This window comes from Marinomonas vaga (genome assembly GCF_055388305.1).
Genome location: NZ_AP043903.1, coordinates 2,190,172 through 2,247,842, shown reverse-complemented (window position 1 = coordinate 2,247,842; position 57,671 = coordinate 2,190,172). Strand labels below are relative to the sequence as shown.

General features: G+C 47.1%; 52 protein-coding genes and 1 tRNA gene (1 of these 53 running past the window's edge). 25 read left to right on the top strand and 28 right to left on the bottom strand.

Annotated features, from left to right (window positions below):
• Positions 1-81, top strand: the end of a protein-coding gene (gene aat / locus ACZ5DR_RS10550; RefSeq protein ID WP_377369113.1) for a leucyl/phenylalanyl-tRNA--protein transferase. The gene continues 666 nt to the left of window position 1, outside the view; the window shows 81 of its 747 coding nt (coding positions 667-747); its start codon lies beyond the left edge, outside the window; the stop codon is at positions 79-81.
• Between the two features lie 123 nt (positions 82-204).
• On the top strand, positions 205-423 hold the full coding sequence (gene infA / locus ACZ5DR_RS10545) for a translation initiation factor IF-1 (protein WP_055461515.1): 219 nt from the start codon (positions 205-207) through the stop codon (positions 421-423).
• An 81-nt stretch (positions 424-504) separates the two neighbouring features.
• Here the strand turns inward: infA and clpA are convergent, their stop codons facing one another.
• Complete coding sequence (gene clpA, locus ACZ5DR_RS10540) at positions 505-2,769, bottom strand: ATP-dependent Clp protease ATP-binding subunit ClpA (protein WP_377369110.1); 2,265 nt, start codon at positions 2,767-2,769, stop codon at positions 505-507.
• A gap of 20 nt (positions 2,770-2,789) precedes the next feature.
• On the bottom strand, positions 2,790-3,137 hold the full coding sequence (gene clpS, locus ACZ5DR_RS10535) for an ATP-dependent Clp protease adapter ClpS (protein ID WP_377369108.1): 348 nt from the start codon (positions 3,135-3,137) through the stop codon (positions 2,790-2,792).
• Between the two features lie 277 nt (positions 3,138-3,414).
• Between clpS and ACZ5DR_RS10530 the strand changes: the two genes are divergently transcribed.
• From ACZ5DR_RS10530 to ACZ5DR_RS10505, 6 genes are all read left to right on the top strand, one after another.
• Positions 3,415-3,657: a cold shock domain-containing protein gene (locus ACZ5DR_RS10530; RefSeq protein WP_377369106.1), complete on the top strand. Its 243-nt coding sequence runs from the start codon at positions 3,415-3,417 to the stop codon at positions 3,655-3,657.
• 95 nt (positions 3,658-3,752) lie between these two features.
• Entirely contained in the window at positions 3,753-4,457 is a 705-nt protein-coding gene (locus tag ACZ5DR_RS10525) for a pseudouridine synthase (RefSeq protein WP_464543517.1), read from the top strand.
• Entirely contained in the window at positions 4,390-4,770 is a 381-nt protein-coding gene (locus tag ACZ5DR_RS10520; protein ID WP_377369104.1) for an NUDIX domain-containing protein, read from the top strand. The genes ACZ5DR_RS10525 and ACZ5DR_RS10520 overlap by 68 nt, the downstream gene beginning before the upstream one ends.
• Positions 4,771-4,864: 94 nt before the next feature.
• Complete coding sequence (gene mnmA, locus ACZ5DR_RS10515) at positions 4,865-5,974, top strand: tRNA 2-thiouridine(34) synthase MnmA (protein ID WP_377369102.1); 1,110 nt, start codon at positions 4,865-4,867, stop codon at positions 5,972-5,974.
• Between the two features lie 14 nt (positions 5,975-5,988).
• Positions 5,989-6,618, top strand: coding sequence for a high frequency lysogenization protein HflD (gene hflD, locus ACZ5DR_RS10510; RefSeq protein WP_377369100.1), 630 nt, complete (start codon positions 5,989-5,991; stop codon positions 6,616-6,618).
• A 282-nt stretch (positions 6,619-6,900) separates the two neighbouring features.
• Positions 6,901-9,120 carry an NADP-dependent isocitrate dehydrogenase gene (locus ACZ5DR_RS10505; RefSeq protein WP_377369098.1) on the top strand — a complete coding sequence of 740 codons (2,220 nt, stop codon included), beginning with the start codon at positions 6,901-6,903 and terminating at the stop codon, positions 9,118-9,120.
• Between the two features lie 120 nt (positions 9,121-9,240).
• On the opposite strand, the gene gbdR is transcribed toward ACZ5DR_RS10505, so the two are convergent.
• From gbdR to ACZ5DR_RS10485, 4 genes are all read right to left on the bottom strand, one after another.
• Positions 9,241-10,344, bottom strand: coding sequence for a choline metabolism transcriptional regulator GbdR (gene gbdR / locus ACZ5DR_RS10500; protein WP_377369096.1), 1,104 nt, complete (start codon positions 10,342-10,344; stop codon positions 9,241-9,243).
• A 377-nt stretch (positions 10,345-10,721) separates the two neighbouring features.
• A complete protein-coding gene (locus ACZ5DR_RS10495; protein WP_377369094.1) occupies positions 10,722-11,432 on the bottom strand; it encodes a 3'-5' exonuclease in 711 nt (236 codons plus the stop codon).
• Between the two features lie 3 nt (positions 11,433-11,435).
• A complete protein-coding gene (locus ACZ5DR_RS10490) occupies positions 11,436-13,325 on the bottom strand; it encodes a DUF294 nucleotidyltransferase-like domain-containing protein (protein ID WP_377369092.1) in 1,890 nt (629 codons plus the stop codon).
• A 27-nt stretch (positions 13,326-13,352) separates the two neighbouring features.
• The gene (locus ACZ5DR_RS10485; protein ID WP_377369090.1) at positions 13,353-14,480 is read right to left on the bottom strand and encodes an FAD-binding oxidoreductase; all 1,128 of its coding nucleotides are present in this window, start codon (positions 14,478-14,480) and stop codon (positions 13,353-13,355) included.
• A 314-nt stretch (positions 14,481-14,794) separates the two neighbouring features.
• Here ACZ5DR_RS10485 and ACZ5DR_RS10480 point away from each other — a divergent pair, with 314 nt between their 5' ends.
• Positions 14,795-16,066: an aromatic ring-hydroxylating oxygenase subunit alpha gene (locus ACZ5DR_RS10480; RefSeq protein WP_377369087.1), complete on the top strand. Its 1,272-nt coding sequence runs from the start codon at positions 14,795-14,797 to the stop codon at positions 16,064-16,066.
• Between the two features lie 74 nt (positions 16,067-16,140).
• Here ACZ5DR_RS10480 and ACZ5DR_RS10475 read toward each other — a convergent pair whose 3' ends face one another.
• The 11 genes from ACZ5DR_RS10475 to ACZ5DR_RS10425 form a co-directional block, all read right to left on the bottom strand.
• Entirely contained in the window at positions 16,141-18,000 is a 1,860-nt protein-coding gene (locus ACZ5DR_RS10475) for an Lnb N-terminal periplasmic domain-containing protein (RefSeq protein WP_377369085.1), read from the bottom strand.
• Between the two features lie 62 nt (positions 18,001-18,062).
• Complete coding sequence (locus ACZ5DR_RS10470; protein ID WP_377369083.1) at positions 18,063-18,542, bottom strand: DUF3015 domain-containing protein; 480 nt, start codon at positions 18,540-18,542, stop codon at positions 18,063-18,065.
• A 249-nt stretch (positions 18,543-18,791) separates the two neighbouring features.
• On the bottom strand, positions 18,792-20,369 hold the full coding sequence (locus tag ACZ5DR_RS10465; RefSeq protein WP_377369081.1) for a BCCT family transporter: 1,578 nt from the start codon (positions 20,367-20,369) through the stop codon (positions 18,792-18,794).
• Positions 20,370-20,764: 395 nt separating this feature from the next.
• Complete coding sequence (locus ACZ5DR_RS10460; RefSeq protein WP_377369079.1) at positions 20,765-21,001, bottom strand: hypothetical protein; 237 nt, start codon at positions 20,999-21,001, stop codon at positions 20,765-20,767.
• Between the two features lie 14 nt (positions 21,002-21,015).
• Positions 21,016-21,786: an electron transfer flavoprotein subunit beta gene (gene etfB / locus ACZ5DR_RS10455; RefSeq protein ID WP_377369077.1), complete on the bottom strand. Its 771-nt coding sequence runs from the start codon at positions 21,784-21,786 to the stop codon at positions 21,016-21,018.
• Positions 21,776-23,035 carry an electron transfer flavoprotein subunit alpha gene (gene etfA / locus ACZ5DR_RS10450; protein WP_377369075.1) on the bottom strand — a complete coding sequence of 420 codons (1,260 nt, stop codon included), beginning with the start codon at positions 23,033-23,035 and terminating at the stop codon, positions 21,776-21,778. The genes etfB and etfA overlap by 11 nt, the downstream gene beginning before the upstream one ends.
• On the bottom strand, positions 23,035-24,948 hold the full coding sequence (locus ACZ5DR_RS10445; protein ID WP_377369073.1) for a (Fe-S)-binding protein: 1,914 nt from the start codon (positions 24,946-24,948) through the stop codon (positions 23,035-23,037). The genes etfA and ACZ5DR_RS10445 overlap by 1 nt, the downstream gene beginning before the upstream one ends.
• An 86-nt stretch (positions 24,949-25,034) precedes the next feature.
• Positions 25,035-27,098, bottom strand: coding sequence for a dimethylglycine demethylation protein DgcA (gene dgcA / locus ACZ5DR_RS10440; protein WP_377369071.1), 2,064 nt, complete (start codon positions 27,096-27,098; stop codon positions 25,035-25,037).
• A 49-nt stretch (positions 27,099-27,147) separates the two neighbouring features.
• Positions 27,148-27,693 (bottom strand): DUF5943 domain-containing protein, encoded by a 546-nt coding sequence (locus tag ACZ5DR_RS10435; RefSeq protein WP_377369069.1) that lies wholly within the window; start codon positions 27,691-27,693, stop codon positions 27,148-27,150.
• A 98-nt stretch (positions 27,694-27,791) separates the two neighbouring features.
• Positions 27,792-28,769, bottom strand: coding sequence for a dipeptidase (locus ACZ5DR_RS10430; RefSeq protein WP_377369146.1), 978 nt, complete (start codon positions 28,767-28,769; stop codon positions 27,792-27,794).
• 233 nt (positions 28,770-29,002) lie between these two features.
• Positions 29,003-30,604: a methyl-accepting chemotaxis protein gene (locus ACZ5DR_RS10425; RefSeq protein ID WP_377369067.1), complete on the bottom strand. Its 1,602-nt coding sequence runs from the start codon at positions 30,602-30,604 to the stop codon at positions 29,003-29,005.
• A 205-nt stretch (positions 30,605-30,809) separates the two neighbouring features.
• On the opposite strand from ACZ5DR_RS10425, the gene purB reads away from it, so the two are divergent.
• The 3 genes from purB to ACZ5DR_RS10410 all read left to right on the top strand — a co-directional run bounded on the left by purB (position 30,810) and on the right by ACZ5DR_RS10410 (position 33,872).
• Positions 30,810-32,183, top strand: a complete 1,374-nt coding sequence (purB, locus tag ACZ5DR_RS10420; RefSeq protein ID WP_377369065.1) for an adenylosuccinate lyase — start codon at positions 30,810-30,812, stop codon at positions 32,181-32,183.
• Between the two features lie 71 nt (positions 32,184-32,254).
• Complete coding sequence (locus tag ACZ5DR_RS10415) at positions 32,255-33,448, top strand: JmjC domain-containing protein (RefSeq protein WP_377369063.1); 1,194 nt, start codon at positions 32,255-32,257, stop codon at positions 33,446-33,448.
• Between the two features lie 4 nt (positions 33,449-33,452).
• Positions 33,453-33,872, top strand: a complete 420-nt coding sequence (locus ACZ5DR_RS10410) for a GNAT family N-acetyltransferase (protein ID WP_377369061.1) — start codon at positions 33,453-33,455, stop codon at positions 33,870-33,872.
• Positions 33,873-33,946: 74 nt separating this feature from the next.
• On the opposite strand, the gene ACZ5DR_RS10405 is transcribed toward ACZ5DR_RS10410, so the two are convergent.
• Entirely contained in the window at positions 33,947-34,567 is a 621-nt protein-coding gene (locus ACZ5DR_RS10405) for an FKBP-type peptidyl-prolyl cis-trans isomerase (protein WP_377369059.1), read from the bottom strand.
• A 149-nt stretch (positions 34,568-34,716) separates the two neighbouring features.
• Between ACZ5DR_RS10405 and ACZ5DR_RS10400 the strand changes: the two genes are divergently transcribed.
• The 3 genes from ACZ5DR_RS10400 (at position 34,717) to ACZ5DR_RS10390 (ending at position 37,535) form a co-directional block, all read left to right on the top strand.
• Positions 34,717-34,878, top strand: coding sequence for a hypothetical protein (locus ACZ5DR_RS10400; RefSeq protein WP_377369057.1), 162 nt, complete (start codon positions 34,717-34,719; stop codon positions 34,876-34,878).
• Positions 34,879-34,953: 75 nt separating this feature from the next.
• Positions 34,954-35,439, top strand: a complete 486-nt coding sequence (locus ACZ5DR_RS10395) for a universal stress protein (protein ID WP_377369055.1) — start codon at positions 34,954-34,956, stop codon at positions 35,437-35,439.
• Between the two features lie 158 nt (positions 35,440-35,597).
• On the top strand, positions 35,598-37,535 hold the full coding sequence (locus ACZ5DR_RS10390) for a DNA topoisomerase III (RefSeq protein ID WP_377369053.1): 1,938 nt from the start codon (positions 35,598-35,600) through the stop codon (positions 37,533-37,535).
• Between the two features lie 20 nt (positions 37,536-37,555).
• On the opposite strand, the gene ACZ5DR_RS10385 is transcribed toward ACZ5DR_RS10390, so the two are convergent.
• The 4 genes from ACZ5DR_RS10385 to ACZ5DR_RS10370 form a co-directional block, all read right to left on the bottom strand.
• Complete coding sequence (locus ACZ5DR_RS10385) at positions 37,556-38,173, bottom strand: LysE family translocator (protein WP_377369051.1); 618 nt, start codon at positions 38,171-38,173, stop codon at positions 37,556-37,558.
• Between the two features lie 99 nt (positions 38,174-38,272).
• Positions 38,273-39,061, bottom strand: a complete 789-nt coding sequence (locus ACZ5DR_RS10380; protein ID WP_377369049.1) for a hypothetical protein — start codon at positions 39,059-39,061, stop codon at positions 38,273-38,275.
• A 70-nt stretch (positions 39,062-39,131) separates the two neighbouring features.
• Entirely contained in the window at positions 39,132-39,812 is a 681-nt protein-coding gene (locus tag ACZ5DR_RS10375; protein WP_464543508.1) for a hypothetical protein, read from the bottom strand.
• A gap of 121 nt (positions 39,813-39,933) precedes the next feature.
• On the bottom strand, positions 39,934-41,502 hold the full coding sequence (locus ACZ5DR_RS10370) for an inorganic phosphate transporter (protein WP_377369045.1): 1,569 nt from the start codon (positions 41,500-41,502) through the stop codon (positions 39,934-39,936).
• Positions 41,503-42,063: 561 nt separating this feature from the next.
• Here ACZ5DR_RS10370 and ACZ5DR_RS10365 point away from each other — a divergent pair.
• Genes ACZ5DR_RS10365 through ACZ5DR_RS10340 form a run of 6 tightly spaced genes read left to right on the top strand, consistent with a single transcriptional unit; the run spans position 42,064 to position 48,009 of the window.
• Entirely contained in the window at positions 42,064-43,704 is a 1,641-nt protein-coding gene (locus ACZ5DR_RS10365) for a phosphotransferase (protein ID WP_377369043.1), read from the top strand.
• A complete protein-coding gene (locus tag ACZ5DR_RS10360) occupies positions 43,697-44,596 on the top strand; it encodes a GAK system ATP-grasp enzyme (RefSeq protein ID WP_377369041.1) in 900 nt (299 codons plus the stop codon). The genes ACZ5DR_RS10365 and ACZ5DR_RS10360 overlap by 8 nt, the downstream gene beginning before the upstream one ends.
• Before the next feature lie 25 nt (positions 44,597-44,621).
• Positions 44,622-45,695 carry an HprK-related kinase B gene (locus ACZ5DR_RS10355; protein WP_377369040.1) on the top strand — a complete coding sequence of 358 codons (1,074 nt, stop codon included), beginning with the start codon at positions 44,622-44,624 and terminating at the stop codon, positions 45,693-45,695.
• The gene (locus ACZ5DR_RS10350) at positions 45,692-46,390 is read left to right on the top strand and encodes a histidine phosphatase family protein (protein WP_377369038.1); all 699 of its coding nucleotides are present in this window, start codon (positions 45,692-45,694) and stop codon (positions 46,388-46,390) included. The genes ACZ5DR_RS10355 and ACZ5DR_RS10350 overlap by 4 nt, the downstream gene beginning before the upstream one ends.
• Before the next feature lie 27 nt (positions 46,391-46,417).
• Entirely contained in the window at positions 46,418-47,743 is a 1,326-nt protein-coding gene (locus tag ACZ5DR_RS10345) for a metallophosphoesterase (RefSeq protein WP_377369036.1), read from the top strand.
• Positions 47,743-48,009, top strand: a complete 267-nt coding sequence (locus tag ACZ5DR_RS10340) for an amphi-Trp domain-containing protein (RefSeq protein WP_377369034.1) — start codon at positions 47,743-47,745, stop codon at positions 48,007-48,009. The genes ACZ5DR_RS10345 and ACZ5DR_RS10340 overlap by 1 nt, the downstream gene beginning before the upstream one ends.
• Positions 48,010-48,087: 78 nt before the next feature.
• Here ACZ5DR_RS10340 and exaC read toward each other — a convergent pair whose 3' ends face one another.
• A complete protein-coding gene (gene exaC, locus ACZ5DR_RS10335) occupies positions 48,088-49,605 on the bottom strand; it encodes an acetaldehyde dehydrogenase ExaC (protein WP_377369032.1) in 1,518 nt (505 codons plus the stop codon).
• A 202-nt stretch (positions 49,606-49,807) separates the two neighbouring features.
• On the opposite strand from exaC, the gene ACZ5DR_RS10330 reads away from it, so the two are divergent.
• Together ACZ5DR_RS10330 and ACZ5DR_RS10325 are read left to right on the top strand one after the other, a co-directional pair.
• Complete coding sequence (locus tag ACZ5DR_RS10330; RefSeq protein ID WP_377369030.1) at positions 49,808-50,716, top strand: AraC family transcriptional regulator; 909 nt, start codon at positions 49,808-49,810, stop codon at positions 50,714-50,716.
• Positions 50,717-50,843: 127 nt separating this feature from the next.
• Entirely contained in the window at positions 50,844-52,076 is a 1,233-nt protein-coding gene (locus ACZ5DR_RS10325) for an MFS transporter (protein ID WP_377369028.1), read from the top strand.
• A 123-nt stretch (positions 52,077-52,199) separates the two neighbouring features.
• Here the strand turns inward: ACZ5DR_RS10325 and ACZ5DR_RS10320 are convergent.
• Positions 52,200-52,284: transfer RNA gene (locus ACZ5DR_RS10320), tRNA-Leu, on the bottom strand.
• Between the two features lie 194 nt (positions 52,285-52,478).
• Between ACZ5DR_RS10320 and ACZ5DR_RS10315 the strand changes: the two genes are divergently transcribed.
• A complete protein-coding gene (locus tag ACZ5DR_RS10315) occupies positions 52,479-53,348 on the top strand; it encodes a carboxylate/amino acid/amine transporter (RefSeq protein WP_377369025.1) in 870 nt (289 codons plus the stop codon).
• Between the two features lie 68 nt (positions 53,349-53,416).
• Here ACZ5DR_RS10315 and folE read toward each other — a convergent pair whose 3' ends face one another.
• Both folE and folM read right to left on the bottom strand, forming a co-directional pair.
• Entirely contained in the window at positions 53,417-54,100 is a 684-nt protein-coding gene (gene folE / locus ACZ5DR_RS10310; RefSeq protein WP_377369023.1) for a GTP cyclohydrolase I FolE, read from the bottom strand.
• Between the two features lie 53 nt (positions 54,101-54,153).
• On the bottom strand, positions 54,154-54,927 hold the full coding sequence (folM, locus tag ACZ5DR_RS10305) for a dihydromonapterin reductase (RefSeq protein ID WP_377369021.1): 774 nt from the start codon (positions 54,925-54,927) through the stop codon (positions 54,154-54,156).
• Between the two features lie 126 nt (positions 54,928-55,053).
• Between folM and ACZ5DR_RS10300 the strand changes: the two genes are divergently transcribed.
• Positions 55,054-55,953: a dienelactone hydrolase family protein gene (locus ACZ5DR_RS10300; RefSeq protein WP_377369019.1), complete on the top strand. Its 900-nt coding sequence runs from the start codon at positions 55,054-55,056 to the stop codon at positions 55,951-55,953.
• 71 nt (positions 55,954-56,024) lie between these two features.
• Here the strand turns inward: ACZ5DR_RS10300 and ACZ5DR_RS10295 are convergent, their stop codons facing one another.
• Together ACZ5DR_RS10295 and ACZ5DR_RS10290 are read right to left on the bottom strand one after the other, a co-directional pair.
• Complete coding sequence (locus ACZ5DR_RS10295) at positions 56,025-57,101, bottom strand: MJ1255/VC2487 family glycosyltransferase (RefSeq protein WP_377369017.1); 1,077 nt, start codon at positions 57,099-57,101, stop codon at positions 56,025-56,027.
• Positions 57,098-57,613: a phosphatase PAP2 family protein gene (locus tag ACZ5DR_RS10290; RefSeq protein ID WP_377369015.1), complete on the bottom strand. Its 516-nt coding sequence runs from the start codon at positions 57,611-57,613 to the stop codon at positions 57,098-57,100. The genes ACZ5DR_RS10295 and ACZ5DR_RS10290 overlap by 4 nt, the downstream gene beginning before the upstream one ends.
• Between the last annotated feature and the right edge of the window lie 58 nt (positions 57,614-57,671).

Sequence of the window (57,671 nt, the reverse complement as noted above, 5' to 3'; positions counted from 1 at the left end):
CAGCTCATTCCAGAGCCCACTAAAAACCAGAAATTAATTGCTTTAGCACAACATGAAGCACCAATTAAAATCGTGATTTAGCGTGCATTATTTGCTTTTTAAGCACTATTTGGGCAGAATACGGCCGAAATTTTAGCAATCTCGCCAACTACAATCCCAGACAGCGAGAAAATGCTTCACCTTAATTAAGACAGGACACTGATTGTGGCAAAAGAAGATAGCATTGAAATGGAAGGTACGATCGTTGATACGTTACCTAACACTATGTTCCGTGTAGAACTAGAGAACGGTCACGTTGTGACAGCACACATCTCTGGTAAAATGCGCAAAAATTACATTCGAATTCTAACCGGTGACAAAGTAAAAGTAGAGCTAACGCCTTACGATTTGTCTAAAGGTCGCATTGTGTATCGTTCACGCTAATTCAGCCAGTACGCAAGCACAAAAAAGCCGCATCAGCATTGCTGACGCGGCTTTTGCGTTTATGGGGCGTAAGCCATTAACTTAGCAATTAATAGCTTCTTTCTTCACAGAAAAGGCCAACTCGTCTTTGTTTTCATCCAACGAGACATTCACCACACCGCCTTCTACCAGGTCTCCAAATAGAATCATGTTCGCCAATGGCTTCTTCAGATGCTCCTGAATCACACGAGCCATTGGACGTGCGCCCATTTGGCGGTCATAGCCTTTGTTAGCCAACCAGCCTCTCGCAGTATCAGACACTTCAATCATGACACCTTTGGCGTCAAGCTGAGCCTGCAGCTCCACTAGGAACTTATCGACAACATTGAAGATCACCTGCTCATCCAATTGTTTGAATTGGATCACAGCATCTAAGCGATTTCGGAACTCTGGTGTAAAGGTCTTGTTAATAACCTCCATACCGTCTGTAGAATGATCCTGCATAGAGAAACCAATAGAGCGCTTCGCTAACACCTCTGCCCCTGCATTAGATGTCATAACCAAGATAACGTTACGGAAGTCCGCTTTTCGGCCGTTGTTGTCTGTCAAGGTACCGTGGTCCATCACTTGCAGCAGCAAGTTGAAGACTTCTGGATGAGCTTTTTCGATTTCATCCAGTAAGACAACACTGTGAGGATTCTTGGTCACAGCTTCTGTTAACAAGCCCCCTTGGTCAAAGCCCACGTATCCTGGTGGCGCACCGATTAAACGAGACACCGCATGGCGCTCCATGTACTCAGACATATCGAAGCGAATCAATTCTAAGCCAAGGATCTTGGCCAGCTGACGAGTTACCTCTGTTTTACCTACACCGGTAGGGCCAGCCATTAAGAAAGAGCCTATGGGCTTCTGATCGGCTTTTAGACCGGCCCTAGAGAGCTTAATGGCATCGGATAAAGATTCAATCGCTTGATCTTGACCAAATACCACCATTTTCAAGTTGCGCTCGAGGTTGGCTAACACTTGTTTATCATCCGTACTTGCCGATTTAACAGGTACTCGAGCGATCTTAGAGACAATCTCTTCGATATCCTCAACCGTAATCACTTCCTTACGGGACTCTTCTGGCTGAAGACGCTGATAAGCCCCCGCCTCATCTACCACATCTATCGCTTTATCAGGCATATGGCGATCCGGCACATAACGCTGGGCCAGCTCTGAAGCAGCTTTTAAAGCGGCATCGTCATACTTGATCTTGTGATGCTCTTCAAAAGAGCCAATGATGCCTTTAAGAATTTCATAGGTATCATCAACACTGGGCTCATTAACATCGATCTTTTGAAAACGACGAGCTAATGCATGGTCTTTTTCAAACACCCCACGGAATTCTTGGAAGGTGGTTGAACCAATACAACGCAACTGACCTGAACTCAACGCTGGCTTCAGCAGATTAGAAGCATCCATCACACCGCCAGAGGCAGCGCCGGCACCAATAATGGTGTGAATTTCATCAATAAATAAGATCGCGTTTGGTTGTTTTTTTAATTCACCTAACAAATGTTTCAAGCGTTTCTCGAAATCACCACGGTACTTGGTTCCCGCTAGCAATGCGCCAAGATCGAGGGAGTACACCACACCATCAGCGATAACATCTGGCACTTCACCGTCCACAATTCGGCGGGCTAAGCCTTCCGCTATGGCAGTTTTACCAACACCAGATTCACCCACTAAAAGCGGATTATTTTTACGGCGACGAGACAGGGTCTGAACCACACGCTCCACTTCATATTGACGACCGATCAAGCGATCAATACGCCCCTCTCTCGCCTCTTCATTCAAGTTAGTGGCGTATTTCTGCAATGGTGCTTTCGCTGTATCTTCACCATCTTCGTCTTCTTGCTCGATGGAGTCCTCTTGAGAAGAAGCATCACCCAATTTGGAAATACCGTGGGCAACAAAATTCACCACATCAATTCGGGCCACATTATGACGACGAAGCAAATACACCGCTTGGCTTTCCTGCTCACTAAAAATAGCCACGAGTACATTGGCACCAGTGACTTCGCGCTTGCCAGATGATTGGACATGGAACACAGCACGCTGAAGCACGCGCTGAAAGCCTAACGTCGGCTGAACTTCACGCTCTTCATCATCTTGGGGAATAAGGGGTGTAGTACTGTTTACGAACTCTTCCAGCTCTTTACTAAGAACGTCTAAGGTGACGCCACACGCTTCAAGTACTTTCGCGGCAGCAACGTTATCAATTAAAGCCAACAGTAGATGCTCAACCGTCATAAACTCATGACGCTTGTCGCGGGCGGCTTTAAAAGCGCTGTTTAAGGTTTGCTCTAGTTCTTTATCTAGCATCGCTTATCCCTCTCAAAAAATCAGTCGACTTGTTGCAAGTCGCACATTAGGGGGTGCTCGTTTTGCTCACAAAACTGCTGCACCATAGCTACTTTGGTTTCGGCAATACCGTAAGGATAAATGCCACAGACACCTTTTCCTTTGGTATGCACTTCCATCATTACATGCTGGGCCTTCTCTGCGTCCATGTTGAAAAAGCGTTGAAGAACAAACACGACAAAATCCATTGGCGTGTAATCGTCATTAAAAAGAACCACCTGGTACATGGAGGGTGGTTTCAACTCCGTATCCTCAGGCGCAATGGCAACAGAGGAATGACCTTGATCGTCGTCTTCTAAATTTAGACTAATTTGCTTGGATGCAAACATCTCGACCTCTAAGAACTACAAATATTCACGTTAAAGACTGCTTTCACAATCGGTTTTCACACCAAAAAGACGAAAACAATAAGAATTTTACAAATCACCAATAGAGTTCTACTCTCAACTGTATGGTCAAAAGTTGCACATTTAAACCCTAAGTCGTCATTGCAGACACAATGGGAATATTACCACGACTTTGGCTAGGTATATTGAACCGATTTTTCCGTAGCACTTAATTTGCGGTTCGACTCATCGAGCCCAGAGAGTATAGAAGGAGTGACTCATGCATCGTGGATCCGTTAAGTGGTTTAATAACGCAAAGGGATACGGCTTTATAGTGTCAGACAGTTTTGATGAAGATTTGTTCATCCACTACTCTGCCATCAATGTGGAAGGATACAAAACCCTTAAAGCAGGACAAACGGTGACATTTGACGTAACGCCCGGCAAACGTGGTTTGCATGCAACGGACATTACGCCTGTGTCAGAGACAGTTGCAGAAGAACGCATTACTCAAACAGCGTAACGATCTCTGCTCTGCCGCTCAACTCCCACCTTTGATACACTCAGGTATCAAAGGTGCTTTGTTGTGCCTACCCTTTCACCTAATTGATCCTGTATATGCTGCTGTTACTCAACAAACCTTTTCAAGTGTTAAGCCAATTTACCACCGACGACGACAAAGACACCCTCTCGAACTATATCTCCCAACCGGGCGTTTATGCGGCTGGCCGTCTTGATTATGACTCTGAAGGCCTATTGCTGTTAACGGATAACGGCGCTTTACAGCACTTGATTGCCTCCCCCGCCTTTAAGATGCCGAAAACCTACTGGGCACAAGTGGAAGGCGCGATCACACAGGAAGCCATTGATGCTCTATGCCGTGGCGTTGAATTAAAAGATGGCATTACCAAACCGGCCCAATGCCAAGCCATTGACGCCCCCGATATCTGGCCACGCACTCCCCCCATACGAGAACGGGCAAATATCCCCACTAGCTGGATCCAATTACAGATTACCGAAGGCAAGAATCGCCAAGTCAGACGTATGACAGCGAAAGTTGGCTTCCCAACACTACGCTTGATCCGGGCTGCCATCGGCCCTTATTCAATTGAAGGCCTTGCACCCGGAGAAACACAGGAAAGCCAGATTACCGATTCACTTTTACAGCAGGTACAAGATTTTGAACGAAAAAAAGCGCGAAAAACTGCCTCACCTAACCGTCGCAGCACTCATCGAGGACCAAGGAAAGTACCTCATGATCAAAGAGTACCAGGACGGAAAAATCGTGCTGAATCAACCAGCCGGCCACGTGGAAAACGGTGAAACTCTGCAGCAGGCGGTGATCCGTGAGGCCCTAGAAGAATCTGGATGGCAAGTGTTACCAAAAGCCATCTTAGGTCTCTATGCCTTTACCCCCTTTGACGGAGCAGACACCTATCATCGAGTGTGTTTTATATGTGACCCAGTCGAGCAAAAGAGCCTAGCTCTGGATCCAGATATCATAGAATCACTGTGGCTCACTAAAGATGAGATTAGCGCACTTCCCCAGCGTAGCCCGTTAATTTTGCAATGCATCCAAGACTTCGAGAAAGGCCAATACGCCCCTCTTGAATTGATAGAAAATACGCACATATAAGGTTACTTGCAGACCTGATTGAACAGTTCCGATACAATACCACCCACCTTCTAATGACGGGCCTTTACCCCGTTCCAACTATTAGAGAATTTAAATGAGTAAAGATAACCAAAACGCATCTATTAAAGTGATCGTCGGCATGTCCGGCGGCGTCGACTCCTCTGTATCCGCCCTATTGTTACAGCAACAAGGCTACCAAGTGGAAGGCCTGTTCATGAAGAACTGGGACGAAGACGACGGCACCGAATACTGCACCGCAAAAGAAGACTTGGCCGACGCCCAAGCCGTATGTGAAAAGCTCGGCATCCATCTTCATACCGCCAACTTTGCAGCAGAATACTGGGACAACGTATTTGAGCATTTTCTAGCGGAATACAAAGCTGGTCGAACGCCAAATCCTGACATCCTTTGCAACAAAGAAATTAAGTTTAAAGCCTTTTTGGAATATGCATTAGAGCTGGGTGCCGACTACATTGCCACAGGCCACTATGTTCGTCGTGGTGAACAGGACGGCGAACCTGTATTGCTTAAAGGCCTAGATAACAACAAAGACCAAAGCTATTTCTTGTATGCCGTGGGCAAACATGAAATTGGGCGCACCTTCTTCCCAGTAGGAGAACTAGAAAAGCCTGAAGTACGACGTCTTGCCGAAGAGCATGACCTTGTCACCCACAACAAAAAAGACAGCACGGGTATTTGTTTTATCGGCGAACGCCGTTTTAAAGATTTCTTAGAGCAGTACCTACCCGCACAGCCAGGCAACATCGAGACGCTGGAAGGGGACATTATTGGTAAACACCACGGCTTGATGTATCACACCATAGGACAACGCCAAGGCCTTGGCATTGGCGGTTTATCTAATTACCCAGATGAACCTTGGTACGTGGTTGAAAAAGACCTACAACGCAATGTGTTAGTGGTCACACAAGGTGGGCAACACGAGTCCCTATACAAAACCCACTTGATAGCAGACAACTTTGATTGGGTGGCTAGAGAAAAGCCAAGCATGCCACTCACCTGCATGGCTAAGTGCCGCTACCGCCAACCAGACCAAGAATGTACCATCAGTGAGCTTGCAGACGGTCGGGTAGAGGTAAGCTTTAAAGAGCCACAACGTGCCATTACACCTGGACAATCTGTCGTCTTCTATGTGGATGAACTATGTCTTGGTGGCGGCATCATAAACGTTGCCTTTAACAAATAAGCCTTGGAGACCCCATGCAACACGATGAAAGAGAACAGGCCATTGCGCTTGCGGCGATTTTCCAAGCAGCTGAGTTAGTAGGACAACTAGCACGCAAAGGCGAGCTGGACAAAGATTATGCAGAGCCATTGCTAAAAAGCATATTGATGGTCAACGCCCCCACCACCGAAGACGTGTATGGCGGAAAGTTTGATTGTCAGAGCAATCTGGCAATGGGTCGTCGTATCGCCAAGCAAGTCATGGGCAAAGACCGTAACGCGGTGAACCCAGATACCATTCGCTATGCATTGAGTTTGATTCACCTCGAATCCAAACTGCAAAAAGACGATGCCATGTTGAGCGCCATAGGCCAACATCTAGGCCAAGTGGAGCGCCAACTAGAGCACTATGACTCAGTGATGCATGAAAATCTCATTGCAGGTATCTCAGGTATGTACCAAGAGACCTTAAGTAAGATGTCATTTCGCATCCAAGTGCATGGGGACAGCCGCTTCTTACAACAGCCTCAGACAGCCAACCAAGTCCGAGCGCTACTGATGGCAGGCGTTCGCGCAGCCATGCTTTGGCGTCAACTGGGTGGCCGTCGCTGGCACCTGATCTTCAAACGTAAAGCTTTGATGAAACAGTTAGAAGCACGCTTCTAATGAAAACTAGGTTCTGATGACTGACAAAGCCGAGCACACTGCTCGGCTTTTCTTTGCCTGATTCCCCCCAGATGCTTGCCGTTTGAACAGATTCTTTCTACTTTTTTGTAGACAATCATTCATATCAATCTTGAGTATATTTACGGTCGATGTATCTAAGCAGCTGATTTAGAGTACTATATTGGCCAAAATTCCGATCAAATGATTTGATTACATTAAGAATGGCGGCCAAAAGTCACCTTCTACCAAAAGGCTATCTAGCCAGAACGTTAGGGGAATTACATGTCAAAACAAACGATTTACTACACGTTGACAGATGAAGCACCCGCTTTAGCAACTGCTTCACTACTGCCAATTTTCAGCTCTTTTGCCAAAGAAGCCGACATTGAACTTAAACTGACCGACATTTCGTTAGCAGGTCGTATTCTTGCTGCGTTCTCTGATCGTCTTCCTGAAGATCAGCGCGTTGAAGACGGTTTAGCGTTCCTAGGTGAATTGACAGCTGAACCAACAGCAAACTTCATCAAGCTGCCAAACATTTCTGCTTCTATTCCGCAGTTAAATGCAGCAATCAAAGAGCTACAAGGACAAGGCTACGACATCCCTAGCTACCCTGAAGCACCAAAATCCGACGAAGAAAAAGAAGTACAAGCACGCTACGCTAAATTACTAGGCAGTGCGGTTAACCCTGTTCTTCGTCAAGGTAACTCTGACCGCCGCGCGCCTGCAGCAGTTAAAGCTTTCGCTCGCAAGCACCCACATTCTATGGGCGAGTGGAAAAAGACTTCTCAAACTCACGCAGACTACATGCGCGATGGGGACTTCTTCTCTTCTGAGCAGTCTGTAACCATGGACAAGGCACAAGACGTTCGCATTGAATTCGTTGACCAAGCTGGCAACGTAGAAGTGAAGAAAACTCTACCTTTGCTAGAAGGCGAAGTGCTAGACAGCATGAACATGAGTGCTAGCAAACTGCGTGCATTCTTTGAAGCATCTCTTCAAGAAGCCAAAGACGCTGGCATCATGTGGTCTCTTCACGTTAAAGCGACCATGATGAAAGTCTCTCACCCAATCGTATTCGGCCACGCTGTGACCGTTTTCTACAAAGAAGTGTGGGACAAATTCGGTGACCTATTCAAAGAGATCGGTGTTAACCCTAACAACGGTCTAGGCAGTGTTTACGACAAGATCAAGACACTTCCACAATCTCAGCAAGACGAAATTCTACAAGCAATCCACGATTGCTACGAGCACCGTCCTGAAATCGCCATGGTTGATTCTGTACGTGGTATCACTAACCTACACGTGCCATCTGACGTAATCGTTGACGCTTCTATGCCTGCAATGATCCGTAACTCTGGCAAAATGTGGGGACGTGACGGCAAGACTAAAGACACAAAAGCTGTCATGCCTGAATCTACTTACGCACGTATTTACCAAGAAGTGATCAACTTCTGTAAAACAAACGGCGCGTTCGACCCAACCACAATGGGTACGGTTCCAAACGTTGGTTTGATGGCTCAGAAAGCCGAAGAATACGGCTCCCATGACAAGACTTTTGAAGCGGCAGCAAACGGCGTAATGCGTGTAGTTGACGCTGCAGGCAACGTCTTGATGCAACACGACGTTGAAAAAGGCGATATTTGGCGTGCGTGTCAAACCAAAGACGCAGCAATCAAAGATTGGGTAAAACTGGGTGTGACTCGTGCACGCAACTCTGACACGCCAGCCGTATTCTGGTTAGACGAAGAACGTGCCCACGATAATGAGCTACGTAAGAAAGTAGAACTTTACCTAAAAGATCACGATCTTGAAGGCCTAGATATCCGCCTAATGTCTTACAACGAAGCGATCCGTTTCTCAATGGAACGTATCATCCGTGGCGAAGACACCATCTCTGTTACAGGTAACGTGCTACGTGACTACCTAACAGACTTGTTCCCAATCATGGAACTAGGCACATCTGCGAAAATGCTATCTATCGTGCCAATGTTGAACGGTGGCGGCATGTACGAAACAGGTGCAGGTGGTTCTGCGCCTAAGCACGTCCAGCAGCTACAAGAAGAAAACTACCTACGTTGGGATTCCCTAGGCGAATTCCTAGCGACGGCAGTCTCTTTCGAAGAGCTTGGCATTAAACAAGGCAATGCAAAAGCAAAAGTCCTAGCACAAGCACTGGACAAAGCGACTGGCAAATTGCTTGAAAACAACAAGTCTCCTTCTCGTAAAATCGGTGACATCGATAACCGTGGCAGCCACTTCTACCTAGCAATGTACTGGGCACAAGAATTGGCAGCACAGTCTGACGATGCAGCGTTGGCAGCGAAATTCGCGCCATTAGCGAAAACACTGACAGACAACGAAGCTAAGATTGTTGAAGAGCTTGCAGCAGTTCAGGGCAAACCTGCTGAACTGAAAGGCTACTACCACATGGATCTTGAAGAAGTATTCAAAGTGATGCGCCCAAGTGCAACACTGAATGCAGCACTAGAATCCCTGTAAGCAACGAGACAGCCGATGATACGTCATCGGCTAACTCTTCAAGCTAGAAAATTAAGCATAAAAAAGGAGCTCAATGAGCTCCTTTTTATTTGCTTGCAAAATAGAATGTTTGGTTAAATCCTAAGACGCCACAATAGACCCATAACTTGGCTCTGAGCAAGCATTATTCAAAGCTCGGGCAGAATGCGGCATATACATAACACTGCTCGTTCCATCCTCAATAGGCGTGAGATTACCCATCCAAGCCACTTTACGCTCATCCCTAGGAGACACGCCTAAATGCTTACGATAACAACGACTAAAGTGAGGCGTTGAGATAAAGCCACACGCGGCAGAGATCTCTACAATCGACATACTCGACTGCTTCAACAACTGACGTGCTCGGTCAAGACGCAATCTCAGATAGTAGCGTGATGGGGAGCAATCCAAATATTTATGGAACATGCGCTCTAATTGACGTCGAGAAACATCCACAAAGATTGCTAGCTCATCCAAATCAATGGGCTCTTCAAGATTGTTTTCCATAAGTTCGATCACATCCACCAGTTTAGGCTTACAACCGCCTTTGTTTAACTGGCGCAATGGCACTCGCTGCTGGTCTGACTCACTGCGAATACGATCACAAATAAACATATCTGATACAGCACTGGACAATTTCGCCCCATGGTCGCGAGCGATAATAGTCAGGAACATATCTAAGGGAGCGCTACCGCCCGTAGCAGTAAATCGCCCTTCATCCATAGAGAACAAACGGTTGTTACATCGTACTTTCGGGTAGCTTTCTTGTAACGCAGTCATACATTCCCAGTGAACACTGCAGTTATAACCGTCTAACAGCCCAGCATGAGCTAAAACGAATGCTCCCGTACAAATGCCGCCTAATACATTACCCTTGCGAGCACGCTGTTGTAGCCAGCTCATCTGCTTGTTGGTGTACGCACGGGTTATATCTAAACCACCCGCAACAATCACCATATCCAAATCGGGGCAATCGCTCATGGAGCAATCCGCCGCAATGCTTAGTCCATCACTGGCAACGGCCGCCTCACCGGTCTCAGTGATCATATGCCAAGTATACAGCTCTTCTGCATAGAGCTGGTTTGCCATACGCAAGGGCTCGAGGGCTGATGCCAAGGCAATCATGGTAAAATTATCTAAAAGTAAGAAGCCCACGCGGGTGGTCTTTTTACCGCTGGGAGTCATGGCAGGGGATGTGGAAACCATGTGAAAACCCTCTCATTTGTGATACTTACGCTGAGGCAATTTCTAGGCCAAAAGCGTATTACCCACACTTTTTATTATAGTTAACCAACGCTGATTCATTCAGACACTGGCCTTGTAATGGGAACCACTCAAACCGAAGATCATTTGTTCGAAAAGAGACCTGTATGATAGTTTACGTGCAGAGCAAAAACATCCCATTAGCGACTCAAAATAAACAAAAAACAGCCAAAAACGACAAAGAGTATTTTGCCAACTTACACCCTAGTCTGTATAAAAAACACTCAAAAATACCACCAAACACAGATAAACAGGCGAATTTGTTCTAATTTTCTCGAAAAATGCACCAAAAACAACCACAAACGCCCCAAAAATACTCACTACAACCAGAGCGCAGAGACTCGAGTATCACCATGATAAAGATGTCGGATTTGAGCCTGAAACAATTCAGCGGTCGCAATGGCATCCGTCACTGCACTGTGCAAATGATAACGGGGCAAACCATAGCGCAGACGGCTATCAGCTAGCCGAATAGAAGGCTGAGGTTGTCCTAGCACACGCTTGGCAAAAGAACGCCAACCACTTCGATGTCGTATGGCTTCAATGGCCATGGTGTCGATGACAGGAAACAATAACTCTGTATTGAGTCGAGACTGGATAGATTCGTAAAGAAACTCCCGCTCAATATATCGAAAATGCACCACCACTATTTTCCCCTCTAAATGAGTCAACACCTCATCTATGACATCTAAAAAATCTGGGGCATTTGATACTTCTGAGTGGGTGATACCATGAATCACTACGGACTCATCATTAAGGGACTGATTAGGCCGGATTAACCAGTGGCCAGCTTGGGCCACTTTTATCCGATTCATGGTGAATGGCACCAGTCCAATACTGATAATTTCATCCTCCTTTGCATTCAGTCCTGTTGTTTCGAAATCAAGGGCGACAAAATCCGCTTGATCGACGACTAAATCAGGAGGGAATTGTTGTGAGTGATAGAAGCTTTCGAGGCTTGGACGGTTATGATCCTGAGCTCTCCTTGCCATGTAAGCATGCCAGTCGAAATCCTCTTTCTTTGCCCCCATCACTCAAGATACCTTACCAAATGGGTAGCGATATTTAAGAAAGCGCTGACTATTGCTTAACACATTAAAGGCTTCTTTGAGATTACGACGTTCATGATCAGTGAGGGTGTCCGGCTCAATATTGTTGTCCGGTGCCTGGCCCTCCTCAATGTCTTCAACCTGATGTTGAATACGCACCATAGCAAGGTATTCCAAGGCATACTTAAGCTCGATACCGCGCTTATCAGGCAAGATATTGGCTTCAATAATGTCATCTAATCGTTCAAAGGAGTTACGTGCGGTGGAGCCCACCGCCAACGCGTGTACGCGAATCAAGTCAGCTAACGGTGCCGTGCCTCGACGCTTGAGATTGATTGTTCGCCGGTGCTCACCGTCTTGCTCCATTACAAACTCTTTGAAAAATCCCAGGGGCGGAGTTCTAAGTAAGGCATTACGAGCCAAGCTAGCGAGAAACTTAGAGCTGCTCTTCGCGCGCTGGACCACGAATTCATTCAGCTCATCCGCCCACTCTGTTCGTCCCCAGACGCCTTCCAAATCGAAGAAAATCGAGCTGTTTAATAATGCATCTGGATTTGGCACATCAATCCAGTCTGCAAAACAATCACGCCATTCAGAAAGGGTTTTACGCCAGCGAGGATTGGTCGCCATGATGCGCCCTGTACAGTAGGGATATCCGCATTGGTCTAACCCATCACTTACAAAAGCCGCCAAGGCTTCGAAATAAGCGCTATGCTGATGCGAAATGAATTCATCTGACAAGATCAAAGCATTATCTTGATCCGTGATCAGCAGTTGTTCATCCCTAGCCATAGACCCTAACGCTAGGAAGCAATACGGTACTGGCGGCGGCCCTAACGCCTCCTCCGCCAACTCTAGCAAGCGCTGTTTGAAGCTACGCCCAATCACTGACATCGCACTGCCAATCATATGAGCACTGGACTCTTGGCGTACCATACGGACAAAGCAGTCCGGCACATCTTTCGCCACTTGCGCCAGCTCAGCCTGATTTTGCTGGCGGTGGATTAAACTGACGATGTATAAGCTGTTTTTCGACTCGTAGCGAACGATATCGGAGATCGCGATCACCCCTTTCGGCTCGCCATGGTCCATCACTGGCAGATGGTGCAAATTACAACGCAACATCAACAACATAGCTTCGAAAATAAAGGTGTCTTTATCAATAGTCTTAGGGGACTTAGTCATTACTTCAGTCACAGGAAGATTTAAATCTATCCCTTCAGACACAACCCGAGTTCGCAGATCTCGATCCGTTAAAATCCCCACCAGTTTCAATCTGGTTTGACCTTCATCTTCTATGGGCGCTTCTTCGTCTACAATCAACAAAGAAGAAACGCCCTCCTCTGTCATATGCATGGCCGCATGCCGAATGGTGGCATCGGTAGAAATTGTCACCAGCGGACGAGCAATAAGAGAAGACACTTTTTCACTGGAAAGCATATCGCTTCCCCGATGCTCATCAACCACCTTATTGAGTTTACGATGGTCGTCTACCTCCACATAGTAAGCAAATTCCTCGTACTCCTCACACAGCTCTGTGAATACATCTTCTGGTACAAAATATATTAAGGAGTCTTCCATTGCTCGTGCTGGCAAACGTACACGATTAGACATGAGCAAGCCTAACTGCCCAAACACATCCCCTTCACTTAGGCGATTGTATAAATTGCCATTACGTCGATAGATTTCCACCGCGCCACTGCGTACTACGCATAAGTCATGGATTTCATCACCAAATTGAAAGATGTCACTGTTTTCTCGAAAATAGGCTATTTCGATTGCGCAAGCGACTTTTTGGCAGGTCTTCTCAGATAAAAAAGAGAAAGGAGGAAAGCGCCCAAGAAACTCAGCAATTTCTAGTTGTTCAGCTTCCATCTGGGCGCCCCTTAGTGAGGATAATAATTAGTATTCGATAACCACATCAGAATTTGCAACGGTACAACAAGACAAAACGTAACCCGCTTCTACATCTTCCTCAGTAATACCACCGTTATGCTCCATAGTGGTTTCGCCTTCTTTAACAAGCACCTTACAAGTACCACAAATCCCCATACCACAAGCTTTCGGAATATGCAGGTCAAGTTTAGCGGCGGCATTATGAAGGGTCTCCCCTGGAGCCACTTGGATACTACGACCATAGTTGGCAAATTCGACGCGCATCAGGTCTTCAGTGCTAATCGCTTCCGCTTCTGCTTGAGCAACTTCTGCCATTTCCAACGCATCTTCTACGACAGCATCTGGCGTCGCACCGAAGGATTCTTCATGGTAGCGACTCATATCAAAGCCTCTAGCTTTCAGAAGCGCCTTGACGGCCTTCATATATGGAGCAGGCCCACAACAGAAGATCTCACGCTCCATAAAGTCTGGCGCCATCATCATCAGCTTGGCTTCATCAAGAAAGCCTCGGTAACCATGCCACGCTAGACCGTTGTGCATGTGCTCAACGATAGTATGAATACTTAGGTTATTAACCCGTGACGCCATATGGTCCAGTTCACGAGGGTAAATCAAATCACGGGGAGAACGAGCACTGTGAACAAAAGCAATGTCCACATCCGCACTGGTGTCAAACCACCAACGTGTCATAGACATCAAAGGTGTAATCCCAACACCGCCAGAAAGTAACAAGACCTTGTCAGCAGGGTAATCAATACAGTTGAAATTACCTACGGGGCCGTGCACCGCCAACTCCACGCCTACGTCCATGTTGTCATGCAACCAATTGGACACCAAACCACCTGGAACACGTTTCACAGTGATAGAAAAACTGTACGGCACAGAAGGAGAACTCGAGATGGTGTAAGAACGCATCACCTGCTGACCATTAATTTCAAGCTCTAGGGTCACAAACTGACCGGGCTTGAAGAAGAACATCACCGGTTGCTGCGCCATAAAGCAGAACGTATTAACGTCCCAAGACTCTTGGATAACTCGTACACAGCGAACATTGTGACGACCGTTTACCCATGTTTGGGTGTTGACCGGAGCGAAGTAATCAGCCGTGGTGTTGGCTGGAGTAGGGTTAGTCATATTCGTTCTCTCTTTATGGCGTTGACGTTTCACCTTTCGAGCCATTGTCGTTCTAGTTTTGAGTTTTCAGTTAACCGTTTACGACATTTAGTTGCTCATGGCGACCATCCCTATCCCTGTACAGCCCTTAGGCAGAGCAACTAGTCGATTTATGACTTGATGATGTCGTGTTTAGTCATTCCACCAAGAGCAACTTGGGAGAGCATAGCGTCATTACTATAACGAATCTTGATGTGGGTAAATCCCATCAAACGCTGTTTGCTCCGACGAGAGAAGCAACATCAACTCGGCCTTTGTTACGTAAGGATCACCAAATGAACCAAAATGATCTGCTAAATATGCGCTATGCGACCATCACAGAAGCTCGCACAGACATGTATAAAATGCTTGAAGCACGCCCTGCTAACTACTCGTTGGACGCGCCGCTTTATAACGACCCACACATGTTCCGCGTAGACATGGAAGAAATCTTCCAGAAAGAATGGCTGTTCGTCGGCATGACCAGTGAAATCCCGAAACGCGGTGATTACATCACGGTTGAAATCGGCCAAAACCCTGTTTTGATCATTCGTGATGCAGACGGTTCTGTGAACGCGTTCCATAATACTTGCCGTCACCGTGGCTCACGCATCTGTACTGAGCATCGTGGCAAGGTTGCTAACCTGGTGTGTCCTTACCACCAGTGGACATACGACCTAAAAGGCAACTTGCTGTTTGCTGGCACCGAGATGGGTGACTCGTTTGAGAAGCAAAAACATGGTTTGAAGAAAGCTCATTGTAAAAATGCTGGGGGCTTTATTTTTGTCTCCCTTGCAGAAGAAGCACCACAGGGTGACTTTGATGAGTTCCTAGCAACTCTTGATGAATACATGGCACCTTACGACGTTGAAAACACTAAGCTGGCTGCTGAATCCAATATGTACGAGCGTGCTAACTGGAAGCTAGTACTGGAAAACAACCGTGAGTGTTACCACTGTGCGGGCAGCCACCCTGAGCTGCTTAACACCCTGTTAGAATGGGACGACACTAACGACCCACGGGCACCACAAGACTTCCTAGACCACTACGCCGCTCAAGCTGCAAAGTGGGATGCGGAAGGCATCCCTCACGAGCACAAAAGCTACGGTCCAGGCCGTCGCAACCGTATCGTACGTATGCCATTGAAAAAAGGCGTCAAGGTAATGACCATTGATGGTGGTGAAGGTTGTAAAAAGCTAATGGGGAACATCCAAAACCCTGAGCTTGGCTCCATGCGTATTTTGCACCTACCTAACTCTTGGAACCATATGCAGTCTGACCACTTCATTGTGTTCCGCGTACTACCGATTTCCGCACAAGAATCCATGGTCACAACAAAATGGTTCGTCCATAAAGATGCAGTAGAAGGGGTTGATTACGATCCTGAGCGCCTGCGCCAAGTATGGGACGCCACTAACGACCAAGACCGTATTTTGGGCGAACAAAACCAATTAGGGATCAATTCTATCGGTTATCAGCCGGGTCCATACTCTGAAACCTATGAGTTCGGCGTTATGAATTTCCTTGAGTGGTACTCTGAAACCATCAAGAAAAACCTAAGCAAGTAGTCTTGCTCCCCTATGAAAGCCAAAAGCCAGCACCTTGTGCTGGCTTTTTTTTACCCGAAGACATCTTGTAAGAACTAGAAAAAGTGTAATAGCGACACCTTCCCAAGCTCCCAATCATCCTCTTCAGTACGGACATGACCGACACTCAAACGCCACTGCCAATCACGGGCAAACTCATTCGCCACGGCTAACTCAGCTTCTTGTTGGGTGCTATTGTGCTGATCCACATCCCACCAGTACTGATACCGCGCCATGAAATTAGTCTTTTCGCCAGTCCATAGCCATTTAACCCCAGGCCCTGTCTCAAATTGATACCCCTTGTCATACACATCATCCACTGACGCACTACCGTTCCAAAAGGCACCCAGCAAGGATTGTCCCATTGGCCAAGTAACACCAGCGCCCCCTTGAAGGCGGAACACCAACTCATCCCCCATGGTAATGTCTCGCAAAAAGCTTGCATTCACATGCCAGGATTTAGGTGTCATAAGAGCATTCGTTGGTGCCATAGAATGAATATTAACCAGGTTGAAGTAATCCACTTCCACCTCTCTCTCTTGGCTCCAACGCAAAGCACCACTAAACATAGAGAGCTCAGCACCTCTTAAATAGCCCCCTTGAGGATCCAGCACATCGTGATAGGACGGACGATACTCCAATACCCCATAATTCGTTCCATCTCGATGATCCAAACCGACACTCAGGCGGGCTGTAGCATGCCCTTGATCGTCCCGTACAGCTGGCGCAACAACAGGTTCAAAAACAGGCTGACTGGGCAGCTTACTTCTCATAGACAACAACTGAATAGAACGTCGTCCTAAATGGGCTAATGAAGACTTCTTTCGAGCAGACAAATAGCGACTGTACTCATAGGCCACATCAAGAATCTGTAACTGCTCTTTTTCACTGAACCCTACCAATAAACTAGGGTCAAGGGTCACGTCTTCCACCAGTCTCTTCGACACCTCAATCTGCTCCTCGGAGACCTGATCAAGCATGTTTTCAATTTTATTCAAAGTGGAAGGACGGTAAGTGGCTTCTTCTATCAAACCTTGGCGCTTGATCTCACGTACCGTATCTGCAGGGATAGCCCATATTGAAAATTGTTCCGCCAGTTGCAAGCGAGGACTGGCGGCATCCAGCATGGTTAACAATTGATACGAGCAATTTTGTGAGAAGAAATAATATGGCATGGACGTGCCCTTCATTTCCCACACATGACGCACAAACATGTCCACCTCTGCAGGGGGTAACGACAACTCATATTCCCAGATATCGCGGTTCTCAAGGAAATTATACTCCTTGACCTTCTCGTAAAATGGCATCACAGACACCACCCCAGGGTAACCACCAGTAAGCCCTTTATAGCTGAACACCAACTGATTATCAGTAGGGTCCGTATTGGCCGCATAATTCACCGCGTAGTCCAATAAAGGGGTGTCATTACCGGCTTTTTTTATTCGAAACAGGGTATGCCCATACATAGAAGATGGGCTATTTAAATAGGCAGCTGGAAACACCAATACGACCTTTTCAGCATCAAGTTGGCCTCGCCACTCATCAAAGTCAGGACAGACCACCTCAGGTAGAGCCAATTCAGGTAAAGCATGTTCAATAAAGGACTGCCGAGCTGGAAAACGACATTGGGCATGCTGATTGGGATCTAAGACAGTGGAAACTGGTTCCGACAGAGCCTCTAAGGTTGCATTTAACTCCGCTTCGGCTGAGGTTTGCCCCATTGGCGACAAGAAAAAACTAGGGTCTTCAATCTGGCTACCGTCCTGCTTAATAACGCCCACTTGATTGTAATGTAACAAGCTGAGCCATTGAGGTTTGTTCGCTAGATCAGAAATAGACGGAGAATAAGTTGCCCCGTAAAGAGAGACGGGAAGGACACTGCATAACAGGCCGATTCGATAAACAAAACTGCGCATAAACATCCATATAAACAAAAAGAGCGGACAAGCCGCTCTTTTTTACATAAGGCTAGTCAGTATTAGCCTAGGTATTTAGACAAAGAAGGAGATTTCTCCATCACTGTTACGATGTCTTCGTAAGCAGTTTGAGACGTCACGTCAGCAGACGCAAAGATCTCATCAAAGTTTGCCTGCATTTCTTGGTTAAAAGTGGCTTTATCAGCGGCTTCAACACCGATCAAATCAGCCAAAGCATTCAAAGTTTCGCCTTCGCCTTTTGCAGAATCAACTGCCAATGGCTCTAGGTTTCCATCGATAAACATAGCAACACCGCCCGCTAGAGGAGCGTCAGGAATGTCACAACCTAGAGTACCTGATGTCATACCAAAAGTTTGGTTACCAGAAGTACCGTTTGTGGTTGCCGCTAATACATGCTCGTGCCACTCGTTAGCATCTTGGAATACAACTGCTGTACCCAAACCACAACCCGCTGGGCCGTATGCCGCGAAAGACGATACAGAAGCTGTAGCAAGCATTGCCGATAGTAGAATCTTTTTCATCATTAAGTCCTTAAATTCCATTCTTGATTTAAATTGTCAGCATCCAGGCTTCTCCATTAGAGATTACCAAGTGTGCCCTTAAAGTATAGGGCGAGCATTTTTTCATGCAATAAAAAATGACAAAAAACGTCATAAATTCAAATGAAAAAATCTGTTTAAAGATCAATCAATTAGCCATAAAAAAACCGCCGAAGCTAAACTTCGGCGGTTTACTGAAGGCTGATTAATCAACCAATACAACGATAACGTTTACCGTAACTCAGACCGTAGACCTTTGTAAATACTGATACACATCAGTAACAAAATAACAGTGAAAGGCAAACCTGTGGTGACAGCACCCGCCTGCAGGGAGCTCAATGCATCAGCACCGCCACCAAACAGAAGAACGCCTGCGATGAGCCCCACCATAGCAGCCCAGAAAATGCGCTGAGGCACAGGTGTTTCCACTTTACCACCAGCAGTAATAGAATCGATCACCAAAGAACCAGAGTCAGATGAGGTAATGAAGAATACCAATACCAACATAATAGCAACGATAGACGTCAACATTGCTAATGGTAGGTTTTCAAGCATTTGGAACATGGCACTAGACACATCCCCAAGGCCGCCTGCTAAAGCACCTACTCCACCTTGCACTTGATCTAATGCTTGACCACCGAATGCAGACATCCAAATGATGGAAACCAAGGTCGGTACGAGCAAAACAGCAATCATAAATTCACGAACCGTACGCCCTTTAGACACACGAGCGATAAACATACCCACGAATGGTGACCAGCTTACCCACCAAGCCCAGTAGAATACCGTCCAACCTTCGTAGAACTTATTGTCATCACGTCCTACCCAGTTACTTAACGGGATGATGTACTCAACATAGGATACCGTTGTGTTGAAAACATGGCCGAAGAAGCCAGTAATGGAACCAAAAATGATCACAAACAAGACCAAAATCCCAGCCATGATCATATTGATGTTACTTAAGACTTTAACACCGCCATCCAGACCACGCATAACAGACAACACTGCGATACAGGTCACGACTATGATGATGCCAATTTGAGTAGAAATGCTGTTTTCAATACCGAACAGGAAATTCAAGCCGCCTGCAGCCTGCGTTGCCCCAAGACCAAGAGAAGTTGCTAAACCAAAGATTGTCGCAATCACCGCAACAATATCAATCACGTGACCAATAGGTCCCCAGCAGCGCTCCCCTAATAATGGGTAGAAAGCCGAACGGATTGTCAAAGGTAGACCTTTGTTAAAAGAGAAAAACGCCAGTGCTAATGCCACAACGCCATAAATCGCCCAAGGGTGTAAGCCCCAATGGAACATGGTCGCGCCCATTGCAGCATCCATTGCTTCTGGTGTGTTCGCAGGAACGTTTAGAGGAGTACCCCACCAATCCGTGAAATAAGCCACAGGCTCTGCCACACTCCAGAACATCAAGCCAATCCCCATACCTGCTGCGAACAACATAGAGAACCAAGAGAGTGTGCTGAACTCAGGGCGCTCACTTTCACCACCCAAACGCACTTTACCAACCGGTAAAAAGATCAGTGCTAAACAGAATAAAACGAAAATATTTCCGCCAATCATGAACAACCAGTCAAATGAGCCAATCGCCCATCCTTTGGCACCATTCAACCACTCCTTCGCTTCCGCAGGGAAAATCAATGCAAACGCGATAAACGCAATGATCGCCACAGCGCTGGTTGTAAACACTGGGTTGTTTACGTCCATACCTAGAATCTGAACGTTGTCCTGCCCTGCCTTATAGTCAGACGTATAGTCCGACGATTTAGGGCGTTTTTGAACTTTAGGATCCATCTTTAACTCCACCTCGTAGTGCAAATATAGGCAGCCAGCGTTCCTTTTGTGAGAGTTGGCTACCTTACTTGCTTTGTTTGATTTGCTACATTGGGGCGCATAGAAAGCAGACCTCACTTACTATGGCAGAGGGTAAATTTTGCACACCCTCAGCTGAATAGTACGCTGACTACCTGTTCAAGATATGACTCAAAACGACAACAATTTAGAGGCTAACTATCCGTTGACGACCAAGTTTATTTGAGGTCAAACTAATGGCTAAAAATCTCGAAAAAACAACCTTTAGCAAGAAGACCAAAGAAAGTGAATTAGCATTCATAAAGCACAAAAAAAGCGTGTTAATCCGATTAACACGCTTTTAAATAGCCGAAGCTGACATCGCTCTGAAAAATGGCTCAGGCGTCTCTCAACGCTTTCATTACCGTCAATACTTCGGGCAAGATCGTCGCCCCTGTATTTTCAAGCTCGTCCATGGCTGTCACCAAAGACGCTTTCTGGTCAGGATGATCACCTAGCCATGTTAGCACTTTGTTTTTTGCATCGTCCAAAGGCTCTTGGGCGGATATGGGTGCACCAATCCCTACCAGTTTTTCTTTGAAATCTACTTCGTCTATCAAATCAACGATCATCATAAATCGGGTACCACCTAGCGGATGACTTTTTCCTCTATCAGCAGATCAAAAATTGCTTTTGCTTTTTCTTCTGCCGTCTCGTTCTTCATCACTTTACCAGAACCACCAGCAGGTTTGGCAGTGGCCGCTTTAAATCGATCTGCGGCGGTTTTCGCTTTCACCACTTTCAATCGTTTCGGACGAGGTTTCGCTGGGGCTTCTTGCCAGTCGGCACGCAACATATCAAGACTGTCTGCCCCCGCTTGCTTCGCCATAGTGGCGCGCATACCTGGACCAAAAGCACTTTGACGGGCAATTTCTGCCGCGTTATCAATGGATGCAATAAAAGGCAGTTTTACCGATACTTGACGACGTTGACCACGGGGCAAAGCTAACAGTACCTGAGCTTCATCTCCCTTAATCTCAACAATATCCGCCACGCGAGCAACGATCGGCCAGCCTAGTGTCTCTGCCAACAGATAAGGCACCATACCTGAAGACTCACCACTTTCGGCGCGCACACCCGTTAACACGATATCTGCGTTTGCTTTAGAAAGGTAAGCCGACAATGACGCCACAGCATCCACGCTGTCTTCTTGCTCAAGAATGGTGACTTCCGCGAGCCCCATCCCGGCATATTGACGCAAAACAGGCTCTTCAGCGTTACCCGCATGCACCACATCCAGCTGTTTACCGGCCAGCTTTAGTCCTAGTTCCACTGCTCGCCCATCTTGATCGGCACGGCGAGAACGACCGGATTGAGGATGACGCCCCACTGAAATAAGAGAAATGACTTTATGCGGCATTGCTATTCTCCTCAGCCTGTCCAGCTAAGCTGGTCTTTTTATGCTCGGCAACCAGCTTCATTAATTCCGCAAGAATCTCTTCACTGTCACCGATCACACTTAGGGCAGCACGTTTCACCATGTCACAACCCGCATCAGTGTTAATCGCCACCACCTTGTCTACTTGTCCAATACCCTGCATATGCTGGATCGCACCGGAGATCCCCACTGCAACGTATACCCGAGCGGTGACCCAAGTACCCGTTGCACCGACCTGACGAGCACGAGGCATAAAGCCATCGTCCACCGCCACACGACTAGCGCCCTCAGTTGCACCAAGTACTTTTGCAGCCTCGTGGAATTGATCCCAGTTATGGATACCGTTGCCTGCTGAGAGGATAAATTCAGCTTCTGCCATTGGGATCGCATTAGGATCCACTTCCATCAAGCCTTGATCTTGGATCGTAGCTGCGGCAACCGAGAAATCTTCTAGTGTAAGAGGAGTCGCCTCGTGACGCGTTTCGTCAATCGCCTCAGCACACTCTTCGAGCAGCATCAGAATCTTCGGTGTTTGGCGCGTGATGTCTAAGCTTGCTGATGCGCCACGGCTTACCGTTTGCTCCCCATTAACGAGCCAAGCTTGGGTTGCTGGGCGTTCGCCTAAGCGAGCGGACAAACGAGAGGCAAGGTCTGCCCCCCCATGAATGCTGTCTGGGAAGAGCCAGTGCTTCACAGAATATAGCTCATCGACTTTCGCCAAGGCTTGCATGCGAGCCTCTGGAGCGTAACCTTCAAAGGCTTCCCCTTCGATGTGTAACAGGCGATCCACCCCGGCCGTATCAAAGTGCTCTTCTTTCACTTCACCAAAGCACACCGCAACCACGGCACCATTGCCACCTTGCTCTGCAATAAGTTTATGAGCTAGGCCCAAGATATCTTTGTCATGCCCCGTCAAACGGCCACCGACCATATCTGGTACCACCATCACAAAATAGTCTGGATTCACAACAGTATGCAGCGGCAGCTGAACTTCTTGGGTCGCACCAGAACGCTTACCTTTCGGTGCTGAAGAATTGCCTTTTAATCGGTCAATTCGCTTAATACCGTTCGGGCCAATGAAGCCTACTTTATGGGGAAATTTTCGTAACAAGCCCGACGGACCGCGTACTTCGCCGCCCTCGTCTTGATTCGCATATTGCTCATGCAGTGGGTGCAAACGGTTACGAATGATCCACTCTGCACGGGGGTCACGACGAATGATGTCACTCATTAGTGAACCTCCTCGACCAATTGATCTACTAGGATTTCAGAAATGTCTTTCACTTCTGGACGTGGTTCGACAACACCTTCCAACATCGCTGTACATTGCTGACAACCTACGGCGACCAAGTCTGCACCCGTGGCACTGGCGTCTTCCATACGCATGTCAGCGATACGGCGTTCACCTGGGATATCGGTAATCGGTGCACCACCGCCACCGCCACAGCAACGTGAGCGGAAACCTGAGCGTTCCATTTCTGCAATATCAATTCCCAAAGCGCGCAACAGATCACGGGGAGCTTCATACTCACCATTGTAACGACCTAGGTAACATGGATCATGGTAGGTCACTTTACCGCCCTTAAAGGCATCCAATTTGAGGACGCCAGACTGAACCAACTGATTCAAGAAGGTTGTATGGTGCAAGACTTCGACATCTTTCAGCGCACCATTATCATCAAAGTCGCCGTATTCGTTACGCAGACAGTGATAAGCATGAGGGTCTGTTGTCACAATCTTGTTGAATTTGTACTGACCTAATGTTGCCAAGTTGCGCTTAGCAAGGCTTTGGAAAGTGGCATCATCCCCAAGACGACGAGCCACATCGCCGCTGTCACGCTCTTCGTCACCCAAGATGGCCACATCAACGTCAGCAGCCTTCATCAGCTTAACGAAAGCACGAAGGATACGCTGACTGCGCATATCAAAAGCACCATCAGACACCCAGAATAGAACGTCCACTTCTTTTTTGTCTTTCATTACCGCAAGGTTTTGATCCGCTGCCCAGTTAGTACGGCTACCAGGTGCGTAACCGTTAGGGTTGTCCGTTGCGATGATGTTTTCTAGGATTTCAGAGCCCTTGTTAGGGGTCTCGCCTTTTTCCATGGTTAGGAAGCGACGCATATCGACGATAGCATCCACGTGCTCGATCATCATCGGACACTCTTCCACACAGGCGCGACAAGTTGTACAAGACCAAAGGGTTTCTTGGCTTACAAGACCTGCAGTAATGATCTCGTCTGGACTGCCTTTCGCGTTGCCAACTTCTTTGCCTGGGTAAGGACTGCCTGCGTAATTCGCATCCGTACCACCCGCAAGACCGACAACCATATCTTGAATAAGCTTTTTCGGGTTTAGAGGCTGACCCGCAGCAAAAGCAGGACACATTGCCTGACACTTACCACACTGTACACAAGCATCAAATCCGAGAAGTTGGTTCCATTTAAAATCACTTGGCTTAGCCACGCCAATCACAGCAGATGTTAAATCCACAGGCTTAAGGCCCGTGGAGCGGCCGCCCCCAAAGCGTTCTGGACGACGGTGGAAGGCAAGATGTAAAGCACCAGCAAACGCATGCTTCATTGGCCCGCCCCAGCCCATGCCAAATAACAATTCGCCTAGACCAATCACAATGCCCACACTGAGAACCGCGATAAGCAATACACCGCCAGTGCCTTCCGGCAGCACACCAGTCGCAGGCAATGTTAAAAGAATGAACGTCACAGCAAAGGTAATGAGGCTTTTCGGCAAACGCATCCATGGGCCTTTTGACAGGCGCTCAGGTGGGTTCAAACGACGCTTAAAGACAAAGAATGCCCCAACGAGCATGAGCGCTAAGGCCCCTAGCAACGCCCAAGCAACAATCTGCTGCTTCACGTTAAGTACGTGCACGACCAACACCAATACCATGGACAGAACAAAACCACCGCCAGTGGCGACGTGGGTTCTGGACATGTATTTGTCACGTTCAACAACGTGGTGCAGATCTTTAAGGTAGCGTCCTGGCATCGCCATAAGACCAGCGATGAGATTAACTTTTTCGGGTTGTCCTGCACGCCATAGGTTGATACGGCGCATCATGCCCACCACACCTAGTAGCAAGAGAACAACGATAAGAAGAGAAGGTAACCAGTCGATAACCATCTTTCACCCTCGAGTAGCAGAAAAGAGGCGGCGTATTGCCGCCTCTTGGGTTCAGTATTTTGGTTTAGTTTTGAATGGCTAAACGATTAAAGGTCTTTACACAAACGTAGAGCATCGTACATAGCTGCGTGAGTGTTACGCTGAGACACACAGTCCCCCAAACGCCACAAGATCATGCCTTCGCCGCTTTCAGCAAGAACTGGCTGCGGTTTGATGTCGAACAAGGCTTCCACATCGATCTGACCTTTGTTACGTGATTCACCTTTTAGCTCGTAGTACAGTTCTTCGTTCGGACGGGTACCGTTCTCAATCACCACCTGATCGACCACACGCTCTTCACGCTGACCTGTGTACTCGTTCTCAAGCACTGCGACGAGGTTTTCACCTTCACGGTAAACTTTCTCCAGTAGGAAATCAGAGGTCATGATGACTTCTTTTTCGTACAAAGAACGGTAGTAAGTCGGGAAAGTCGTACCACCGATGCCGACACCTGGTTTGATATCATCAGTCACAAGCTCAACAAGAGAGCCTTTTGACGCTAAGAAATCTGCCGCAGACATACCTGAGAATTCACAGATGGTGTCGTAAATTAGAACGTTTTTGCCCGGCTCAACTTTGCCTGTCAACACATCCCAGCTCGACACACATAGGCCTTCTTCTGCGCCCCATTCTGGATTTTGCTCAACGAACGGACGGCCACCTGTGGCTAAGATACAAACATCTGGCTGCAAGTCACGGATGATCGAAGCGTCTGCTGCGACGCCAGTTTTGACGTCTACACCAAGACGATCCAACTCCATGACTAACCAGCGAGTAATACCTGCGATCTGATCACGCTGAGGGGCTTTGGAAGCAATCGTAATCTGACCACCTAGCTCCTCATTGCGCTCCAGCAAGGTCACTTTATGACCACGCTCTGCGGCAACACGGGCCGCTTCCATACCACCAGGGCCACCACCCACAACCACAACGTTGCGAACAGGACCTTCGGTTTTTTCAATAATGTGAGGCATGCCCATGTATTCTCGAGACGTCGCAGCGTTTTGAATACATAACACATCAAGACCTTGGTATTGACGGTCGATACAGTAGTTTGCTCCCACACACTGACGGATCTGATCCACTTGATCCATCTTGATCTTAGCGATGAAATGCGGGTCAGCAATGTGTGCACGAGTCATCCCTACAAAGTCCACATAACCCGCTTCAACGATACGTTTTGCCTGGTTTGGATCTTTGATATTTTGCGCGTGAATCACAGGCACACTAACGACTTCTTTGATACCCGCTGCCAAGTGTAGGAATGGCTCTGGTGGGTAGCTCATGTTTGGAATGACGTTTGCTAGCGTATTGTGAGTGTCACAACCAGAACCTACGACACCAAAGTAGTCGATCAGACCTGTGTCGTCGTAGTACTTAGCAATTTGTTTCATGTCGTCATGGTTTAGACCGTCCGGATGGAACTCGTCGCCGGTAATACGCATCCCCACAACGAAATCTGGGCCCACTTCCGCGCGGACAGCTTTTGCTACTTCTAGACCGAACTTCATACGACCTTCAAACGTGCCACCCCATTCGTCGGTACGCTTGTTCACACGAGGGGACCAGAATTGGTCAATCATGTGCTGGTGCACAGCAGACAATTCCACACCGTCAAGGCCACCTTCTTTTGCACGACGAGCAGCCTGTGCGAAGTCACCAATGACACGCCAGATTTCTTCCACTTCGATGGTTTTACAGGTAGCACGGTGTACCGGCTCGCGGATACCAGACGGAGACATTAGGTTCGGCCAGTTTTCACCGTCCCAACGGGAACGACGCCCCATGTGGGAGATTTGAATCATGATCTTGCCGCCGTGCTTGTGCACCGCATCAGCAAGGTTTTGGAAATGAGGAATGATACGGTCTGTCGATAAGTTAACAGAGCTCCACCAGCTTTGCGGGCTGTCAATGGATACCACACTGGATCCACCACAAATACACAAGCCGCAACCGCCCTTCGCTTTTTCTTCGTAGTACTTCACGTAACGATCGGTTGTCATACCGCCGTCAGTTGCGTAAACCTCCGCATGGGCCGTACTGACAATACGGTTGCGAATGGTTAATTTATTGATATTTAGTGGCTGAAACAGCACATCAAACTGGGACATAGTGGAACCCCGCCTTTTTTAAAACGATAGACTGACAATTATTTAATAGTTATAGCGGCGTTACTTCGAAGTAACCCACATCGCAACCTTCTTCGGCTGCACATTGTGTTTGCTCTGCTTTAGTGCGAACTGGCAGACCTTGCGCTTCCGCGATTTGATCCAATGCACCCGCGAACCAACCCGTGAACATGTAATCGACTTTGCGATTTACTTTTTTGCCGTGGATTTTTTCGTAGTGATAAACGAACGCAGAGTTTTCCAAACGCACTTTGGCGGTGCCTTTTTCGATGTCCAGCTCTTCTGTAATGAAGAAGCCCCAACCACGCTGAGAAAGGCGTTTTAGGTAGTGGTGCCAAACGTCAGCACCAGAGATGCCGTGGCAAGCCGCTTCTTGTTCACACCAGAAGTAAGCAGACTTGTAACCTGCTTTATAAAGAATCTCCGCGTAACGCTCTGCACCAATCTCGTCTTCAATTCCCATGTGGTTGTTGACGAAAAAATGGCGAGGTACGTACAACATTGGCAACGCATCGGTTGTCCAAACACCGGTTTCATCATCCACTTGGATCGGCATTTCAGGTGCGTGTGAGCTCATAAAAACCTCAAATAAATCGTTATAAATTCGTTGATCGGTGACTGGTCTGGTTTCTTCCACAAAACCCGTCCAGTCGTGAATGCAGTGCTAAGTCTGGCTTATTCGCCCCAAACTTCGCGTAATAGATTGACCCAGTTTTCGCCCATGATTTTGCACACTTGACGCTCTGTGAAGCCATGACGTAGCAAGGCTTCTGTCAGGTTCGGGAACTCACCCACAGTACGAATACCTTTCGGGTTAATGATTTCGCCAAAGCGCGTTAAGCGACGTGCGTAGCCTTTGTCGTGAGTCAGGTACTCAAAGAAGTCTTCACCATGACCTTGGGTGAAGTCTGTACCAATACCGATGGCATCCTCACCCACGATGTTGTAAACGTATTGAATCGCTTCTACATAGTCGTCTACGGTTGCGTTAACCCCGGCGCGTAGGAAAGGTGTAAACATGGTCACCCCTACAAAGCCGCCATTGTCAGCAATGAATTTCAATTCTTCGTCAGAGCGGTTACGTGGGTGTTCTTTTAAGCCAGAAGGAAGGCAGTGTGAGTAAGCCACAGGTTTTTTTGACTCCATGATGACTTCTTTTGCCGTGTTAGGACCTACGTGTGATAGGTCACACAACATTCCAACGCGGTTCATCTCTGCAACGATCTCGCGACCAAAACCAGACAAGCCACCGTCACGCTCGTAACAGCCCGTGCCTACTAGGTTTTGCGTGTTGTAACACATCTGTACGATGCCCACGCCCAAGTCTTTAAAGATCTGCACGTAGCCAATTTGGTCTTCAAACGCATGGGCGTTTTGGAAGCCCATCATGACGCCAGTTCTGCCTTCTTGTTTCGCGCGTAGGATATCTTTAGTGGTGTACACCTTGGTCAAAAGGTCGCTGTTGGCTTCAATAAGCTGGTTCATTTCGACGATGTTACGCACAGTGCCTTCGAAGTTTTCCCAGAACGACACAGTACAGTTCGCAGCGGTCAACTTGCCTTTAGCCATGTCTTCAAATAATTCACGGTTCCATTTCGCGCAAATCAAACCATCGATCACTATCGCTTCGTCATGTAATTCCGCTGCGTTCATCATTAATTCCTTCGCAAATGCTTAACAAGTTGAATCAGGCAAGAAAGAGGAAAGTCCTCTTTGATTGACTCAGTGTATGTTTTAGGAAAGAACGATAAGAGGCTGGAAACGACTTCGGAATTACCAAAACCGACTTCGTTTGCGACACATGGGATCTGCCGCAAACGAATTATTAATAAATACAAAAATGGGAGCCCAAGGCTCCCATTAAAATTGCGGATTAGATTTTAATCTTATACGCGGTAACTAGACACCAAGGTGCTTAGACCCTGAGCCTTATCACCTACTTCCAAGCTGGCTTGATTCGACTGTTCGGCGTTGGCTGACGTGGCTATGGCCTCATCACGGATCAAGCGAATTCGCTGGTCAATGTTCTCCGCTACAGCGGCCTGTTGTTCCATCGCGGTGGCGATTTCGGTGGCTTTGGCAGACATACCGCCAATGGCTAGAGACACCTTCGAAAGGGCTTCCGTAGCCGCTTGAGATTTCACCACTGTTTCCTCAGCTTGTTGCTTACTCTCACCCATAACCATTACGGCACTGTGGGCACCACTCTGTAACTGGGTAATCATGTCTTGGATTTGTTCCGTCGACTCTTGAGTTCGTTGCGCCAGAGTGCGCACTTCGTCGGCGACCACTGCAAAACCACGTCCTTGCTCGCCCGCCCGAGCAGCCTCAATAGCGGCGTTCAATGCTAGCAAGTTAGTTTGATCGGCAATGTCACGAATCACATCTAAGATGGAACCTACGCTGGCGGTTTTCGCTTCCAGCTCTTGCAATGCGGCCGCAGCACGCTCCACGCCGTTGGCTAAGTTGCCAATAGATCGAGCGTTATCCTCAACAATCACTTCCACTTCTTTGGCATATTGATCTGACTCCTTAGCAACCTTTGCTGTTTCGTCAGCGCCTTCCGCCACGTAGCGGATGGTGCCTTGCATCTCATCGACGGCACTGGCAATACCTTGGGTTTCGTTTTGCAACTCTTCCATACCTGAACGAGTGCGCTCTGAAGCCTCTTTCATCTGTTCACCAACCGTCGACATAGACGTGGCTTGCACCTGAATCGTTCGGATCAGCTCATTCAGATTGCCAATAAAGTGGTTAAAGTTCTTTGCCACATCCGCCAATTCGTCGTTGCCTTTGTCATCAAGACGAACGGTCAGATCACGGGCTCCAGCGGCAATATCATGCAAAGACGCTTCCAGTTTACGTAGGTCAGGAAGCGTTTTGTGACGCAGCAGTAAGATCACCCCTATGATTAAAATGGCCGAAATCAAACTACTCGCTAAAGACAAAGCCTCCGCTTTAGCAATATAGGCCACTGACTTGTCAGAGCTCACTTCCAGTCGTCCCGAGATTTGACTGGCCACCTTTTCTAGGGCATCAGACAAATTTGCTGAAGATTCATCCAAACCACCAGCACCTTTCATCAAGCTATTTCCTGCCTCTGTACCCTGATTGATATAGGCCATAGCCATCTTATAGCCAGTGTTATACAGGGCATCGACCGAGCCTTTAAGGGCGGCAACATCTTTGCGGTATTCAGGTAGAATCACGGCCAACTCATCTAGGCTCGCTTTAGCGCCTGCTAGACTGGACTGGGCTTCTCCTAACGCATCGTCATCTCGGGTCGCCCCCATATCCGTTAGGAATTGCTGCACTTGCACAGTGTAATAACGGGCATCTTTCATGACCCCCATGGCATTTGCCAAACGCACTTCCATTTCGATGGCTTGTTCGTTCTGTTTCAGGCCATAGGTGCTGATACTAAAAAGCCCCACCAATGCGATGACCGCAACCAGAATGCCTACCGAAAAAAGTCTGCTGATCGTCATGAATTGCTCCGTTAATTTTTCTATTATTTGGCTGAACACGATAGTAAGTAATATCAAACAGTTATGACAGACTTAATCGTGTAGACTTTTGTCAGTGTGGAATTATTCACTTTTTAGCCAACGAAGCATCTCCGGCATGGCGATCATGCGCCCTTTCCCCTATAATGTGCGCTCCCTGAAAAACCATGTTCGAGGCGTTTACTCAATGCAATTAACCAGCTTAAATGCGATTTCCCCGATCGACGGTCGTTACGGCTCTAAGACAAATGCGCTACGCCGCTCTGTTAGTGAGTACGGCTTACTACGTATGCGCGTTATCGTGGAAGTACGTTGGCTTCAAGCGCTTGCAGCGCACCCTGAAATTATCGAAGTACCAGCACTGAGTGCTGACGCAAATGCGATTCTTGACGACTTGGCAGCGAACTTCTCTGAAGCCGATGCTCAAGCGATCAAAGACATCGAAAAAACCACCAACCACGATGTAAAAGCGGTTGAGTACTTCATTAAAGGTAAAATTGCCGACAACGCTGAGCTGGCAGCGGTTTCTGAATTCGTACACTTTGCGTGTACGTCTGAGGACATCAACAACCTTTCTCACGCCTTGATGCTGAACGAAGCTTTGGCTGAAGCCATTGTGCCTGAGATGAAAGCCGTATTGGCTGCCATCGAAGAATTGGCGATCGAACATGCAGAGCAATCTATTTTATCTCGTACTCATGGCCAAACAGCGTCGCCAAGTACGGTAGGTAAAGAAATGGCGAACGTTGCAGCACGTCTTGCACGCCAAATCAAACAAGTAGAAGCGGTTGAATTCCTAGGCAAAATCAACGGCGCTGTGGGCAACTACAATGCTCACCTTTCTGCGTACCCACAAGTGGATTGGCAAGCTCACGCTGAAAAATTCGTGACCTCTTTGGGTCTAACCTTCAACCCATACACAACTCAAATCGAGCCACACGATTACATCGCTGAGTTGTACGATGCGATTTGCCGTTTCAACACTATCTTGATCGACTTCGACCGTGACGTTTGGGGTTACATCTCCCTTGGTTACTTCAAGCAAAAAACCATTGCGGGTGAAATCGGCTCTTCTACGATGCCCCACAAGGTTAACCCAATCGACTTCGAAAACTCTGAAGGTAACTTGGGCATCGCCAACGCCATCATGGGTCACCTAAGCGCTAAATTGCCAATCTCTCGCTGGCAGCGTGACCTAACCGACTCTACGGTTCTACGTAATCTAGGTGTAGGTCTTGCACACAGCCTGATCGCTTACCAAGCCTCTCTAAAAGGTATTAGCAAACTAGAAATCAATGCTGTTCGCCTAGACGAAGATCTTAACAGCTCTTGGGAAGTGCTTGCTGAGCCAATTCAGACCGTTATGCGTCGTTACGGCATCGAAGCGCCATACGAGAAGCTAAAAGAGCTTACTCGTGGTCGCACGATCAACCAAGAAATCATGCAAGAGTTTGTTGATAAGCTTGAACTTCCTGAGCAAGCTAAAGAAGAGTTGAAAGCCCTGACTCCTTCAAACTACATTGGTAACGCTGTCGCTCAAGCAAAAGCGATCCGCGGCTAACCCAATAAGCAACCTTGTTTCTTATACAAAGAGCCGTTTTATAACGGCTCTTTTTTTTGATGAGAAGAACTATGAATATCGATACGCCACTTTCCATCCTTGGCGGCATGAGCGCCAAAACCTTTTACCAAGAGTATTGGCAAAAAAAGCCCCTGCTCATTCGCGGCGGAGCCAGCGACATTGAGCTCCCTATCACCGCCGATGAATTGGCCGGTTTGGCCATGGAAGAAGAAGTGGAGTCGCGTATTGTCATAGAGCAAGGCAGCACTCCGTGGGAACTGCTTCAAGGCCCCTTCTCTGAAGACACCTTTGCGTCTTTGCCAGAACAAGAATGGACCCTGCTAGTGCAAGCAGTGGACCATTGGGTTCCCGAGGCTCAAGCCCTAAGAGAACGCTTCAACTTCCTACCTAGCTGGCGCGTAGACGACATCATGGTGAGCTATGCCACCGAAGGCGGCAGCGTGGGCCCCCATTATGATCAATACGATGTGTTCCTCGTACAAATGGCGGGTAAGCGCCGTTGGCAAGTGCTGTCCCCAGAGCAATATCAGGATTCATCATTAACAGGGGTACAGCTCCATATCTTGGATAATTTCCCCGTAGACCCTCTGCAAGATTATGAACTGGAGGCGGGGGATATCTTGTACCTACCGCCTAATTTCGCGCACAATGGTCGCGCCCTTGATAACGAATGCATGACCTTCTCCGTAGGCTTTCGTGCCCCATCCGCACAAGCAGCTCTACAAGGTCTCACCGATAAGCTCTGCGAAGAGGTCAACGAGAAAAACCGCTTTGCAGCACCTGAACCCTTAGAAAGAGATCATCACGCGCAGATTCAAACCAGCGACATTGACCATCTTCGCCAAAAGCTTATTGAGCTAATTGACTCCCCAACACAACTTGCCAGCTGGTTGGGCGAAACCATGAGTGAATCTAAATACCCTGAGTATGCGGTTCAGCTAAATCAAGAAGAGCTGGCAGAAACACTTGAGCAAGCACTCTCTGGGGATACCTTTATCCGTCCGGGAGATGCCCGTATTTGTTACTATAATCAGGTTGAAAAAGGCACTTGCCTAGTATTTTGCAATGGCCAACAAATTCCTGTCGCCAGTGAGCTGGTAGACTTTGTAGAAGCCATTTGCGATCAGGAAGAATTTGACTTTAGTGGTTTAAAACTCGACCAGCATCCAGACTTACCTTTGCTGTTTAACTTCTTGTTACAACACCAGGCGGTTGTTGCGCTCCCACACGAAGACGAGGACTAACATTATGATGAGTGTGTTGACATCGGACTGGCAAAGCAGCCGTGACCAGCTGACCTTTGTACGCCACCAAGTATTTGTCATCGAACACGGTATCGATGAGCAAGACGAATGGGACGATCAAGATGCCGTCGCCACCCACTTCGTGGCCTTTGGTACCACAGCGGTGCCGGTGGGGGTTTGTCGACTTACTGAAGACGGGCAAATCGGTCGCCTTGCCGTCCTGCCAAGCTACCGCCAGCAAGGCTACGGTAAATTACTGCTGCGCAAAGCTATCCAAGTGGCCCGGGAACTGTCTTTAGACGAAGTCTTCTTACACGCCATGGTAGATGTTCAGCCCTTCTATCACGCCCACGGATTCGAGAGTGATGGCCTGATCTTTATGGAGGCAGGCAAACCTCACATCAAAATGACACGCAAAGTCTAATTCATTTCTAGACCATAAGTTACCGACACAAAAAAGGAGCCCACAGGCTCCTTTTTTCGTTTCACATAAAGCGATTATAGGATCGCAATAAGTTCCACATCAAATACCAATACAGAGTGAGGCTGAATCAAAGCGCCTGCACCTTGTGCACCGTAAGCAAGCTCTGCAGGGATTGCAAAGCGGTATTTCGCGCCTTCTTTCATCAATTGAACACCTTCAGTCCAACCAGCGATAACGCCAGATAGAGGGAATTCAATTGGCTCGCCACGTTGAATAGAGCTGTCAAATACTTGACCGTCTACTAGACGACCTTCGTAATGAACACGTACAGTAGAAGACGCTACTGGCTGGTTGCCTGTACCTTCTTCCAAAACTTCATACTGAAGACCAGACTCAGTCACTTGAACGCCTTCACGAGCTTTGTTTTCGGCTAGGAAAGCTTCGCCAGCGGCAACTGTTTCTGCTGCTGCAGCTTTAGATTTCGCTTCCATTTTTTCTTGAAGCTCTGCGAATGCTGCTTCCAACTCAGCTGCTGGAACCGCCATTGGCTGCTCATTTAGAGCATCTTTGATCGCTGCGAAAAGGTGGTCTAGAGACAGCTCACCTAGATCGCTGCCACGTAGTTGATCACCGATCTGACGACCGATACCGTAAGCAATTTTTGCTTCATTCGTCGCGAAGGACAATTCAGACATAGTTCAATCTCTTTGTGTCGTTAAAAATAGGCGCACAGAATATCACATCCAACCCCCTATGCCGACCAATGCAATTAAAACAAAACTATAGACTCAATAAATGATATTGATTATCATTTAAACCAAATAAACGATAGGAGGCTTTGATTATGTCTAAGATTTTCACTCGCCCAACCAACAAACCTGTATCCACATCAAAGTGGCCGACCCTTGCATTTGTCACCGTGATTTTATGCGTCACAGCGTTTGGCTTTGTCTCCAGTCAACATGAGGCCATAAACATTCAGAATTCTTATCTCTCGAGTCAGTAGCTTGATATAGGTCAGCTCGTTTTATTCAAAAAGGACTAGAGTCAAACCTATAGCAAGCCCGAAAGGAGATTCACGATGCTACCTAAAATTGAAACCATCTTATACGCCTGTGACCTAGAGCCCAAAACAACTCAGGCCATGGAAATGGTGATGAACCTAGCCATCGCTAACCAAGCAAAAGTGATCATCATGCACGCTCTGGAGCCCATCAGCGCGCAAGCTTCTAATATGATCTACAACTACATGTCTGAGCAGACAGTGAAGACCATGCGCGAAGAAGCAATCCACTCTATTCGTGAGCGAATGAAAGCTTTTCTAGAGGAGTTCACCCAGTCACACCCAGAGGACATGCGTGACCTAGGCAGCGAACCGCAACTGGAAGTTGTCAGTGGGATCCCTGCGGAAGCGATTGAAAAAACAGCGGAAAAAGTCGGTGCCGACATGATCGTAATGAACAGCCGCACCCACAGCAAAATTGGTCAAATGGTCATCGGCTCCACTGCGAACAAAGTTGTTCACCACAGCCGAATCCCGGTATTAGTTGTTCCAATATTGAAATAACCTCAAACAACCCAGCCCGAGCAAGTAGCCACTACTCGCTTGGGCGTTCTTATTTTTCAATCTTACTCCCCAATACTGCGCTCTTAAATTAGACACAAACACCACAATTACTGTATAAATAACCATAACTTTATCGGTATCCATCTTGCTCGCTGTTTATGATTTTATACATCGCTGAAAAGCCCAGTTTGGCTCGTGCTATTGCTGCCGGACTTCCTACCCCGCAAAAAAAACACGACGGTTATATTCAACTACCAAATGGTGACTGTGTGACCTGGTGCATCGGCCATCTACTGGAATTAGCGGAGCCGCAAGATTATTCAGATCGTTACAAACAGTGGAATTTAGACCATCTCCCCATCATCCCCAGCGAATGGCAATGGAAAGCCAAATCAGGGACAAAAAAACAACTCAGTGTGGTGCGAAAGCTTCTTAAAGAGGCCACTCAGATCGTTCACGCAGGGGACCCAGATCGAGAAGGCCAATTGCTGGTGGACGAAGTGTTGCACTATGCCAAGGTGCCCAAGTACAAACTTGAATCCACTCAACGCCTTTTGATAAGCGATTTGACGACCAGCGCGGTGAAAAAAGCCCTCAACACCTTACGCTCAAACAAAGAGTTTGCCCCCCTGTCTCGGTCCGCTTTGGCTCGTTCTCGAGCAGATTGGCTGTATGGCATTAATCTCACTCGAGCTTACACGGTAAAAGGCCGCCAAGCGGGTTATCAGGGGGTATTGTCTGTTGGCCGAGTACAAACCCCTGTATTGGGGCTCGTGGTGCGCCGAGATTTAGATCGGGAAAACTTTGTTCCGACAGCCTATTACCAAGTGCTTGCCCACATTCAAGGGGCATCTGTGCCGTTTACTGCTAAATGGCTCCCCAGTGAGGCTTGCCAGCCCTACCAAGACAGTGAAGGCAGAGTGCTCAGCCGCCCTCTTGCAGAGAATGTGGCACAGCGCATTACCGATAAACCTGCGCTGGTAAGCGACTATCAGAGCGCCCTAAAAAAACAAGCACCGCCACTGCCTTACAATCTAAGCGCCTTGCAGATCGATGCCGCCAAAGCCTTCTCCATGTCGGCTCAAAAGGTACTAGATACCTGTCAGTCACTGTACGAGCGACATCAGATGATCACTTACCCAAGATCTGATTGCCGTTATTTACCAACGGAACAGTTTGCTCAAGCACCACACATTGTCAGTAAGCTCCAAGCCCTACCGTTGCCATATCAGCAAGCGGCGACTCAAGCCAACAGCCGTCAAAAATCAAAAGCCTGGAACGACAAGCAAGTGGGCGCTCACCATGCCATCATCCCAACCACACAGCTAAACGGTTACGACAAGCTCAATCAAGATGAGAAGAAAATCTTTGAATTGGTGGCACGTCAGTATTTGATTCAATTCATGCCTCACTATGAGTATTTAGCGACCAAGATTATTTTAGAGATAGAGGGAGGACACTTCTCAGCGACAGGAGTGAGTGTTCAGCAAATGGGATGGAAAGCATTAATGCCCGCCAGTAAAAAAGACGAAACCTTGCTTCCCGTGGTCAACAAAGGACAAACACTGCACTGTGACAAGGGTGAAGTATTGGACAAGGTCACTACGCCACCAGACGCCTTTACCGATGCAACCCTGTTAGCAGCCATGACAGGCATTAGTCGATTTGTCAGCGATAAAAGCATCAAAGCAATATTAAAAGAGACCGATGGACTTGGCACAGAAGCAACTCGTGCGGGGATCATAGAGTTGCTGTTTAAACGAAGTTTTTTAACGCGGCAAGGGAAGCAGATTCACGCAACCGCCACCGGTCGCGCCTTAATAGAAGCCCTTCCTGAAAGCACCAGCGTGCCAGACATGACCGCTAAATGGGAAGCTATGCTTAATGGTATTAGTCAGAATACCGAGCATTACCAGACCTTTATGGATGAATTAACCGGCGGTCTAAGCCATTTAATTGACCATGCCCGCACTGGCAAAATGGGTAACTTTGCCAATCTGCCTAAACCCAGTAGTAAGGGATCAAAGTCCGGCTTTAAACGCACTCGTAAAAAGTCCAGCCCAGGTAAAACACGCCGCCCTAAAGCACAGTCATAGCGCTAGCCAAGCGCCAAGCTCTAGCCAAGCGCTAACCAGATGCCAACACCGATCATAAGTGTGCCTGCAATACGGTTCATCATGCGCACGTTACCACTTTTCATCAGTACAGAACGCATCGTTCGCCCGCCTGTGGCATAGATCAATAAGCAGGTGAATTCGAGTATGAGGATCACCGCAATCAAGCTCGCTAGCTGCTGAAACAGCGGCGTATCAGGGTTTAAAAATGGAGGCAGCAAGGCCACAAAAAACGCCCAGCCCTTTGGATTTGCAACAGCGGTAACGAAGCCTTGGGAAGCGAGCTCATAAGCACTGGCACGGCGCTCGTCACCTTCTGCTTTGATCGCCATTTTGCCTTTAGATCGCCACATTTGAACGCCTAAATACGCTAGGTAAACACCACCAAGATATTTAAACACCATGAACGCGGCAGGATAGTTCAGCAACAAGGTGGCCACACCGACAGCCGTCAACATGGCTACCAGCCCGACGCCAATCAACTCACCCACCATCATCCACAAGGAACGTTTCACTCCAATCGTCATTCCCAGGGTCATGGCAAGGGTCATACACATACCCGGTGTAATCGATACAAAGAAAAAGGTCGGTACAAAAACAGATAGCAGGCCGAAGCTCATAACCAAAACTCAATTAATAAAAAGAAGGGCTAAAATGCCAGTATTGGGACAGGGAAACAACGTACAGATAGTGGAAAATATAAGGATACAGCAATGACTCTAAAAATGTTTTTTGCGCTGAAATTCTCCATCATCCATAAACTTCTGCCACTCATCTTCTAGCTCTTCTTCCGCTGCAGAATCTTCTTGATTGGCCAGTTCTGCTTCCGCCTCCCGTTGTTGCAACGCTAGATCATCTTCAATTTCTTGGATGATTTCTTCGTACTTGGTAATGGTTTCTGCTGCTTCTGTTTGCTCGTGAATAGGTTGCAGCTGAGCAATGGCTTCACGATACTCCGCAATGGCTTCATCCATTTTATGAGTTAAGAAAAATTGTCGTGCAAGATATGAGTGATAATCAGAAGTCACTTTATACTTGTAAAGGTGGAGCAAAGACTCAAATCGGTCAGCCGAGTCTGGATCAATCTTTTTATCTGAACGGCAGTTAATTATGTAGGAGGCAAACGAATCAAACATTCGCTTCAGCTCAAGAATCTGGACATCGTCAATAACAGGCTTCGCACGGCGCTTTTCTTTACTGCCTTGAAACTGCACCATTTCCTCTTGCAGAAAACGGCGACGGCGAGACAGGGCATCATCAGGCTGAATCTTCAGCAGCTCATCTGAGGTCGCAATCAACCTTGAGAACAGCCATAAGCGCATATCTTTTGGCTGGTATTGCGCAGGAAGCTCATCTAGAAACCTACGTTCTTGACGCAACTGGTTATTGAGGAGCGCAACTTTGCGCAGGCGCTCTATTCTTGCCTGTTCTTTTAATTGAAGATAAATTGCAAAAGCAATAAAACCGCCAATTACCAATAACAACAATGTTACGAAAACTGCGGTCATTAATTCGGATCCCAATACATCTTAATTAGTAAATTTATATGTCATTGATAATTCCTTATAGCAAAACAACTTAGTCCACTCTAGCCTTTTTTCCGAATAGTTCCGATTCCACCTGCTTTATCGCCTTATTCAATCGTTTTATCACAGGTTCTGATGCGGTGTAGGCCGCCACCTTTTCCATTTCTGCCAAAGCAAGGCGAAGTTTTTCTAACGCTCTTGCCTTTTTATCGATATCCAAATCAAGCCGCGCTTCACGCACTAATAGATCGTGATGCGCCAGAAAGTAACCAAAACGTATTTGAGCTGCCTGCTCTTTGGCAGTGGCTTTATCTAGCACACTTTTCCCCACTAGCCCTCGTAACAGTAGAGGTAATGATTGCAGGGCATTTTGGATCAACTCAAGTTGTTGGGACGTCTGAACTCTGTCTTTTAAAGTGGCCTGCTGGCCAGCTTTCAACTCAGATAAAGACTGTAAATAATGAGGCAAAGCCCCCACCAACTCTCGTTCCTCCCTGTGTTTCTTAATCAAGCTAACACTTGAAACCATATATTCCATTAAGACTGTTTTAGTGATCAACGGCAGATAACGATCAGGCACAATATTTAATAATCGATCAATGCGATGACATCGTTTAACTAACGCCTCAATTTCTTGCTGCTGACGCGCACGACGCAATTTAAAAAAGCGTAACAAAGACACCGCCACAACCAGCGCAACAAAGACAACCACTAAGATAATACTCAGTGACACAATCAAATCATGGGGCACATGAACACCGTTTAAAATTTTCGACTTCTCAGCATACTATTATACGAGAATAAAAAAAAAGCCGCCCAGAGACCTGAGCGGCTTTTCATTAATTCAATGACATTTATGCGACTGAGAAGCCTAAAAGCATATAAAAGATCATAGACGCAAGGATCGCGGAAGCAGGTACAGTGATTACCCAAGCCGCTGCGATTTTAAGCAGTGCAGAACGTTTAACCAGCTCCTGCTTAGTCGCTTTTTTCAAGCTCTTACGCTCTTCTTTACTAATCGGCGCAGCTGCACTCAACTCTTTAATTTCACGCAGAATGGCACGTTTCTCTTCCACGTCTGCCTTCTTGAAACGATCAACGAATGCTTGTGTTTCATCTAGGTTGAAACCAGCACGCTCAGAGTGCTTGATGATTTTCTTCAGCTTTTTCTCGTAAGACTGTTTCAAGTACTCACGTAGGAAGCCCACACCGAAGATACCACCCACCGCAATGTGCGTAGAACTTACTGGCAAACCAAGCTGGGAAGCGATGATTACTGTAATCGCTGCCGCCATGGCCACACAGAATGCACGCGTCTTGTCTAGCTCAGTGATTTCAGATCCAACGGTACGAATCAGCTTAGGTCCGAACAAGGCCAAGCCAACAGCGATACCAATACCACCTACTAACATCACCCAAAGAGGAATCGACGCTTTAGAAGATACCCCACCATGTAACAGAGCATCGTTAATAGCAGCCAAAGGTCCAATCGCGTTAGCCACATCATTAGCACCATGCGCAAAACTCAACAATGCCGCAGAAACAATCAGAGGAATCGTAAATAGATTATTGACGGCTTCTTTTTCGTTTTTAAGAGCTTGTGCAGCACGGTCGATCAGTGGTCGAACAAGGAAATAAACCGTCAAAGCAATTGCGAAGCCGATTAACAAAGCGGTAACGAAATCCAGCTTCCAAAGCTTCTTAAGACCTTTCAAAATCAAGTAGGTCGAGAATGCCCACACCATCATAGCAACCAACAAAGGCACAACCTTCTTCGCCGCTTGGATCATGTCGCTCTTGTAGGTTATCGAGCGCTTGATATAGATGAGGAACAACGCAGCAATCAATCCTCCCAACACAGGCGAGATTACCCAGCTGGCAACGATAGCACTGACTTTATCCCAGTTGGCAATATCCCAGCCGCCTGCTGCGATACCCGCACCCATAACTCCCCCTACAATAGAGTGAGTAGTCGATACTGGCGCACCAAGGTAAGTTGCTAGGTTCAACCATAAAGCACCCGCCAGCAAAGCTGCCATCATGACCCAAATAAAGGTTTCTGCATCGCCGATTGCATTAGGATTAATGATGCCCTTTTTGATGGTACCGACAACACTTCCCCCAGCAATCAAAGCACCACCCGCTTCAAACACAGCAGCGATCAAAATCGCACCGGTCATGGATAACGCTTTAGAACCCACTGCAGGTCCCACGTTGTTCGCTACATCGTTCGCACCAATGTTTAGGGCCATATAAGCACCAAACGCCGCTGCGATCACAAGAATAGAAACATTCGAGACGCCATCCCCATGGATAGACGCGTAAAACCCAACCACCACAACAAATGCTAGTGCGATTAAGACTTTGACAATTTCACCACCACGAGTGGTTTTATCGGTTGTACCGTAGTTTGCAAGATCCATAAAAGAGTCTTCTTAATTAATTAAACAAAACCAGTCTGACAGGCCATCCGACCTTGACATCAGCACCCCTGGAAATTTCATTAATCCGTCAAAAATAGTTCATCGTACTGAAACGAGCGCCATTCTACACTGAGAGCTTTTCCATAAAAACCCAAATGCAAAAGAATCCCTACAAGTCGATTCATTTAGCTACATTTCAATTTGATGGCATTTATAAGACATTTAGATGACAGAATTGTTACAGCCTATTCATATTAGCCATTTTCTCAGTTTTGAGAAAACCGAATAAAGTTTGTGACTGATAGCCCATGCTAGAACTGATGATTGAGCCGCAACCATTGAGCTAATCACCTTTTACGTCGAACCGCGACTGAGCAAGCGAGTTTAACTAAGCCTAGTGACTCTAAAAGTAATCTTGTGGAGGACTTCACTTCTCTCAGGGAAAAATGGATACATTACCCCCATCAAAAAGCACTACACTTATCTTTTAACGGTTCTGTAACAAAAATGGCAACCATAAGCGGTATAGTGCGCTCTCAAAAATGATGAACAAGAGGTAACATGGGGTCTAAGTTTTCATCGGTACAAGAAAACCTCTACTTTCTTTTGAGTGAACTCGAAAAGCAGACCGAGCTCGTTGAGACCCTTTTTAATGAGGCGCCGCCAACGGATCTCCTCAAGCGCATTCAGATTCGGCAAGGCTACTCCAATACCCTGTGCGAGAAAGTAGAAAACGAATGCACCAACCTCAAAGAAAGACGCAAATCTGGCACCCAGTATTTCCATGAAGTCTCAGCCCTAGGTGGATTAGCTGTCATTCTGAGCGAATACAGCATGCTGTGCCTTGAGATCATCAGAGAAACCTCCATTAGTGAGGAAATCCCCCACCCTGCGCAAAAGGACTGCGCCAAACTCGTTCGTCGCCTGAAGCGAGCACTGATGTTGGCGAAAATAGGCTTAAGCAATAGTCAGCGTCGCACCGGCCTGAAACTCATTCGAAGATCCGCAAAGTACCTCGATCTGCATCAGCGCATACAGTCCACAACCATGGAACAACCCAATCAAGATACACGATCAGATGTGCAAGCGTACTGGATAACGAACTACCTACTAAAACGCCTTTGCATGCACATTGAAAAAGTCGGGGAAGCCTTGATTCAAGCAGATGTAGGGCCCGTTGCTACCGTAAAAAACTACCCTCATTTAAAACGTTCCAGTGCCAATTTAGCCAGCTCGTTGGATGAGTTGGCATTAAAACGCCTAGCCCTGACCCGCTCAGGCAGCGCCATCGCCTCTCTCTCCCATCGAGATAGCAAAGAAGGTGATGTGTTAGCAGTATTCAAAGAAGGTGAGCAACAAAAAATAGAGGAAGAGCTTCAAGGGGTAGAAAAGTGGCGACGTATCGCACCAAAGATGGCCCCAAAAGTTATTTCTCATATTGAAACGGATACAGACAACTCCGCGCTTTTAATTGAACACCTAAATGGCGTCACCCTAGAGTCCATATTGTTCGAAGGGAGCTCTGAACGCTTACAGAAAACTTTTAAAATTTTGTTTTCGAGCTTAGAAAAAATTTGGAAAAAGACTCTGACCTACGAAAACCCCAATACAACTTTCATGGGCCAGTTAAGCGGACGGCTTGCCGACTGCCAATCCATTCATCCAGACTTTTTCCATGAAACTCAAACAATCTGCGGAGTAAAACGCCTTGGATTTGGGCAGCTTATTAGCCAAGTCGAGTCACTAGAGCGACACTGGAATGCCCCGTTTTCAGTGCTTATTCACGGGGATTTTAACGTGGACAATTTACTATTTGATGAGCTGGAAAGTCAGTTCTATTTTATCGACCTTCACCGCTCAAGACATTTTGACTACGTACAAGATCTATCCGTATTGATGATCTCTATCTATCGCCTACAAGGCGCCCCCAAAAAAACCAGAGCCGTGATGATGGCCTGTATTTTGGAGATTTATAAGTTTGGTCGCCGTTTTGCTCAAAAGCAGAAAGACTCTTTCTTTGAAGTGCGTTTAGCCGCTGGACTCGCCCGCTCCTTCGCCACATCGACCCGATTCGTCTACGACAAAAAACAGGCGAAAAAAATGTATTTGAAATCACGTTTCTTGCTTGACCAACTTGCTCGCGAGACCGCGGACACAGCGCAAAACTACAGAATCCCACTGAAGGAGCTATACTTTGACTAATCTAAAAATTGCCGTGGTCGGCATACCAGGCAAATGGTCAACGGAAGTGCTAGCAGACCGACTAGAAGCGTTAACAGGGTTTCGAGCCGTCATTGATATGGCAGACGTAACACTAGCGTTTGATACTCAGACGGTCATGCACAAAGGTCTAGATCTAAGCCAACTAGACGGGATCATTATTAAGAAAATCAGCGAAGTGTATTCACCTGAGGCAGAAGATCGAACCCGAATCCTAAGTTACTTAGAGGCTTCAGGGGTTCGGGTGTTTAGCCCTTCCCATACGGTTGCACAAATGATCAATCGGCTGAGCGGCACCTTGGCTCTTCAGCAAGGCAAGATCCCCATGCCCAATACTCGTATCACTGAAAATACTCAAGAAGCTTTAAAAGCGGTGCGCTTATTTGGCTCCGCCATACTGAAACCCCTGTACTCCACTAAAGCCCGTGGTATGCAGATGATTGATGATAGTTGGGACGATGCTCAAGCATTGGCAGCATTAGAGCAATTCAAAACTGAACAAGGGCTGTTTTACATCCAACAAACCATCGAGCTCAATGGCAAAGATTTAGGGATGGTTTTTTTAGGCGGAGAGTACGTCTGTACCTATGCTCGAGTTGGCGCGGCGGGGGCTTGGAACACCACTATTCATAGTGGCGGACATTATGAAAACTACCAGCCAGATGAGGCGCTCATCGAATTAGGTCGCCGAGCTCAAGGCTGCTATGACTTAAGTTTCACCACTGTCGATATCGCCCTTACCGAAGAGGGACCTTTCATCTTCGAAGTGTCTGCGTTCGGCGGTTTCAAAGGTGCCAAGGAAGGCTGCGGCATTGATGTTGCAAAGCAATATGCTGAATATGTAGTGGATCAATTAGAGAACAAATCTAGGTAACTAAATAATCACAATGATTTCCGACTTGAACAACAGCCATCAAATTCAATCAGCGTTAACGGAATGTCGTTTTACCAGATCATTTCGGTTTGGTCATGTTGAGGTATTGGTATATACCAATGCCTCAGCACTTTTAGACGAACTTGAAACCTATTACTGCAGCTACTTTAATTTTAGCCTAACGCCCACCCAAACTCTGACACTGACGCTTGTGCAACAACCTGCCATGGGTCTGTCAAACGACTGGCTAGACGTACCTCGAGAAGGTGGAAAACAAGGTAAAAAAGAAGGCTATATAGATACCGATAAAGGCCGCTGGATTCACAAGTTTAAGACAGGAATGTGCTTTCTACAGAACCTAAGCCACCCCCTTGCTGTCGGCCCCTGCTTAGAGAATGTGGCTCAGATTGTAAACTTCATCAACAACCAATTTTTAAACCACTATTTACAACAAGGGTATGCACTGGGGCATGCTGCAGCGTTTGCTCGAGGTAATCAGCTAACAGCAATAGCCGCCAGCTCTGGAGGAGGCAAATCGACCTTAATGCTGCGCTGCCTGGAGCACCCTGATCGAGACTTTGTTACTAATGACCGCATCTTGATTAACCAAGTTTCAAACCAGTCATGGGCAGTTGGCTTAGCCAAAATGCCCCGCGTCAATCCAGGCACCCTACTTAACTCCCCTCGTTTGCGACACCTATTACCCCTTAATCGCCAAGCAGAACTAGAACAACTAAGCTCTGAAGCACTTTGGCATTTAGAAGAAAAATACGACGTCCAAATTGAACAAGAATACGGGCCAGAGCGAGTAAAGATTCAAGGACAACTGGCCAACTTAATCATGCTGGATTGGTCACATAGCAGCACATCAGACACCACTTTGGAACCAATTGACCTCACCGAAGAGCTGACCGCCATTGATGGATTACGAAAGCGCCCTGGGCCCTTTTATCTCAATTCAGATGGGCAATTTGCCGAAGATCTTACCCAGATAGATAGCTTTGATCGATACCATGAAGCACTTAAAGGAGTGAAGGTTTTTCGTCTAACAGGGAAAGTGGATTTTGATCGGGCCTATGAGTTAATGGAGCAATTATGATCCAACGATGCGCCCTAATTCGTCACGGAGCCTATGAACAATTAAGCAATACTCCCAGTGCTCTGCAGCCCTATGGATTGACCGTCAGTGGAGTGCAAGAAGTACGGAGACAAGCACAAGAGTTCGCCCAGTTCCTCAAAACCTCTGGCCTTCGACTTCATCCTGTTATTGACTGCTCTACCCTGCTTAGGGCTTGGCAAACGGCTAACATCTATAAAGAAGAGTTAGCGCCTTATTTTCAGGGTGACGTAACCCTCTCTCAACTTCCTTGTCTCTGTGAGCGAAGTGTTGGGGCAGTAGCTAATCTACCTATTGACGAAATTGAGCGTATCTTAGAGTTGGATCCACGTTTTTCAGCGCCTCCTACAGGCTGGAAATCTGATAGCCATTATTGCCTGCCTTTTGATGGTGCTGAGTCATTGATGCAAGCAGGAGATCGTGTTGCGCAGCACATTACACAATGGCAAACAGCTGAGTTACAACACGCCTCAGGTCAGATTAAATTATTTGTCGGCCATGGTGCGGCCATGCGCCACGCCGCTTTTCACTTAAATGTCATCCCATTTTGCGATATTAAAAAATTAAGTATGCACTATGGACACCCAGTGGTTTTGGAGTTTAGCGATTCTCAACAGCCACCAGCACAGCTGTATGGCGACTGGAAGCATCGTCAAATCCATGATGTACCAGACTGAAACGTCCAATCCAATAGGTCCGAAATCATGCAACCAACGTTTATAACCATTGAAAATACGCCCTTTCATCAACAGGTAATTCAACGCTTGCCAACCCAATGGGAAAACTGGCCGACAGATAAGGGCTCTCGTAATGATCACACGAACAACTTGCCTCTTGTGACCAAAGCCTTGCATAAAAAAGAATGCCAATGGCCAAAGAAGCCTGTGGTGTTTATCTCTGATCCCCACGCTGACGCAGAAGCCTTTGAAATGTCCTTAGTGGCTGCTGGAGTGATCGAGAAGACCTCGGAACAGCTGGGTGATTTCAGTTTGACAGCTTATGGTAAATCCGTAGAAGTCATCATAGGTGGCGACTGCTTAGACAAGGGCCCTAGCAATTTAGACCTACTACGCAGCATAAAAGCCCTGTACAAGGTCAAAGCCAAGATCACGCTTCTGGCTGGCAACCATGACTTGCGCCTGAGAATGGGCCTACTTTCCATGAAGCGCAAGAAGGACGCTGGTAACCAACACTTATTTGTGCGTATGGGCAAAAAAATTGTCCCACTGTTTAAAGAGGTCTTTGAGCAGTATCTAGAAGGTACGGATTGGGGTAAAAAGATCCCAGATGAAGACACCTGTCGCCGCAAGCTATTTCCAGATGAACACTGGTTTAACGAGTTTCCCTTCCATGCAGCAGGCTTCCTAACTGCTGAAGGGATTGATCGTGAAGTCAAAAAAATGCACTCCAAGGTCGAAAAATTTGAACGTCATTGTCTGGATGCGGGGTTATCCTTGCGCCACGTTTACGCTGCCGCACTCCACTGCCAAAAGCTATTTCTAAGCAAAAAGGGTGAATTCTCTTGGTTCTTCCGCAAAATGGAACTGGTAACCAAACGTGGTTCATTCTTGTTTTTACATGCAGGACTCGATGACATCATGAGTCAAATGTTGCTAAAGAATGGCACCAAGTACGTTAATAAAGCTTTCCATAAAAATCTGAAGCGCCGCGACTTGTTTGGTTTTTATTACAGCTCCATTGCAAACACCTTCCGCACTAAATACCGAGATGCAGATCTACCCTTAACCGAAAAAGGCGTGAAAGCCATCCATAAATCCGGTGTTAAAGCCGTGGTTCAAGGACACGTAAACCGCGTACAAGGCCAACGGCTCGCCCTTAAAAAAGGCCTTATTCATATTGAGGCGGACATCACCCTAGATCGAAATTCAAGACAATTAGAAGGTTTAGAAGGCACTGGCGTAGGCGCCACCTTGATTAATAAAGAACAAGGTATTGTCGGAATCAGTTGTGATTACCCCAGTATCAAAGTACTAGACCCCGAACAATTCACCCTATTGTATGCAGCATAATGAAATCCAAAACCGAATTTAAACACGAATCTTTGTTAACGACAGATGATGTCCGTGCTTTGTTAGAAGCTCTCTCAAATGGACTGAGTAAGGGCCAACTAGAGTTCAGTGACGAGCATGAAGGATCACTAAAAATAGAGCCTGAAGGATTACTACAAGTCAAAGTAGAAGCCAGCGAAGAAGAACAAAAACAACAGTTTGAAATCAAGGTACGCTGGGAGCGACAGCCCAAAGCACTCCCTAAAAAAGGCCCTAAAATATCCTAACATCAGACAATAAAAAAGCCCCCGAAGGGGCTAAAGGTGAATTATAGGAATTCACGAGGGTGTCAGAACAGTTAACGATTAGAAGAATCCAAGTGGGTTGATATCGTAGCTCACTAGCATGTTTTTCGTTTGCTGGTAGTGGTCGAGCATCATCTTGTGGGTCTCACGGCCTACACCGGATTTCTTGTAACCACCGAATGCAGCATGGGCTGGATATTGGTGATAACAGTTCATCCATACACGACCCGCTTCGATACCACGTCCCATTCGATAAGCAAGATTGGTGTCACGAGTCCATACCCCCGCACCAAGACCGAATTCAGTGTCATTAGCAATCGCCAATGCTTCGGCTTCGTCTTTAAAGGTCGTAACCGCTACGACTGGACCGAAGATCTCCTCTTGGAACACGCGCATGTCGTTGGAACCTTTTAGCAAGGTTGGCTTGATGTAGTAACCATCGTTGAAGCCATCAATGACTTCCGAATCACCACCAATAAGCACCTCAGCACCTTCATCACGGCCGATTTTCAAGTAGCTTAAGATCTTATCAAACTGCTCTTCAGAGGCTTGAGCCCCCACCATGGTGTCTGTATCCAATGGGTTACCACGTTTGATTTGACCGATACGGTCAATCACCAGCTTGATAAAGTCATCGTAAATATCTTCTTGCACGAGCAGTCGAGACGGACAAGTACATACTTCACCTTGGTTAAAGAACGCTAAAACGGTCCCTTCCACACACTTACTGATGAACTCATCTTCTGCGTTCATGATGTCGTTGAAGTAAATGTTCGGAGATTTACCACCTAACTCGACCGTCGATGGGATGATGTTTTCCGCCGCACATTTCAAAATGTGTGAACCCACTGGCGTAGACCCAGTGAAGGCAATTTTGGCAATGCGCTTGCTGGTTGCTAGGGCTTGACCGGCTTCAGCGCCATAGCCGTTCACGATGTTTAGAACCCCTGCTGGCAATAGATCTTTGATTAAATCCGCCAACACTAAAATCGATGCAGGAGTTTGTTCCGCAGGCTTAAGTACGACACAGTTACCAGCGGCTAAGGCAGGTGCCAATTTCCAAGCAGCCATCAGTAATGGGAAGTTCCAAGGAATGATTTGACCAACCACGCCTAATGGCTCATGGAAATGATAGGCCACGGTGTTTTCATCGATTTCACCGATGGAGCCTTCTTGGGCACGCATACAGCCAGCAAAGTAACGGAAGTGATCAGCACTCAAGGGTACGTCTGCTGCCAAGGTTTCGCGGACGGCTTTACCGTTATCCCAGGTTTCCGCTACAGCCAGTAGCTCTAGGTTTTGCTCAATACGGTCAGCGATATCTAGGAGTACTTTGGAACGTGCTTGAACGGAGGTTTTACCCCATGCGGACTTAGCTGCATGGGCAGCATCTAGGGCAAGATTGATGTCTTCTTCTGTGGAACGAGGGATTTGGCAAAATGCTTTGCCATCAACAGGGCTAATATTGTCAAAGTATTGGCCTTTAACTGGGGCGACCCATTCGCCGCCAATGAAGTTTCCGTATTGTTCCTTAAAGGTAACAACACTGCCTTCTGAACCAGGTTTAGCGTAGATCATACTGTTTGCTCCATTGTTTTTGTTGTTTGGATGTCATGTGTATGACTTCAATGTAGACGGATGCAAAACAAGATACTTGCCTGAGAGTCTAAATAAGTTGTCTCTGAATCCATATCTTATTGACCAGCTTCTATACTTAGGTACATGATGAGTGTCTTTACGCGAAACATCACCGCCAAAACAACAAATAATAGGGGTGTGTATGACTCAGAATTTAGCCAACCTAAACACGCTACGACAGCCTACTCAGCTGGTAGAAAACCGCGTGTGTTTTGCTGGCCCCCATGCGGAGCTCAGTATTTACGATACCTATGAGCAAGCCCAACGGGTCAGTTTAAAAGCCGATTCTCTGCTTTACTGTGGCATGATCAAAGGCGCTAAGGTAATGCATACCCATTACCAAGAAGACATCCCTTTTATGCCCCATGAATCCTTCATCCTTGCCCCAGATGAAGAGGTGTTTATCGATTTCCCTGAGGCACGTTTAGAGCTACCAACTACCTGTCTGACCGTTGAGATTTCCAAAGAACGTATCGCGCAAATTTGCGATCGCATGAACGATGTGATGAATCCGAATGGGTTATCACAGATCGCACCACTGGATCCCAATAAGCCACTGCATACGCTTCATACTCAAGCCACGCAACAAGTCATCGACCGGCTAGTCAGTGACTTTGTGCAAAACGATCCAGACCGTGACTTGCTGGTAGATTTTGGTGTCAGTGAACTGGTCACACGCATTTTGCGTCATCACGGTCGAGAAGCTTTGTTGCAATTTACCAAAGCCATGCCCGATGCCAGTGGCCTCACCCAAGCGCTGAACCACATTGAAAACAATCTTTCTCAACCCTTAGACATCGATCAGATTAGCCGTTTGTCTTGCATGAGCCGCAGCCGTTTTTACCAAGAATTCAAACGCCACCTAGGCTGCACGCCTAATGAATATCAACACCAGCGTCGCATGGCCATTGCGTTACAGCGACTAAAACAACGTCGGTCTGTAACCGAAGTCAGTGTTGAGCTGGGATATCAAAGCCTGAGCCATTTCAGCCGTCGCTTCCATCAACATTTTGGCATCACCCCAAGACAAGCCCAGCACTCAGTAAATTAAGCAAAAACGAACTGAAGAGCCTCTTTGGAGGCTCTTTTTTATGGCCTCTATGACAGCAACTTTGTATAGTTGACTTAATTAACTAACCGCATACTGGGTTTCACCAGACCTTTCGTTAAGGGATTCCATGTCATCGCTCGACACCTCGTTGTTCAAGCAATGTAACTTTGTTCACTTTTGGGTGGGGCAGATTGCCTCGTCGTTCGCCTTCCAAATGCTGTCCGTAGGAATTGGCTGGCAAATGTATGAACTTACCAACAGCGCATTAGCGCTAGGGTTGGTCGGTTTGTTTCAATTTTTACCTCATCTGTTATTAACCTTGGTCATCGGCCATGTGGCAGACCGTTATAACCGCCGCATTATCTGTATCTGTACACGTTTAACCATGGCTTCTACGGTGGGGATTCTTGCCTTTGGCAATCTCACCGATACCCTTTCGGCTAATATGATTTACGCCTGCGCTGTGCTTTTAGGAACAGCCAGAGCGTTTGAGATGCCAGCAAGTCAGGCCATCTTACCCAACCTAGTACCCTCGCAATATTTGTCGCGGGCCGTGAGTGCCATTGCCTCAGCGAGAGAAATCTCCGTGATTGTGGGGCCAGCCTTAGGTGGCTTGATTTACCTCTTGGGGGCCTCAACTCTTTACCTAACCAGCATGACTTGTTTTCTTGTGTCATGCTTGATCATGTTCTTCTTGCGCTATAACTATGTGGTAAAACACAAGACTCCTGTGGATCTTGCCCATCTTTTGGGGGGCTTACGGTTCATTAAAAACAACAAGCTGATCCTTGGCTCCATTTCCATGGACATGTTTGCTGTGTTACTAGGTGGGGCAACGGCCTTGCTACCCATAGTGGCGAAAGATATCTTACACACTGGGCCTTGGGGATTGGGCCTCTTGCGCTGCGCGCCGGCGGTGGGGGCATTACTCATGTCGATTTACCTCGCCCGCCATCCCCTAAAACACAGTGTCGGTAAGATCATGTACGGGGCCGTCGCCATATTTGGTGTGGCGACGATAGTATTCGGTTTGTCACAACATTTGATCCTGTCACTGGTCGCACTTTTTGTACTAGGGGCCTCTGACATGATCAGTGTGGTGATTCGTTCCACCTTGGTACAGCTTGAAACGCCAGATGATATGCGCGGTCGGGTCAGTGCCGCTAACTCAATTTTCATCGGAAGTTCAAATCAGTTAGGGGAATTTGAATCGGGCGCCACCGCTGCGCTCTTTGGAACCGTTCCCGCCATAGTGATTGGGGGTGTGGGAACTCTTGCTGTGGTGGGGGTCTGGATGTATCTGTTCCCTAACCTACTGCACCGCAATAGCTTGGAAAACGAAACAGAGAATAAAGCATAACAAAGGCGCCTTCGGGCGCTTTTTCGTTCAGGTTTTCGTGACGCTCAAACACGCCCTAGCGATTGGTTTCTTATATGACAGGCATAAAAAAAGCCGATCTAAATAGATCGGCTTTTTTAAATTTGGTGCGGAAGGAGAGACTCGAACTCTCACGCCGTGAAGCACTGGAACCTAAATCCAGCGTGTCTACCAATTCCACCACTCCCGCTTGGAATGGTGGTGCATTATAGGGATGAAATTTTTTGGGTCAAGAGATTATCAGAAATATTTTTAAATATTTTTAACACCCACTGTCAAAACTCACACAACACACATTAGTAAACCAACATTAACCCATGAGTTTACTATCAAAATAAGATACGAATCCCTATAATGCCGCCATTGTTTTTAGGAGTCGTTACTATGTGGATTTTGTTGGCCGTAACAGGCTTGTGGGCTTTTTCCTTTAGCCTAATCGGTGTTTACCTTGCTGGCCAAGTGGATGCCTGGTTTTCAGTATTGATGCGAGTTTCTCTCGCCATGTTGGTATTTTTACCTTTCATCAAGTTTCGTCAAACCCCTCGCCCTGTTGCGCTAAAACTGATGGCCATTGGTGCAATCCAGTTGGGGGCTATGTATGGCTTTTACTATCAATCATTCTTGTTTCTATCGGTACCAGAAGTGCTGCTTTTTACAGTGATGACGCCTATCTACATCACTCTGATCAATGATTTACTAGAACGACGCTTTAATGTGGGTTTTATCATCAGCGCTCTGATCGCCGTAGCGGGTGCGGTAGCTATTCGCTACCAAGGTATTGATGAAGGCTTCATACAAGGCTTCTTGATGGTTCAAGGAGCAAACCTTTGCTTTGGCTTAGGTCAGGTTGCCTACAAGCGCTTGATTGAAAGCAGCCAGACGCAATTGCCACAGCTGACGCTGTTTGGCTGGTTCTTCATCGGCGCTTTCATTGTCGTCGTTCCTTGCTTTTTAGCCCTTGGCAACATGGAAAAACTTCCCACCACCTCATTGCAATGGGGCATTCTGGTTTACCTCGGCGTGATTGCATCCGGTTTAGGTTATTTCGCTTGGAACAAGGGTGCCACCTTGGTCAATGTGGGGGCACTAGCTGTGGCAAACAACCTACTGATTCCTGCGGGTATCTTGGTAAATCTAGTGTTCTGGAACCGAGATGCAGATATTGTGCGCTTGGTCATTGGCGGTGCGGTAATCATCTCCGCCCTGTACATCAACCAATGGTTTGCTAAAAATCGCCAACCCGTGGCGGCTTAAATCAAGCTCTTAGCCTTAAACAAAAAAGGGAAGCCCATGGCTTCCCTTTTTTATAGACGTCTAGGCAACTAGCTCGCCAAAAATTCACTACGAGTTTTGTCACTGCGTTTAAACAAGCCACCTAAAGCGGTTGTCTGGGTCGAAGAACTCGCATCCATCACACCACGCGCTTTTACACAGTAGTGGGTCGCATTAATGCTGACCGCAACGTTATCGGTTTCCAACAAGGTCTGCAGCGTCACCAGTACTTGCTGAGTCAGTCGCTCTTGTACCTGAGGACGCTGACCAAAGTAACGTACAATACGGTTGATCTTAGACAAACCAATAATCTTGTTCTTTGGCAGGTAAGCGACTTTTGCCAACCCATCAATGGTGACGAAATGATGCTCACAGGTGCTGGTGAAAGAAATATCACTGACCTTTACCATCTCGTCCACGTTCATCTTGTTTTCAATGACAGTGATCTTCGGAAACTGGCTGTAATCCAAACCAGAGAAAATCTCTTTAACGTACATTTTGGCGATACGGTGTGGCGTTTCGGACAAGCTGTCGTCATTAATATCAAGACCCAGTGTGTATACCACATCTTCAAATGCCGCCTTGATACGTTGGTATTTTTCCTCTGTAGAAAGCCCATTTTCGATCATTGGCGTTTCTAGACCATGCTTAATCAAGGCATCACGCACGCGTGCGGCCTCATCTGATAGAGGAAGTGTGCTTACTTTGTTGGTTTCTGCCGTCGCAGTTTTCATATCAATACCCTAACTAGCTAATTCGTTCATTCATGACGTCAAAGGTGGATCGTTTAACCTCGCCGAGCCAAATGACGACCTCCGTCTAAGGACAATGTCCGCCCAGTCATGTAACGACTACTTAGGACATATTGTACCGCTGCAACCCCTTCCTGTTCACCCGGTTCAATAGATAATATCGATTTATTTAACGCTTTCTGCCGATATTCCTCATTGTCTCCCGGATGAAACATTAATAGGGATGGCGCAATGGCATTTACTTTAACCTTTGGTGCCAATTTACTGGCAAAGGATAACGTTAAATTGGCAAGGCCTGCTTTACTAGATGCGTACGCAATATGCTTATCACTCCCCTTTTCCGCCACATAATCGGTTAAATGTATTATGTCCGTTGCTTCACCCAAGGCTGACTCGGCCTTCTCAAGTAAAGGTGCCAGCGCCAAATTGATTTGATACGGCGCAGCAACATGCACTTGCCACATACGTGTCATTAACGCCATCGGGTCACCACCATCTTCCTCAGATACCCAATCCGAAGCATTATGAATGACAGCCCTGAGACCGCCTTGGTACTCGGCTAAAACCTCATCTGTAAGTCTGGTTACGTCATCAGCCTCGTTAAAGTCCACCTGAATACAATGGACCCCCTGTGCTTTTAAATCTTCAATCACAGCCGTGTGGGTGCGATAGGTGGTAATAACAGTCTGCCCTTCTTTTAACAAAGCATTCACTAGGGCTAATCCTAGCCGTCGCCCTCCACCTGTTACCAATATTGGCAGTGTCGCAGTCTCATTTGCGGGGCACAAATTAGTTGTTTCTATTGTCATAGTAAGCGCACTCAATGAATCCATACTTAGGATATTTACGTAGTAAATAAGGTGTTGGTTCAAGTTTTAGTCTAATTTGAATACTACTCTTTTCCACAACTATTGCCTTTCGACAGGAGCGTCATCATGAATAAGCAAGAGATCCGCCCTTTGCAGATCCCACAACAAGCATTTGACTGGTATGACGAATACGCCCACGGTGACATTGATCGACGAACATTTCTGCGTCGCGTGTCTACTTTAGGGGTTGCCGGGTTAACTGTATCAGCGATTTCATCTGCTTTAATCCCAAAATACGCTTTAGCAGAGCAGGTATCCTTCAACGATCCTGATATCACTGCTCAATATGTGGAGATTGACGCACCGAATGGTCACGGTAAAGCCCGTGGCTATCTTGTCATTCCCAAAGGCGTTACCGCAGAAACCCCAGCGCCAGCGGTCTTAGTGGTTCATGAGAACCGTGGCTTAAACCCCTATATTGAAGATGTGGCCCGCCGCACAGCAAAGGCGGGATATGTGGCATTTGCGCCAGATGCTCTATTCCCCTTAGGTGGATACCCAGGTAATGACGATCAAGGACGCGCCATGCAACGAGAGCTTGATCGTGACAAGATTCTGGGGGATTTTTCAGATGCAGCGCGATTCCTAAAAGCCCATGAACTGACCACTGACAAAGTGGGTGTGGTAGGTTTTTGTTTTGGGGGATATGTGTCCAATCAACTGGCAGCCACCATGCCAGACGTCATTAACGCCGCAGCACCTTTCTATGGCACGCCACCAACAGTAGATCTATCACAAATGAAAGGCCCTCTTTTGCTCCATTTTGCTGAGCTAGACCAGCGCGTAAATGCCACTTGGCCTGAATACGAAGCGGCCCTAAAAGAACTCGGTGTGGATTACACTGCCCATGAATATGAACGAGTTAACCATGGCTTTCATAATGACTCCACAGCTCGATACGATGAAGCCAGTGCAGAGCTCGCATGGGAACGCACCCTATCCTTCTTCAACAGCCATTTAAGCTAAATTCTCAGCATGAAAAAAGGGCCCTCAAGGGCCCTTTTTTGTTTAGATCCAACTTTTGCCAGCTATGCGCTTTAGCTTGCAATAGACATACTTATCGGGAGCTGATGGAAGTCCACGCTCTTGGTGGCAGTCATGGAGCGCCACAGTTGCTCACTGATGCTTTCTAGGGGTTCTTCTGCTCCGGCAGCGATCCATTCTGCGATAGCTTTCGCCACATCAGGGTAATCCACCTTCACTACTTTAGAAGATGCCAACCAACTGGCGATCACCGAGCCATTCAGCTCATAGGCTCCCTGTGCAAACTTTAAGTGTTCTAAAGCAATCACATTGGAAAGCTGCTCAACCTGCCCATGAAGTGGTTTCACTAATATACGACGTCCAAGATACAAAGCTTCTGAATTCAACTCAAAACCCGCGTTACACAATACTGATTGGCATTCTTGAAGGTTCTTTTGAAAGCCATCTCGACTAAACGGAAACACCTCTACATTGCCATAGCACCCGGGCTCAATATCCTTGCAATGTAATCGAAAGCGATACTCTGGTACCTGCTCTAGCCACTCCATGACCTCTTCACTGTTTTCAAAGGGTAAATAGACCAACACTTGATCATCTTGAGGATGCCCCATTTGTGGGTGCCGCTGAATAATTGGCGGCAAGATAGGCTTTCCAAAATGATGCCAATGAACCCCTACGGAACGAGAGACAGGTGCAAACCGAGAAAGAATCCATCCTCCCAGCTTATCCCCTTTGTACTTTGGTATGTCATGGCCAAATGCATATTGGTGACCGATCCCAAAACATGGCTTGTTTTGACGCTTAGCTGCCCAAGCTGTGACAGGTTCAAAGTCAGTAATGATCAAATCATAGGACGATAAATCCAGTCCTCTTACGTCTTTTATCAGCTGGGTTAAACTGGCTTTACGATAGGTCGCCCATAGATCAATTTGCCCATCTTTGGCCACAAAAGAGAGTCCTTCAAAGGCCTGATATGGACCAAAGCAATCCATATCAAAATAGTCTTCTTTTGCTCGCCCCGAAAACAAATAGTCCACTTCCACACCCAAACGCTTAAACTCCACACTTAACGCTCGTGCGCGGGTGATATGTCCATTACCAGTGCCTTGTACCCCATAAAGAATCTTCATGCTACGACTCCAAAAGCCAAGGCGGCACAAATGCTTCCCAGTAAAGCTCCCATTACAGTATCTGTTGGAAAATGCACACCTAGAAAAATCCGAGACATACCCACCATAACTGCCCAGCTGTATAGGGAAATACTTAATCCGGGGAACCACTCGCTTACACAGTAGGCCATAAAGAAGGCACCAGAAGTATGGCCTGATGGAAAAGAGAACTGATCAGAAGGACGAATAAAGCTGGTGAAATCCTCTAAAATGTCAGCGGGGCGATTGCGTTTAAACCCTTTTTTAAGGATCAAATATAAGATGCGCTCAAGGGTGAACCCCATTGCCAGCAACCAAGCCCAATCCTGATGCCCCGTTGTCCAAAATGCCAAAGCGAGCACTACATACAAAGGACCGTCAGCAGAGATGGATACCACGCGGCTTAAACGGGTCATCAGTTGACGATTTTTGCGTGCCATCAGCCAGTAAAACGTCGAAACATCTAAATTATGAATGTTGGTAAGTATGTTCATGACACCTCCCGATCCTTTTGTGTACTTTAAAAATAGCCACAGGGGGTGTCACTTTGGT

What these genes read in the sequence shown, in the direction of transcription:
- clpA (WP_377369110.1), bottom strand. Translation starts at nt 2,769, where the DNA reads ATGCTAGATAAAGAACTAGAGCAAACCTTAAACAGCGCTTTTAAAGCC.
- clpS (WP_377369108.1), bottom strand. Translation starts at nt 3,137, where the DNA reads ATGTTTGCATCCAAGCAAATTAGTCTAAATTTAGAAGACGACGATCAA.
- ACZ5DR_RS10530 (WP_377369106.1), top strand. Translation starts at nt 3,415, where the DNA reads ATGCATCGTGGATCCGTTAAGTGGTTTAATAACGCAAAGGGATACGGC.
- ACZ5DR_RS10525 (WP_464543517.1), top strand. Translation starts at nt 3,753, where the DNA reads ATGCTGCTGTTACTCAACAAACCTTTTCAAGTGTTAAGCCAATTTACC.
- ACZ5DR_RS10520 (WP_377369104.1), top strand. Translation starts at nt 4,390, where the DNA reads ATGATCAAAGAGTACCAGGACGGAAAAATCGTGCTGAATCAACCAGCC.
- mnmA (WP_377369102.1), top strand. Translation starts at nt 4,865, where the DNA reads ATGAGTAAAGATAACCAAAACGCATCTATTAAAGTGATCGTCGGCATG.
- hflD (WP_377369100.1), top strand. Translation starts at nt 5,989, where the DNA reads ATGCAACACGATGAAAGAGAACAGGCCATTGCGCTTGCGGCGATTTTC.
- ACZ5DR_RS10505 (WP_377369098.1), top strand. Translation starts at nt 6,901, where the DNA reads ATGTCAAAACAAACGATTTACTACACGTTGACAGATGAAGCACCCGCT.
- gbdR (WP_377369096.1), bottom strand. Translation starts at nt 10,344, where the DNA reads ATGGTTTCCACATCCCCTGCCATGACTCCCAGCGGTAAAAAGACCACC.
- ACZ5DR_RS10495 (WP_377369094.1), bottom strand. Translation starts at nt 11,432, where the DNA reads ATGGGGGCAAAGAAAGAGGATTTCGACTGGCATGCTTACATGGCAAGG.
- ACZ5DR_RS10490 (WP_377369092.1), bottom strand. Translation starts at nt 13,325, where the DNA reads ATGGAAGCTGAACAACTAGAAATTGCTGAGTTTCTTGGGCGCTTTCCT.
- ACZ5DR_RS10485 (WP_377369090.1), bottom strand. Translation starts at nt 14,480, where the DNA reads ATGACTAACCCTACTCCAGCCAACACCACGGCTGATTACTTCGCTCCG.
- ACZ5DR_RS10480 (WP_377369087.1), top strand. Translation starts at nt 14,795, where the DNA reads ATGAACCAAAATGATCTGCTAAATATGCGCTATGCGACCATCACAGAA.
- ACZ5DR_RS10475 (WP_377369085.1), bottom strand. Translation starts at nt 18,000, where the DNA reads ATGCGCAGTTTTGTTTATCGAATCGGCCTGTTATGCAGTGTCCTTCCC.
- ACZ5DR_RS10470 (WP_377369083.1), bottom strand. Translation starts at nt 18,542, where the DNA reads ATGAAAAAGATTCTACTATCGGCAATGCTTGCTACAGCTTCTGTATCG.
- ACZ5DR_RS10465 (WP_377369081.1), bottom strand. Translation starts at nt 20,369, where the DNA reads ATGGATCCTAAAGTTCAAAAACGCCCTAAATCGTCGGACTATACGTCT.
- ACZ5DR_RS10460 (WP_377369079.1), bottom strand. Translation starts at nt 21,001, where the DNA reads ATGATGATCGTTGATTTGATAGACGAAGTAGATTTCAAAGAAAAACTG.
- etfB (WP_377369077.1), bottom strand. Translation starts at nt 21,786, where the DNA reads ATGCCGCATAAAGTCATTTCTCTTATTTCAGTGGGGCGTCATCCTCAA.
- etfA (WP_377369075.1), bottom strand. Translation starts at nt 23,035, where the DNA reads ATGAGTGACATCATTCGTCGTGACCCCCGTGCAGAGTGGATCATTCGT.
- ACZ5DR_RS10445 (WP_377369073.1), bottom strand. Translation starts at nt 24,948, where the DNA reads ATGGTTATCGACTGGTTACCTTCTCTTCTTATCGTTGTTCTCTTGCTA.
- dgcA (WP_377369071.1), bottom strand. Translation starts at nt 27,098, where the DNA reads ATGTCCCAGTTTGATGTGCTGTTTCAGCCACTAAATATCAATAAATTA.
- ACZ5DR_RS10435 (WP_377369069.1), bottom strand. Translation starts at nt 27,693, where the DNA reads ATGAGCTCACACGCACCTGAAATGCCGATCCAAGTGGATGATGAAACC.
- ACZ5DR_RS10430 (WP_377369146.1), bottom strand. Translation starts at nt 28,769, where the DNA reads ATGAACGCAGCGGAATTACATGACGAAGCGATAGTGATCGATGGTTTG.
- ACZ5DR_RS10425 (WP_377369067.1), bottom strand. Translation starts at nt 30,604, where the DNA reads ATGACGATCAGCAGACTTTTTTCGGTAGGCATTCTGGTTGCGGTCATC.
- purB (WP_377369065.1), top strand. Translation starts at nt 30,810, where the DNA reads ATGCAATTAACCAGCTTAAATGCGATTTCCCCGATCGACGGTCGTTAC.
- ACZ5DR_RS10415 (WP_377369063.1), top strand. Translation starts at nt 32,255, where the DNA reads ATGAATATCGATACGCCACTTTCCATCCTTGGCGGCATGAGCGCCAAA.
- ACZ5DR_RS10410 (WP_377369061.1), top strand. Translation starts at nt 33,453, where the DNA reads ATGATGAGTGTGTTGACATCGGACTGGCAAAGCAGCCGTGACCAGCTG.
- ACZ5DR_RS10405 (WP_377369059.1), bottom strand. Translation starts at nt 34,567, where the DNA reads ATGTCTGAATTGTCCTTCGCGACGAATGAAGCAAAAATTGCTTACGGT.
- ACZ5DR_RS10400 (WP_377369057.1), top strand. Translation starts at nt 34,717, where the DNA reads ATGTCTAAGATTTTCACTCGCCCAACCAACAAACCTGTATCCACATCA.
- ACZ5DR_RS10395 (WP_377369055.1), top strand. Translation starts at nt 34,954, where the DNA reads ATGCTACCTAAAATTGAAACCATCTTATACGCCTGTGACCTAGAGCCC.
- ACZ5DR_RS10390 (WP_377369053.1), top strand. Translation starts at nt 35,598, where the DNA reads ATGATTTTATACATCGCTGAAAAGCCCAGTTTGGCTCGTGCTATTGCT.
- ACZ5DR_RS10385 (WP_377369051.1), bottom strand. Translation starts at nt 38,173, where the DNA reads ATGAGCTTCGGCCTGCTATCTGTTTTTGTACCGACCTTTTTCTTTGTA.
- ACZ5DR_RS10380 (WP_377369049.1), bottom strand. Translation starts at nt 39,061, where the DNA reads ATGACCGCAGTTTTCGTAACATTGTTGTTATTGGTAATTGGCGGTTTT.
- ACZ5DR_RS10370 (WP_377369045.1), bottom strand. Translation starts at nt 41,502, where the DNA reads ATGGATCTTGCAAACTACGGTACAACCGATAAAACCACTCGTGGTGGT.
- ACZ5DR_RS10365 (WP_377369043.1), top strand. Translation starts at nt 42,064, where the DNA reads ATGGGGTCTAAGTTTTCATCGGTACAAGAAAACCTCTACTTTCTTTTG.
- ACZ5DR_RS10350 (WP_377369038.1), top strand. Translation starts at nt 45,692, where the DNA reads ATGATCCAACGATGCGCCCTAATTCGTCACGGAGCCTATGAACAATTA.
- ACZ5DR_RS10345 (WP_377369036.1), top strand. Translation starts at nt 46,418, where the DNA reads ATGCAACCAACGTTTATAACCATTGAAAATACGCCCTTTCATCAACAG.
- ACZ5DR_RS10340 (WP_377369034.1), top strand. Translation starts at nt 47,743, where the DNA reads ATGAAATCCAAAACCGAATTTAAACACGAATCTTTGTTAACGACAGAT.
- exaC (WP_377369032.1), bottom strand. Translation starts at nt 49,605, where the DNA reads ATGATCTACGCTAAACCTGGTTCAGAAGGCAGTGTTGTTACCTTTAAG.
- ACZ5DR_RS10330 (WP_377369030.1), top strand. Translation starts at nt 49,808, where the DNA reads ATGACTCAGAATTTAGCCAACCTAAACACGCTACGACAGCCTACTCAG.
- ACZ5DR_RS10325 (WP_377369028.1), top strand. Translation starts at nt 50,844, where the DNA reads ATGTCATCGCTCGACACCTCGTTGTTCAAGCAATGTAACTTTGTTCAC.
- ACZ5DR_RS10315 (WP_377369025.1), top strand. Translation starts at nt 52,479, where the DNA reads ATGTGGATTTTGTTGGCCGTAACAGGCTTGTGGGCTTTTTCCTTTAGC.
- folE (WP_377369023.1), bottom strand. Translation starts at nt 54,100, where the DNA reads ATGAAAACTGCGACGGCAGAAACCAACAAAGTAAGCACACTTCCTCTA.
- folM (WP_377369021.1), bottom strand. Translation starts at nt 54,927, where the DNA reads ATGACAATAGAAACAACTAATTTGTGCCCCGCAAATGAGACTGCGACA.
- ACZ5DR_RS10300 (WP_377369019.1), top strand. Translation starts at nt 55,054, where the DNA reads ATGAATAAGCAAGAGATCCGCCCTTTGCAGATCCCACAACAAGCATTT.
- ACZ5DR_RS10295 (WP_377369017.1), bottom strand. Translation starts at nt 57,101, where the DNA reads ATGAAGATTCTTTATGGGGTACAAGGCACTGGTAATGGACATATCACC.
- ACZ5DR_RS10290 (WP_377369015.1), bottom strand. Translation starts at nt 57,613, where the DNA reads ATGAACATACTTACCAACATTCATAATTTAGATGTTTCGACGTTTTAC.